This is a genomic window from Quadrisphaera sp. RL12-1S, assembly GCF_014270065.1.
GTDB lineage: Bacteria > Actinomycetota > Actinomycetes > Actinomycetales > Quadrisphaeraceae > Quadrisphaera.
The window spans coordinates 1-57,041 of record NZ_JACNME010000015.1; the positions used below are offsets into that span (position 1 = coordinate 1).

The 57,041-nt window shown below is 75.2% G+C and carries 55 protein-coding genes (1 of these 55 running past the window's edge); 14 read left to right on the top strand and 41 right to left on the bottom strand.

From position 1 onward, the window contains the following. Positions 1 to 2,612: sensor histidine kinase (locus H7K62_RS19175; RefSeq protein ID WP_186721653.1), on the bottom strand; the 2,612-nt coding region annotated here is incomplete at its 3' end. 132 nt (positions 2,613 to 2,744) lie between these two features. Between H7K62_RS19175 and H7K62_RS19180 the strand changes: the two genes are divergently transcribed. Genes H7K62_RS19180 through H7K62_RS19195 form a run of 4 tightly spaced genes read left to right on the top strand, consistent with a single transcriptional unit; the run spans position 2,745 to position 5,509 of the window. Beyond that, complete coding sequence (locus H7K62_RS19180) at positions 2,745 to 3,443, top strand: NTP transferase domain-containing protein (protein WP_186721655.1); 699 nt, start codon at positions 2,745 to 2,747, stop codon at positions 3,441 to 3,443. Positions 3,444 to 3,453: 10 nt separating this feature from the next. Further along, positions 3,454 to 4,494 carry an NAD(P)H-quinone oxidoreductase gene (locus tag H7K62_RS19185; protein WP_186721657.1) on the top strand — a complete coding sequence of 347 codons (1,041 nt, stop codon included), beginning with the start codon at positions 3,454 to 3,456 and terminating at the stop codon, positions 4,492 to 4,494. Next, on the top strand, positions 4,491 to 5,039 hold the full coding sequence (locus H7K62_RS19190) for a bacterial proteasome activator family protein (RefSeq protein WP_370591855.1): 549 nt from the start codon (positions 4,491 to 4,493) through the stop codon (positions 5,037 to 5,039). The genes H7K62_RS19185 and H7K62_RS19190 overlap by 4 nt, the downstream gene beginning before the upstream one ends. Positions 5,040 to 5,053: 14 nt before the next feature. After that, the gene (locus H7K62_RS19195) at positions 5,054 to 5,509 is read left to right on the top strand and encodes a hypothetical protein (protein ID WP_186721658.1); all 456 of its coding nucleotides are present in this window, start codon (positions 5,054 to 5,056) and stop codon (positions 5,507 to 5,509) included. On the opposite strand, the gene H7K62_RS19200 is transcribed toward H7K62_RS19195, so the two are convergent. From H7K62_RS19200 to H7K62_RS19240, 9 genes are all read right to left on the bottom strand, one after another. Then, positions 5,499 to 6,299, bottom strand: coding sequence for an HAD family hydrolase (locus H7K62_RS19200; RefSeq protein ID WP_186721660.1), 801 nt, complete (start codon positions 6,297 to 6,299; stop codon positions 5,499 to 5,501). The genes H7K62_RS19195 and H7K62_RS19200 overlap by 11 nt on opposite strands. Positions 6,300 to 6,309: 10 nt before the next feature. Then, positions 6,310 to 7,107 (bottom strand): HAD family hydrolase, encoded by a 798-nt coding sequence (locus H7K62_RS19205; protein ID WP_186721662.1) that lies wholly within the window; start codon positions 7,105 to 7,107, stop codon positions 6,310 to 6,312. A gap of 82 nt (positions 7,108 to 7,189) precedes the next feature. Continuing rightward, complete coding sequence (locus H7K62_RS19210; protein WP_186721664.1) at positions 7,190 to 8,284, bottom strand: LacI family DNA-binding transcriptional regulator; 1,095 nt, start codon at positions 8,282 to 8,284, stop codon at positions 7,190 to 7,192. A gap of 5 nt (positions 8,285 to 8,289) precedes the next feature. Next, positions 8,290 to 9,795: a mannitol dehydrogenase family protein gene (locus H7K62_RS19215; protein WP_186721666.1), complete on the bottom strand. Its 1,506-nt coding sequence runs from the start codon at positions 9,793 to 9,795 to the stop codon at positions 8,290 to 8,292. A 61-nt stretch (positions 9,796 to 9,856) separates the two neighbouring features. Further along, entirely contained in the window at positions 9,857 to 10,492 is a 636-nt protein-coding gene (locus H7K62_RS19220; RefSeq protein WP_186721668.1) for a transaldolase family protein, read from the bottom strand. Between the two features lie 31 nt (positions 10,493 to 10,523). Next, a complete protein-coding gene (locus H7K62_RS19225; RefSeq protein ID WP_186721670.1) occupies positions 10,524 to 11,342 on the bottom strand; it encodes an SDR family oxidoreductase in 819 nt (272 codons plus the stop codon). Further along, entirely contained in the window at positions 11,339 to 12,235 is an 897-nt protein-coding gene (locus H7K62_RS19230) for a carbohydrate ABC transporter permease (protein WP_186721672.1), read from the bottom strand. The genes H7K62_RS19225 and H7K62_RS19230 overlap by 4 nt, the downstream gene beginning before the upstream one ends. Next, complete coding sequence (locus tag H7K62_RS19235; RefSeq protein ID WP_186721674.1) at positions 12,232 to 13,221, bottom strand: carbohydrate ABC transporter permease; 990 nt, start codon at positions 13,219 to 13,221, stop codon at positions 12,232 to 12,234. Before H7K62_RS19235 ends, H7K62_RS19230 begins: the two co-directional genes overlap by 4 nt. Before the next feature lie 97 nt (positions 13,222 to 13,318). Next, positions 13,319 to 14,695, bottom strand: a complete 1,377-nt coding sequence (locus tag H7K62_RS19240; RefSeq protein ID WP_186721676.1) for an ABC transporter substrate-binding protein — start codon at positions 14,693 to 14,695, stop codon at positions 13,319 to 13,321. 401 nt (positions 14,696 to 15,096) lie between these two features. Between H7K62_RS19240 and H7K62_RS19245 the strand changes: the two genes are divergently transcribed. Further along, positions 15,097 to 16,164, top strand: coding sequence for a zinc-dependent alcohol dehydrogenase family protein (locus tag H7K62_RS19245; RefSeq protein ID WP_186721678.1), 1,068 nt, complete (start codon positions 15,097 to 15,099; stop codon positions 16,162 to 16,164). Positions 16,165 to 16,174: 10 nt separating this feature from the next. Here the strand turns inward: H7K62_RS19245 and H7K62_RS19250 are convergent, their stop codons facing one another. From H7K62_RS19250 to iolC, 7 genes are all read right to left on the bottom strand, one after another. After that, on the bottom strand, positions 16,175 to 17,203 hold the full coding sequence (locus H7K62_RS19250; protein ID WP_186721680.1) for a Gfo/Idh/MocA family oxidoreductase: 1,029 nt from the start codon (positions 17,201 to 17,203) through the stop codon (positions 16,175 to 16,177). Between the two features lie 90 nt (positions 17,204 to 17,293). After that, entirely contained in the window at positions 17,294 to 18,820 is a 1,527-nt protein-coding gene (locus H7K62_RS19255; protein ID WP_186721682.1) for a CoA-acylating methylmalonate-semialdehyde dehydrogenase, read from the bottom strand. A 12-nt stretch (positions 18,821 to 18,832) separates the two neighbouring features. Further along, positions 18,833 to 20,770: a 3D-(3,5/4)-trihydroxycyclohexane-1,2-dione acylhydrolase (decyclizing) gene (iolD, locus tag H7K62_RS19260; protein ID WP_370591856.1), complete on the bottom strand. Its 1,938-nt coding sequence runs from the start codon at positions 20,768 to 20,770 to the stop codon at positions 18,833 to 18,835. Next, positions 20,767 to 21,714 (bottom strand): 5-deoxy-glucuronate isomerase, encoded by a 948-nt coding sequence (iolB, locus tag H7K62_RS19265; RefSeq protein WP_186721684.1) that lies wholly within the window; start codon positions 21,712 to 21,714, stop codon positions 20,767 to 20,769. Before iolB ends, iolD begins: the two co-directional genes overlap by 4 nt. Then, a complete protein-coding gene (locus H7K62_RS19270; protein WP_186721686.1) occupies positions 21,711 to 22,847 on the bottom strand; it encodes a transaldolase family protein in 1,137 nt (378 codons plus the stop codon). Before H7K62_RS19270 ends, iolB begins: the two co-directional genes overlap by 4 nt. A gap of 36 nt (positions 22,848 to 22,883) precedes the next feature. After that, positions 22,884 to 23,804 (bottom strand): Cgl0159 family (beta/alpha)8-fold protein, encoded by a 921-nt coding sequence (locus H7K62_RS19275; RefSeq protein WP_370591857.1) that lies wholly within the window; start codon positions 23,802 to 23,804, stop codon positions 22,884 to 22,886. Next, complete coding sequence (gene iolC, locus H7K62_RS19280; protein WP_186721688.1) at positions 23,797 to 24,804, bottom strand: 5-dehydro-2-deoxygluconokinase; 1,008 nt, start codon at positions 24,802 to 24,804, stop codon at positions 23,797 to 23,799. The genes H7K62_RS19275 and iolC overlap by 8 nt, the downstream gene beginning before the upstream one ends. Positions 24,805 to 24,960: 156 nt before the next feature. Here iolC and H7K62_RS19285 point away from each other — a divergent pair, with 156 nt between their 5' ends. Further along, positions 24,961 to 25,722: a GntR family transcriptional regulator gene (locus H7K62_RS19285; RefSeq protein ID WP_186721690.1), complete on the top strand. Its 762-nt coding sequence runs from the start codon at positions 24,961 to 24,963 to the stop codon at positions 25,720 to 25,722. 44 nt (positions 25,723 to 25,766) lie between these two features. Here H7K62_RS19285 and H7K62_RS19290 read toward each other — a convergent pair whose 3' ends face one another. The 4 genes from H7K62_RS19290 to H7K62_RS19305 all read right to left on the bottom strand — a co-directional run bounded on the left by H7K62_RS19290 (position 25,767) and on the right by H7K62_RS19305 (position 29,871). After that, entirely contained in the window at positions 25,767 to 26,594 is an 828-nt protein-coding gene (locus H7K62_RS19290; protein ID WP_186721692.1) for an ATP-binding cassette domain-containing protein, read from the bottom strand. Positions 26,595 to 26,599: 5 nt separating this feature from the next. Continuing rightward, positions 26,600 to 27,667: an ABC transporter permease gene (locus tag H7K62_RS19295; protein ID WP_186721694.1), complete on the bottom strand. Its 1,068-nt coding sequence runs from the start codon at positions 27,665 to 27,667 to the stop codon at positions 26,600 to 26,602. 36 nt (positions 27,668 to 27,703) lie between these two features. Further along, positions 27,704 to 28,714, bottom strand: coding sequence for a sugar ABC transporter substrate-binding protein (locus tag H7K62_RS19300; protein ID WP_186721696.1), 1,011 nt, complete (start codon positions 28,712 to 28,714; stop codon positions 27,704 to 27,706). 110 nt (positions 28,715 to 28,824) lie between these two features. After that, positions 28,825 to 29,871: a Gfo/Idh/MocA family protein gene (locus H7K62_RS19305; protein WP_186721698.1), complete on the bottom strand. Its 1,047-nt coding sequence runs from the start codon at positions 29,869 to 29,871 to the stop codon at positions 28,825 to 28,827. Between the two features lie 172 nt (positions 29,872 to 30,043). Between H7K62_RS19305 and H7K62_RS19310 the strand changes: the two genes are divergently transcribed. Together H7K62_RS19310 and H7K62_RS19315 are read left to right on the top strand one after the other, a co-directional pair. After that, on the top strand, positions 30,044 to 31,120 hold the full coding sequence (locus H7K62_RS19310) for a LacI family DNA-binding transcriptional regulator (RefSeq protein WP_186721700.1): 1,077 nt from the start codon (positions 30,044 to 30,046) through the stop codon (positions 31,118 to 31,120). Between the two features lie 52 nt (positions 31,121 to 31,172). After that, complete coding sequence (locus H7K62_RS19315; RefSeq protein ID WP_222437890.1) at positions 31,173 to 32,372, top strand: MFS transporter; 1,200 nt, start codon at positions 31,173 to 31,175, stop codon at positions 32,370 to 32,372. Here H7K62_RS19315 and H7K62_RS19320 read toward each other — a convergent pair. After that, positions 32,353 to 33,453, bottom strand: a complete 1,101-nt coding sequence (locus H7K62_RS19320; protein WP_186721702.1) for a LacI family DNA-binding transcriptional regulator — start codon at positions 33,451 to 33,453, stop codon at positions 32,353 to 32,355. The genes H7K62_RS19315 and H7K62_RS19320 overlap by 20 nt on opposite strands. A gap of 117 nt (positions 33,454 to 33,570) precedes the next feature. On the opposite strand from H7K62_RS19320, the gene H7K62_RS19325 reads away from it, so the two are divergent. The 4 genes from H7K62_RS19325 to H7K62_RS19340 all read left to right on the top strand — a co-directional run bounded on the left by H7K62_RS19325 (position 33,571) and on the right by H7K62_RS19340 (position 37,746). Then, entirely contained in the window at positions 33,571 to 34,794 is a 1,224-nt protein-coding gene (locus H7K62_RS19325; RefSeq protein WP_186721704.1) for a phytanoyl-CoA dioxygenase family protein, read from the top strand. A 150-nt stretch (positions 34,795 to 34,944) separates the two neighbouring features. After that, positions 34,945 to 35,964 (top strand): Gfo/Idh/MocA family oxidoreductase, encoded by a 1,020-nt coding sequence (locus H7K62_RS24305; RefSeq protein ID WP_186721706.1) that lies wholly within the window; start codon positions 34,945 to 34,947, stop codon positions 35,962 to 35,964. 13 nt (positions 35,965 to 35,977) lie between these two features. After that, entirely contained in the window at positions 35,978 to 36,868 is an 891-nt protein-coding gene (locus H7K62_RS19335) for a sugar phosphate isomerase/epimerase family protein (RefSeq protein ID WP_186721708.1), read from the top strand. After that, positions 36,865 to 37,746: a sugar phosphate isomerase/epimerase family protein gene (locus tag H7K62_RS19340; RefSeq protein WP_186721710.1), complete on the top strand. Its 882-nt coding sequence runs from the start codon at positions 36,865 to 36,867 to the stop codon at positions 37,744 to 37,746. Before H7K62_RS19335 ends, H7K62_RS19340 begins: the two co-directional genes overlap by 4 nt. Positions 37,747 to 37,814: 68 nt before the next feature. Here H7K62_RS19340 and ppsA read toward each other — a convergent pair whose 3' ends face one another. From ppsA to serS, 6 genes are all read right to left on the bottom strand, one after another. Continuing rightward, on the bottom strand, positions 37,815 to 40,262 hold the full coding sequence (gene ppsA / locus H7K62_RS19345; protein WP_186721712.1) for a phosphoenolpyruvate synthase: 2,448 nt from the start codon (positions 40,260 to 40,262) through the stop codon (positions 37,815 to 37,817). Further along, complete coding sequence (locus tag H7K62_RS19350) at positions 40,259 to 41,092, bottom strand: pyruvate, water dikinase regulatory protein (RefSeq protein ID WP_186721714.1); 834 nt, start codon at positions 41,090 to 41,092, stop codon at positions 40,259 to 40,261. Before H7K62_RS19350 ends, ppsA begins: the two co-directional genes overlap by 4 nt. Positions 41,093 to 41,112: 20 nt before the next feature. Continuing rightward, on the bottom strand, positions 41,113 to 41,802 hold the full coding sequence (locus H7K62_RS19355) for a hypothetical protein (RefSeq protein ID WP_186721716.1): 690 nt from the start codon (positions 41,800 to 41,802) through the stop codon (positions 41,113 to 41,115). 138 nt (positions 41,803 to 41,940) lie between these two features. Continuing rightward, positions 41,941 to 42,450, bottom strand: coding sequence for an acyl-CoA thioesterase (locus H7K62_RS19360; protein WP_186721718.1), 510 nt, complete (start codon positions 42,448 to 42,450; stop codon positions 41,941 to 41,943). A 33-nt stretch (positions 42,451 to 42,483) separates the two neighbouring features. After that, entirely contained in the window at positions 42,484 to 43,149 is a 666-nt protein-coding gene (locus tag H7K62_RS19365; protein WP_186721720.1) for a 4a-hydroxytetrahydrobiopterin dehydratase, read from the bottom strand. 104 nt (positions 43,150 to 43,253) lie between these two features. Next, a complete protein-coding gene (gene serS / locus H7K62_RS19370; protein ID WP_186721722.1) occupies positions 43,254 to 44,513 on the bottom strand; it encodes a serine--tRNA ligase in 1,260 nt (419 codons plus the stop codon). 55 nt (positions 44,514 to 44,568) lie between these two features. Here serS and H7K62_RS19375 point away from each other — a divergent pair, with 55 nt between their 5' ends. Beyond that, on the top strand, positions 44,569 to 45,717 hold the full coding sequence (locus H7K62_RS19375; protein WP_222437891.1) for a diacylglycerol/lipid kinase family protein: 1,149 nt from the start codon (positions 44,569 to 44,571) through the stop codon (positions 45,715 to 45,717). On the opposite strand, the gene pheA is transcribed toward H7K62_RS19375, so the two are convergent. From pheA to H7K62_RS19390, 3 genes are all read right to left on the bottom strand, one after another. Then, a complete protein-coding gene (gene pheA / locus H7K62_RS19380; protein WP_186721724.1) occupies positions 45,677 to 46,639 on the bottom strand; it encodes a prephenate dehydratase in 963 nt (320 codons plus the stop codon). The two genes, H7K62_RS19375 and pheA, sit on opposite strands and share 41 nt — an antisense overlap. Positions 46,640 to 46,661: 22 nt before the next feature. Beyond that, complete coding sequence (locus H7K62_RS19385; RefSeq protein ID WP_186721726.1) at positions 46,662 to 47,087, bottom strand: ATP-binding protein; 426 nt, start codon at positions 47,085 to 47,087, stop codon at positions 46,662 to 46,664. Between the two features lie 198 nt (positions 47,088 to 47,285). Further along, positions 47,286 to 48,296: an NADPH:quinone reductase gene (locus tag H7K62_RS19390; protein WP_186721727.1), complete on the bottom strand. Its 1,011-nt coding sequence runs from the start codon at positions 48,294 to 48,296 to the stop codon at positions 47,286 to 47,288. 86 nt (positions 48,297 to 48,382) lie between these two features. Here H7K62_RS19390 and H7K62_RS19395 point away from each other — a divergent pair, with 86 nt between their 5' ends. Continuing rightward, positions 48,383 to 48,598 (top strand): hypothetical protein, encoded by a 216-nt coding sequence (locus H7K62_RS19395; RefSeq protein ID WP_186721729.1) that lies wholly within the window; start codon positions 48,383 to 48,385, stop codon positions 48,596 to 48,598. A gap of 26 nt (positions 48,599 to 48,624) precedes the next feature. Here H7K62_RS19395 and H7K62_RS19400 read toward each other — a convergent pair whose 3' ends face one another. The 10 genes from H7K62_RS19400 to H7K62_RS19445 form a co-directional block, all read right to left on the bottom strand. After that, entirely contained in the window at positions 48,625 to 49,905 is a 1,281-nt protein-coding gene (locus H7K62_RS19400) for a L,D-transpeptidase (protein ID WP_186721731.1), read from the bottom strand. 84 nt (positions 49,906 to 49,989) lie between these two features. Continuing rightward, on the bottom strand, positions 49,990 to 50,760 hold the full coding sequence (locus H7K62_RS19405) for a DUF4232 domain-containing protein (RefSeq protein ID WP_186721733.1): 771 nt from the start codon (positions 50,758 to 50,760) through the stop codon (positions 49,990 to 49,992). An 87-nt stretch (positions 50,761 to 50,847) separates the two neighbouring features. Continuing rightward, entirely contained in the window at positions 50,848 to 51,852 is a 1,005-nt protein-coding gene (locus H7K62_RS19410; protein WP_186721736.1) for a sensor histidine kinase, read from the bottom strand. Then, on the bottom strand, positions 51,836 to 52,543 hold the full coding sequence (locus H7K62_RS19415) for a response regulator transcription factor (RefSeq protein ID WP_222437892.1): 708 nt from the start codon (positions 52,541 to 52,543) through the stop codon (positions 51,836 to 51,838). The genes H7K62_RS19410 and H7K62_RS19415 overlap by 17 nt, the downstream gene beginning before the upstream one ends. 28 nt (positions 52,544 to 52,571) lie before the next feature. Then, positions 52,572 to 52,901: a rhodanese-like domain-containing protein gene (locus H7K62_RS19420; protein ID WP_186721737.1), complete on the bottom strand. Its 330-nt coding sequence runs from the start codon at positions 52,899 to 52,901 to the stop codon at positions 52,572 to 52,574. Beyond that, a complete protein-coding gene (locus tag H7K62_RS19425) occupies positions 52,898 to 54,277 on the bottom strand; it encodes a hemolysin family protein (protein ID WP_222437893.1) in 1,380 nt (459 codons plus the stop codon). Before H7K62_RS19425 ends, H7K62_RS19420 begins: the two co-directional genes overlap by 4 nt. Before the next feature lie 274 nt (positions 54,278 to 54,551). Next, a complete protein-coding gene (locus H7K62_RS19430; protein ID WP_186721739.1) occupies positions 54,552 to 54,962 on the bottom strand; it encodes a nuclear transport factor 2 family protein in 411 nt (136 codons plus the stop codon). A 166-nt stretch (positions 54,963 to 55,128) separates the two neighbouring features. Next, on the bottom strand, positions 55,129 to 56,034 hold the full coding sequence (locus H7K62_RS19435) for a DNA-formamidopyrimidine glycosylase family protein (protein WP_186721741.1): 906 nt from the start codon (positions 56,032 to 56,034) through the stop codon (positions 55,129 to 55,131). A 102-nt stretch (positions 56,035 to 56,136) separates the two neighbouring features. Continuing rightward, a complete protein-coding gene (locus H7K62_RS19440; RefSeq protein WP_186721743.1) occupies positions 56,137 to 56,970 on the bottom strand; it encodes a metal ABC transporter permease in 834 nt (277 codons plus the stop codon). Continuing rightward, on the bottom strand, positions 56,971 to 57,041 hold the 3' end of the coding sequence (locus tag H7K62_RS19445; RefSeq protein ID WP_186721745.1) for a metal ABC transporter permease. It continues 850 nt past the right edge of the window; only the last 71 of its 921 coding nucleotides appear in the window; its start codon lies beyond the right edge, outside the window; it ends in the stop codon at positions 56,971 to 56,973.

Here is a 57,041-nt window from a genome sequence, read left to right on the forward strand (position 1 = left end):
GGGAAGAGCCCGCGCCGGGGGGCGGCGCGGTCGGCGCCGCGGGCGCGCTCGGCCTCGCGGGCCGGCAGCGCGGGTGCGCCGCCGGTGCGCGTGGCGGTGGGCGCGTACGGCTCGGCGGCCTCGTCGAGGGCCGCCAGGGGCGGGGCCTGGAGGGCCGTCGGGCTCGCCTGGGTCACCGGGGGCGCGGCGGTGGGGGCGGCGGTGCCGGAAGAAGTGCCGGAAGAGGTGCCGGGGGCGGGCGCCAGCGGGGCGCGCAGCGCGCTGAGGTCCACCTGCGAGGACCCGCCGCCGGCGGGCTCGAGCTCGCCGCGGCGGGAGGTGAAGGTGCGGAAGACGGCGCTGCGACGGACCACGGCGGGGTCGGCCGGACCCGCCGGGCCTGCGGCGGGCGCAGCGGCGGCCGGGACGGCGGCCAGCACCTCGGCGCCTGCGGTCTCCCGCGCCTCGGTCGGTCCGCCCGGGGCGGGCGCCGTCGCGCCGCTCTCGGCACGCGCCCTGCGGGCCGCCTGCGCGGCCTGCGCCGCGCGCGGTGCGCGCCGCGGGAGGCCGCCCCCGGCCGTCGCCTCCGACCCCGCGGAACCCACCGGGGCCAGGGGGGCGGTGGGCCGGCGGGCCGGCACCGGGCCTGCGGCCAGGGCAGCAGCCGTCTCGGGCAGCCGCACCGCCGGCAGCGCGCCGGTGGCGGTGCCGCGGACCGGCAGCGCGGGCTGGGGCGCGCAGGCGTCGGGGTCGGCGGCCTGCACGGCACCGGCGAACACCGACGACGGCAGGGACACCGCCACCACCGTGCCGCGCGTGGCGCCCGCGTGGACCTCCACGACGGCACCGAGGCGTCGAGCGATCCGGCCCACCACGAAGTACCCCAGCTCGGAGGCGCCCACCGCGGCGCTGGCCGAGGGGTCGGCCAGGCGGGCGGCGACCTCGGCCCGCTGCGCGGACGTCATGCCGATGCCCTCGTCGGTGACGGTGAGCAGCACGCCGCCGGGTGAGGTGGAGGTGGCCACGCGCACGCGGGTGGACGGGTCGGACGAGCGGGTCGCGTTCTCGAGCAGCTCGGCGAGCAGGTGCGCGGCCGGGAGCGCCAGGTGGCCCAGCACGCCGGGGTCGGCGCCGAGGGCGAGGTCGACGCGGCGGTAGTCCTCGATCTCGCTGGACGCGGTGCGGACCACGTCGGACAGCGGCATCGGCGCTCGCAGCCGGCGGCCGCTGTCGATGCCGGCCAGCACCAGCAGCGACTCGGCGTTGCGCCGCATGCGGGTGGCGAGGTGGTCGAGGGTGAAGAGGTCCTCCAGGGTGCCGGGATCCTCCTCGGCGCGCTCGAGGGTGTCGATGAAGGACAGCTGGCGGGTGAGCAGCGCCTGGTCGCGGCGGGCGACGGTCACGAACGTGCTGGCGATGGCCGAGCGCAGCGCGGCCTGCTCCCGGGCCACCTGCACGGTGGTGGCGTTGACCTCGTTGAAGGCGGCGGCCAGGCGCCCCACCTCGTCGCGCCCCCTCACCGGGATGGGCTCGAGGTCGGCCTCCTCCACGGCGTCCTCGGAGCCGTCGCCGGAGTGGGCGGCCTCCACCAGGCGGGGCAGGCGCTCGCGCACGTCACCGGCGGCGCGGGTCAGGGCGCGCAGGGGCCCGGTGATGCTGCGCGCGATGAGCAGCGCGATGAGCAGGGGGACGACGACGGCGGCGAGCGCGCCGGCGCCCACGGCGAGAGCGGTGGTCCGCGCGGTGGTGGCCTGGGCGGCCACCGCGTCGACGCTGGCGGCTGACAGCGCCTGCGCGGACGGGGTCAGCGCGGCGATCTCGGAGTTGAGGGCCGAGCGCCACGAGTCGACCGAGGGCAGGGCGAAGCCGGCGGCGGGGTCGGCCTCGACGGCGGTGCGCAGCTGGACGAAGGCCACGCTCGGCTGCGGGATCTGCACGCCCGCGCTGCGCGCCAGGCGCACGGCCTCGCTGCGGTTGGTGGAGATCTGCGCGGTGAGGCCGAGCAGGCTGGAGCGCTCAGCGGAGTTGATCCCGCCGTTGGAGGCGAGCGCGCGGCTGCCGACGTCGCGCTCGTCGGCCAGGAGCCCCACCTGCTGCTGCACGGCCGTGGCGGCCCGCAGGGCGTCGGCGGTGGCGGGGTCGGCGTCCTCGGCGAGCGCGCCGGGCAGGTCGCTCTGCGCGCCGATGGCGGCCTCGTAGGCGGCGGACACGAGCGTCGAGCTCTGCTGGCCCTCGTCGACCAGCGCGCGGGCGTCCCGCACCTGGCCGGAGGTGGTCAGCGCCGCGGCCACGGCGCGCCCCGGCTCCTCGCCGAGGCGCTGCGTGTCCACCTGCTGCAGCTCGCGGGTCACACCGCCGAGCAGCGAGTCCGTGGCCGCGCGGGCCTGGCTCAGGTCGGTGGAGGCGCCGGTGTCCCCGCCGAGCACCCGCGTGGAGGCGGTGCGCTCGGCGTCCAGCGCGCTGACCAGCGCCGGGACGTCCCTGGCCACCTGCACGGCCTGCTGCAGCGCGGCGGCGTCGCGGGCCGCCGCGAGGCCGTTCCAGGAGAAGACGGCCGCCGCCGCCACGAGCACCAGGACCGGCAGGGCCAGCACGGCCAGGATCCGGGACCTGATGCTGAGGTTGCGGACCATGTCCACCTTCCGAGGAGCGTGTTCACCACGTGTGCGCCCGTCACCCGACCGGCGCACACCGGGCACATCCTCCCCCAGGTCTGCCTCTGCGTCGACGGCCCGGCCCCGGCCGCCCCGCGGGAGGATCGCCGGGTGCCCCCCGCTGCTGCTCCCCCCGGCGGTCCCGGCGCTGCGCAGCGCGCCGCGTCGTGGGGGGTGGTGGTCCCCGCCGGCGGACGCGGGTCCCGCCTGGGCGGGGCGGACAAGCCCGCCCTGCTCCTGGGGGGCCGCAGCCTGCTCGAGCGCCTGCTCGACGGCCTCCCCGCGGGTGTGCCGGCGGCCCTCGTGGGCCCGCGGCGGGAGCTGGCGCTGGCCGTGGACCGCCCCCTGCTGTGGTGCCGGGAGGAGCCCCCGGGCGGCGGGCCGGCCGCCGCGCTGGCGGCGGGCGCGGCGGCGCTGGCGGCGAGCGGGACGCCCGGCCCTGACGTCGTCGTCGTCCTCCCCGGCGACGCGCCGCACGCCGCGGGGGCGGTGCCGGCGCTGCTGGCCGCCCTGCGCACCTCCCCCCGGGCGCGGGCGGCGGTGGCGCTGGACGCGGGCGGGAGGCGCCAGGTGCTCGTCGCGGCCCACCGCGCCACCGCCCTGGCCGCGCGGGTGGCCGAGCTGGGCGACCGGGAGGGTCCGCGGGGGCTGGCGGGCCTGGCGGCCGCGCGGCTGCTGCCCGGCGGCGAGGAGCTCGTGGAGGTTCCCGTGCCCGAGGAGCTGCTCGCCGACGTCGACTCCCCCGGCGACCTCGAGCGCCTGGAGCAGCGGGAGCCCCTCCGCAGGGCGGACGGGCCCGAGCCTGCGTAGGGTCGATCGGGTGCGTGCCGTGGTGGTCCGATCCGCCGGAGGTCCGGAGGCGCTGGAGCTGGCCGAGGTGCCGGACCCGGAGCCCGGTCCCGGGGAGGTCCTGCTCGACGTGGTCGCCTCGGGCGTGAACCGCGCCGACCTCATGCAGCGCGAGGGGAAGTACCCACCACCCCCCGGGGCCAGCGAGGTGCTGGGCCTGGAGGTGTCGGGGAGGGTCGCCGCGCTCGGCGCCGGTGTCGAGGAGACCGCCGAGCTGCGCGTCGGAGACGCGGTCTGCGCGCTGCTGGCGGGGGGCGGGTACGCCGAGCGCGTCGTCGTCCCCGCGGGGCAGGTCATGCCGGTGCCCGCCGGTCTGGACCTCGTCGACGCCGCGGCGCTGCCCGAGGTGGCGGCCACCGTCTGGTCGACGGTGTTCATGAGCGCCGGCCTGCGCCCCGGCGAGGTGCTGCTCGTGCACGGCGGAGCCAGCGGGGTCGGGACCATGGCCGTCCAGCTGGCCCGCCAGGCCGGGGCCGTGGTGGCGGTGACCGCCGGCAGCGAGCGCAAGCTGCGCGCCTGCGCGGACCTCGGGGCCACCGTGCTGGTCGACTACTCGCGCCAGGACTTCGTCGAGGAGGTCCGCGCGGCCACCGGCGGTCGCGGCGCGGACGTGGTGCTCGACGTCGTCGGAGGCCCCTACCTGGGACGGAACCTGCAGGTGCTGGCCACCGGCGGGCGGCTCGTGCAGGTGGGGATGCAGGGCGGCCGGCGCGGCGAGGTGGACCTCGGCCTGCTGACGTCCCAGCGCCTGTCGCTGCTGGGCGCCACGCTGCGCGCGCGGCCCGTGGACGGGCCCGACGGCAAGGCGGCCATCTGCGCGAGCGTGGTGGAGCACGTGTGGCCGCTAGTGGCCGAGGGCACGGTGCGCCCGGTGGTCTCCGAGCGGGTGGCCGTCCCGGCGGGCGCCTCCCCCGAGGAGGCCGCTGCCGCGGTGCGCCGCGCGCACGCCGACCTCGAGGCGGGCGCGCACGTGGGGAAGGTCCTGCTGGTCTGGGAGAGGAGCGCGGCGTGAGCGAGCAGTCGGGTGGGCAGCCGGGTGGGCAGCGGGAGCAGCCCGACCCCGTGGTGGTGGTCTCCGGGACGGCGCTGTCCGCCGGCGGGGAGGACTCCGACGCCGCGCGCGCGGTCGGCAGCGTGGAGCAGCCGGCCAAGGTGATGCGGATCGGCAGCATGGTCCGCCAGCTGCTCGAGGAGGTCCGCGGGGCGCCCCTGGACGACGCCGGGCGGGCGCGGCTCGCTCAGGTGCACGAGCGCTCCCTCGCCGAGCTGGAGGACGGGCTGAGCCCGGAGCTCGTGGCTGAGCTGCGCCGCATCTCGCTGCCCTTCGGGGAGGGCGAGACGCCCTCGGACGCGGAGCTGCGGATCGCCCAGGCGCAGCTGGTCGGGTGGCTGGAGGGGCTCTTCCACGGCATCCAGACGGCGCTCGTGGCGCAGCAGGTGGCGGCGCGCTCCCAGCTGGAGCAGATGCGCCGCGCCCTGCCGTCCGGGCACGGTGAGCCCGGCGGGCCCGGTGGACCGGGCCAGCCGGGGCAGGGGTCCACCGGCCAGTACCTCTGACGGGCGGGCGGCCGGTGCCACCCCGGCGGCGGCTGCGCGACGTGCTCGCGCGCCGCTCCCCGGACGACCTGGAGCTCGGTGAGGGCGGCGTCTGGCGGCGCGTGCACGACAGGTTCCGCCGCGCTGTCGACAGGTACCACCAGCTGCTGGAGGGGGTGCCGGACGGACCGCTGCGCGACGCGCTGGAGCTGTGCGGCGCGCGCCTGGCGGCCTGCCTGGACGAGGTCCGCGCCGCCTGCGCCGCCGAGCAGGCGGCGCAGGCGAGCACCGGCCTGGAGGTCCCCGGCGGTGCCGCCGGGGAGCACCACGCGCGCCTGTCCCGGGCCGCCACGCTGGCGGCGCAGGCCGCGGAGGCGGTGACGATGGCCCGGGTGCGTGCCCGCACCGACCCCTCGGTGCTCGTCGACGCGTCCGGCGCCGACGCCGCCGACCGGGCCGTGGGCCAGGTCGAGGCCCTCGTCAGGGCGTGAGCTGCAGCAGGTGCTCGAGCACCTGCGCGACGCCGTCCTCCTCGCACGGCGGCGTCACCGCGCGCGCGGCGGCCAGCACGTCGGGGTGCCCGCCGCCGACGGCGTAGGAGCGTCCGGCCCAGCGCAGCATCGGCAGGTCGTTGGGCATGTCCCCGAAGGCCGCCACGTCAGCGGCGTCGACGCCCAGGCCCGCGGCCAGCTCCGCGAGCGCGCTGGCCTTGCTCACGCCCCGCGCGGAGACCTCCACCAGCCCGTCCATGCCGGAGTGCGTGGGCTCGACGAGGTGCCCCGCGACGCGCTGGACGACGTCGAGCAGCCGGTCCGACGGCGTGGACTCCTCGCGCAGCAGCAGCTTCACCACGCCGGGGTCGTCGGCGAGCAGCTCGGGCAGCTCCCCCACCACGGCGGTGCGGCGGGCGTCGAAGCGCGGCGCGTACGCCGGCTCGTGGCGGAACCCCGCGAGGGTCTCCAGCGCGGCCGAGACGCCGGGCAGCTCGCGGCGCACGGCGGGCACGGCCTCCAGCACCGCCGCCGGGGGCACCGCGTGCGAGCCGATGACCGCGCTGGTGGCCAGGTCGTAGGTGATGGCGCCGTTGGCGCAGACCACCACCACCGGCCCGAAGAGGTCGGCGAGGTCCACCACCCAGCGGGGCGGGCGGCCGGTGACGGCCACGACGTGCACCCCCGCCTCCCGGCACGCGTCGAAGGCGGCGCGGGTGCGCGCGGACACGGTGCCGTCGCTGCGGACGACCGTGCCGTCGAGGTCGGTGGCGACGAGCCGCAGGCTCACCGGGCGGTCCTCACGAGGCCGCTCGGACCAGCAGGCCCTCGAGGACGTCGGCGAGGCCGTCGTCCTGGACCGGGGCCGTGACCTCGTCGGCGGTCTCGCGGACCTCCGCCGGTCCCTGGCCCATGGCGACGCCGCGGGCGGCCCAGCGCAGCATCTCGACGTCGTTGCGGCCGTCCCCCACCGCGAGGGTCTGCGCGTGCGGCACCCCCAGGCGCACCCGGACCGGCTCCAGGGCGCTGGCCTTGGTGACGCCGAGCGGCGCGAGGTCGAGCCAGGCGGTCCAGCCGACGGCGTAGTTGACGCCGTGCAGCCCCACCCGCGCCACCAGCTCCACGAAGTCGGCCGTGGTGTGCTCGGGGCTGCGCACCACCACCCGGGTGGCGCGCTGGCCGGCCAGCTGCGCGAACTCCACGGTGCGCAGCGCCCCGTCGAGCTCCCCCTCGGGGAAGGCGCCCGCCACGAGCACGCCGCCGTCGGCGACCTCGACGGCGAAGGCGGCGTCCGGCAGCTCGCGGTGCAGCAGCACGAGCGCCTCGGCCGGGTCGAAGGTGACCACGTCCACCAGCTCGCTGCCTCCGGGCAGCGCCGGGTCGAGGCGGGCGGTCACCGCGCCGTTGCTGCAGACCGCGTATCCGGAGTCGAGGCCGAGGGCGTCGAGCACGGGCTGGGTGGAGGCCAGGGAGCGCCCGGTGGCCACCACCACGTGGTGACCGGCGGCGGCGACGGCGCGGACGGCGTCGCGCACGCGGTGGGACAGGCGGAGGTCGTGGTCGACGATCGTCCCGTCCACGTCGAGGGCCACGAGCACGCCCCCACCCTACGAGGGCGTCCCCGCCCCGAGCCGCCCCGGACCGGCGCGGCGCGCACGACCCGGGTCAGCGCGGCCCGGGTCAGCGCGGCGGGAGCTCGCCGGAGCCGCGCACGATGAGGCGCAGCGGCACCCGCTCGTGCACGGGCGGACGCCGGTCCCCGTCGATGCGCGCGAAGAGCAGCTCCGCCGCTCGGGCGCCCATCACCTCGACGTCCTGCTCGAGCACCGTGAGCGGGGGGCTGAAGGCGTCGGCACCGGCGAGGTCGTCGACGGCGGCGTAGGCGAGGTCGCGCAGCCCGAGGCGGGCCATCGCCGAGGCCAGGCCCATCGTGACGCGCGCGACGCCGGACAGCACCGCGGTGATCCCCCCACCCGGTGCGCCGGACGCCGTGTGCTCGCGCAGCACGTCGACGGCGCGCTCGGTGGTCTCGCTGGGCAGGTATCCCAGCCAGGTGGAGAGCGGCTCGAGGCCGGCCTCGCGCATGGCCGCCTCGTAGCCGCGCCGGCGCAGCTGCACGGTGGTGGCGGCCGGTCCGGAGCCCACGAAGAGGACGCGGCGGTGCCCGTGGGCCAGGAGGTGCTCGGTGAGCAGCCGGCCCGCCGCCTCGTTGTCGATGCCGACCGTGTCGGAGTGGCTGCTCGCGCTCGGGGCGTCCACCTGCACCACGGGCAGCTCGGCCGCGAGCGCGGCCAGGTAGCCCTCGGGCGCACCGGCGGTGCCGGTGGCCACCACGAGGCCCGCGACGCTGCGCGACAGCAGCGGCTCGACCGCCTCCTCCTCCGAGCGGCCGGACCCGGCGCAGGTGATGACCACGCCGTAGCCGCGCTCGTGGGCGGCCTGCTCGACCTGCGCCACGATGCGGCCGAAGAAGGGGATGGTGAAGTCCTCCAGCGCCACGCCGATGGCGGTGTCCTTGCCGCGGCGCAGGGTCCGGGCCTGCCGGTTGACGGAGTAGCCGAGCTCGCGCGCCGCCGCGCGCACGCGCTCGGCGAGCTCGTCGGTGACGCCCGCGCCGCCGTGGAGGACCCGGGAGACCGTGGACGCGCTGGTGCCCGCCGCCGCGGCCACGTCGACCAGCGTGGCCCGCCCCGCTCGCGCCGGCGCGGTCGGCGGCGCGGACGACGGCGCGGATGACGGCGCGGGGGGTGCGCTGCGGACCACCGGGTCGGCCATGGGGGTCACTGTGGCAGGAGCCGCCGGAGGGTGGCGCGGGCGCCGTCGGCGTGGAGCCCGCGCAGCGCGTCGAGGTAGGCGGAGGTGAACCGCTCGTCGTCCACGAGGTCGCCGAAGAGCTCGCGGTCGCGCACGAAGGCCAGCTCATCGCCCGCGAGCTGGCGCTGCGCGGCCTCCTGGACGCGGTCGCGGCGGCGGTCGACCACGGTGATGGGCTCGCCGTGCTCGTCGACGCCCTCGGCGTAGCGGGCCCAGCTCGCGATGACCGCGGCGGCCCGGTGCACGTCGCGCCCCGCGGCGAGGTCGGCGCGCACCACGGGCACCAGCCACTTGGGGATGCGGTCGGAGCTCTCCGCGGCCAGGCGCGCGGTGGTGTCGCGCACGTGGGGGTTGCCGAACCGCTCCTCGAGGGTGTCCTTGTACTCCTCCAGGTCCACCCCGGGCACGGGCGCGAGGGTGGGGGTGGCCTCGACGTCCATGTACGCCCGCACGAACGGCTTGAGGTCGGGGTCGGTGGCGGCCCCGTCGACGAGCTCGTGGTCGAGCAGGCGCCCGAAGTACGCCAGCGCCTGGTGGCTGGCGTTGAGCAGGCGCAGCTTCATGAGCTCGTACGGCTCGACGTCGGGCACCACCTGCACGCCGACCTCCTCCAGCGGGGGGCGGCCGGCGCCGAAGGCGTCCTCCAGGGCCCACTGGGTGAACGGCTCGCACACCACCGGCCAGGCGTCGGCGATGCCGAACTCGGCCTCGACCAGGGCGACGTCGTCGGGGGTGGTGGCGGGGGTGATCCGGTCGACCATGGAGTTCGGGAACCGGACGCGCTCGCGCACCCACTCCCCCAGGGCCTCCTCCCGCAGGGCGGCGAAGGCCGCGAACGCCGTCTGCGCCAGGTGCCCGTTGCCCTGGAGGTTGTCGCAGCTCATCACCGTGAACGGGTCCAGGCCGCGGTCACGGCGGCGCACGAGGGCCTCCACCACGAGGCCGAAGACCGTGGTGAGCTTCGCGGCGTCGGAGCCGGCGGCGGCGTCGGCGGCCACCGCGGGGGTGTCGGTGACGAACTCGCCGGTGATGTCGTCGAGGTTGTACCCGCCCTCGGTGACGGTCAGCGAGACGATCCGCGTGGTGGGGGCGGCCAGCTTCTCCACCACGGCCTCCGGGTCGTCGGGGGCGAAGAGGTACTCGACCACCGAGCCGATGACGCGGGGCTCCAGGGAGCCGTCGGGGTGCTTGAGCACCAGCGTGTAGAGGTGGTCCTGCGCGGCGAGGGCGTCGCGCATGCGGGCGTCGCCGGGGAGCACGCCCACGCCGCAGATGCCGTACTCGCGCGCCGCCTCGAAGTCCTCGGTGAGGAGCCGGTCGAGGTACACGGCCTGGTGCGCGCGGTGGAAGCCCCCCACCCCGAAGTGGACGACGCCGGCGGTCACGGCCGACCTGTCGTAGCCGGGCACCGGGACGCGCGTGCCGATCTCAGCGAGGTTCTGGGCGTTCAGCGCGGTGGCGTTCTCGGGCATCGGTGCCTCCGGGAGGTGCAGATGAGTGCAGTGGTGGTGCGGGCGGGCAGCGGGTGGTGGGTCAGCGGGCAGCCTCGAGGAAGCGCCGGTCGGCGTCCAGCGTCTGCGGGTGCGTGAAGAGCTCCTCGGCCAGGGCGGTGCCGAGGGTGGCCGCGGGCACTCCTGCCGCGGCGAGCGCCCCCACCGCCGCGAGGCTGCGCAGGCTCGCGGCGAGCACGGCGCAGCCGCTGCCGTCGAGGGCGCGGTGCATGGCGACGACGACGTCGACGGCGGCGTCCTCGTCGTCGGCGACCTTGCTCACGTAGGGGGCCACCCAGCGCGCGCCGGCGGCGCCGGCGAGCACCGCGTGGGCGACCGTGTGCGCCGCGGTGAGCAGCGTGGGCACGCCCTCGGCCGCGAGCTGCGCCGCGGCGGTGGTGCCGTCGAGCGTGGCGGGCAGCTTGACCACCACGCGCTCGCTGAGCCCCGCCAGCTGGCGGCCCCGCCCGGCCATCTCCACGGCGTCGGCGCCCCAGGTCTGCAGGAACACCGCCTGCGCGCCGTGGGCGACCGCCCAGTCGTGCACGGCGGGCACGTCGCCGCTGCCGAGGCCGGCGCGCTGCAGGATCACCGGGTTGGTGGTGATGCCGCGGAAGACGCCCGTGGCCAGCAGCGGCGCGGCTGCGGCGCGGTCGGCGGTGTCGAGGTAGAGCTCCACGGGTGCTTCACGGTCCTTGCGGTCGGGGCGGTCAGGAGAACCACATGCCGCCGTCGACGACGACGGACTGGCCGGTGATGTAGGCGGCGTCGGGTGACGCCAGGAAGGAGACCACACCGGCGACGTCGGCCGGCGTCTGGAGGCGTCCGAGGGCGATCTGGCCGGTCATGGCTGCCATCGGCGCCCCCCGCTCGGCGCCGGTGCGCTCGGACAGCGAGGCGTCGATGCCGTCCCACATGGGGGTCTGGACCACGCCCGGGCTGTAGCAGTTGGCGGTGATCTGGTGCTCGGCCAGCTCCAGGGCCACCGCCTGCGTGAGCCCGCGGACGGCGAACTTGGACGCGGAGTAGGCGCTCTGCCAGCGCCCCGCCCGGTGCGCGGCCACGGACGCGGCGCCGATGAGCCGCCCGCCCCGCCCCTGGTCGACCATGAGCCGGGCCCCGGACCGGTAGCAGTTGGCCACGCCCCGCACGTTGACCGCCAGGGTGGCGTCCCACTGCTGCGCGGTGGTCTCCAGCAGCGGCGCCGTCACCGCGATCCCGGCGTTGGCGACGACGACGTCCAGCCCCCCGAACGCCTCGGCGTGGGCCCGCACCGCCCGGTCCACCGAGTCCTCGTCGGTGACGTCCACGTGGTCGCTGCGCACCGCCGCGGCTCCCGCGCCGCCTCCGGGCGTCCCCCCGGACGTCCGGAGGCGGTCCTCGACCTCAGCGAGCGCGTCGGAGGCGCGCTCCAGGTCGAGCAGGGTCACCGCGAAGCCGTCGGCGCTCAGGCGCGCGGCGACCGCCTGCCCGACGCCGCCGGCTGCCCCGGTGACGAGCGCGGAGCGCAGCGGCCCGCGCCCGGTCACTTCACCGCGCCGAGGGACAGGCCCTGGACCAGCTTGTCCTGCGCGGCGAACCCCGCCACGAGCACCGGCAGGGAGATGACCACGGCGGCCGCGCACACCTGCGCCAGGAACAGGCCCTGGCTGGTGGCGAAGCTGGTGAGGAACACGGGGGCGGTGCCCGCGACGGTGCCGGTGAGCGTGCGGGCCAGCAGCAGCTCGTTCCAGCTGAAGATGAAGCAGATGAGCGAGGTGGCGGCGATGCCGGGCAGGGCCACGGGCGCCACCACGGACCGCAGCATGGTGACGAGCCCGGCGCCGTCCAGCTGGGCGGCCTCCATCATCTCCACCGGGACCTCGGCGAGGAAGCTGCGCATCATCCACACGGCGATCGGCAGGTTCATCGACGTGTAGAGCAGGACGAGCAGGTTGATGTTGTCCAGCAGGCCGGTGTTCTTGGCGAAGAGGAACAGCGGCAGCAGGCCCGCCACGATGGGCAGGAACTTCGTGGACAGGAAGAAGAACAGCACGTCGGTCCACTTGCTGACGGGCTTGATGGACAGGGCGTAGGCGGCGGGGACGGCCAGCACCAGCACGAGCAGGGTGGACAGGACCGACGCCGTCAGGCTGTTGATGAGCGGGGGCCAGGGCGTGGTGCCGCCGCCGGCGCCGAAGAAGGCGCGGTAGCCGTCCAGGGTGAGCGGGGCGAAGACCGACGGCGGGTTGGTGGAGGCGTCGGTCTCGGAGTGGAACGACGTCAGCAGCATGAAGAGCACAGGAGCGACGAAGAGCAGCCCCACCGCCCAGGCGGCGATCCCCCACGCGGGGTGCCCGCCCTGCTCGGGGGTGCGCCGCTTCTTGCGCGCCGGTCCCTTGAAGGAGGTCGCCGCGACGGCGCTGTTGGTGTGGGTGCTCATCGGCCGGTCTCCTCGTCGAAGAGGCTGGACACGGTGCGCAGCGCGAAGGTGGCGATGATGATCGTGCCGATCACCACGACCACGCCCTGCGCCGAGGCGAGCCCGTAGTCCTGCTGCTGGAAGAAGGTCGCGTAGACCGTGTAGGGCAGGTTGGCCGTGCCCAGGGCGCCCGCGGTCATGATGAACACGGAGTCGAAGGCCTGGACGATGTAGATGGACCCGAGCAGGCCGCCGAGCTCGAGGTAGCGGCGCAGGTGGGGGAACGTGATGTAGCGGAAGATCTGCCAGCTGCCGGCTCCGTCCATGCGGGCGGCCTCCACCACGTCACCCGGCTTGGACTGCAGGCCCGCGAGCAGGATCAGCATCATGAACGGCGTCCACTGCCAGACGAGGGACATCTCGATCGACAGCAGCGGGTGGTCGGACAGCCACACCGGCTGCGGCGGGCTGTCGGAGCCGAAGAGGGACCAGACCCACGTCAGCACGCCGTTGACGAGGCCGTAGCCGGAGTTGAGGATGCCGTGCTTCCACAGCAGGGCCGCGGCCACGGGGACCACGAGGAACGGCGCGATCATCATGGTGCGCACGGCCCCGCGGCCGAGGAACTTGCGGTCCAGCAGGAGGGCGATCGCGGTGCCGAGGACCAGGCTGACGAGGACGACGGTGGCCGTCAGCAGGATCGTGGTGATCACCGAGTTGCGGATGGTCGGGTTGGTGAAGACCTGGACGTAGTTGTCGAGGCCGGTGAACCCGATCTGGTCCGGGCGCAGTGCCCGGTAGTCCATGAACGAGATGACGATCGTGGCCAGGAACGGCAGCTGCGTGGCGGCGATCGTGAAGATCAGGGCGGGCAGCAGCGGGATCCTGCGGCGGCGCGCCTCGCGGCGGTCGCGGGCGGCCTGTCCCTGCGGTCGCTGGTAGGTGGTCCTCTGCTCCGGCGTCAGCTCCGACGCCGGCCCGGGGGCGGCTGGGGCAGCAGTGCTCATGGTGGGTCCTTCCGCCGGGCGGTGGGGGTGGGGCCCCGCCCGTCCCGGCCTGCGGGGCCGGGACGGGCGGAGGCGGTGCCGCTGGGAGGTGCGGGGGCTACTTCTTGTTGGCGTCGCCGGCGGCCTGCGCCAGCGGCTGGCCGGTGTCGAGGGCCTGCTGCACGGTCTGCTGGCCGGCGATCGCCGCGCTGACGCCCTGGCTCACCTGGGTCGCCATGCCCGCGAACTCCGGGATCGCGACGAACTGGATGCCCGGGGCCGGACGCGGCTGCACGCCCGGGTTGTTCGGGTCGGCGGCGTTGATGGCCGTCTCGGTGGCCTGGTAGAAGGCCTGCGCGGACTGCTGGTACTCCGGGATGTCGTACGTGGAGGCGCGCTTGCCGGCCGGGACGTTGGCCCACCCGACCTGCTGGCCGACGAGCTTCTCGTAGTCCTTGCCCGTGGCCCACGAGATGAACTTCCAGGCGGCGTCCTTCTTCTTAGAGGCCTCCTGGGTGGCGAACGCCCAGCTGTAGAGCCACCCCGAGGACGCCGTCTCCTTGACGGGGGCGGGCACGTAGCCGATCTTGCCCTTCACCGGGGAGCTGTCGGCCTCCAGGGAGCCGGCGGCCGAGGTCGCGTCGTACCACATGGACACGCCGCCCTGGGTCATGGCGTTGAGGCACTCGGTGAAGCCGGCGTTGGCGGCGTCGGGCTCGCCGTGCTGCTGCACGAGGTTGACGTAGAAGTTGGTGGCCTCCACGAACGGCGCGGCGCTGACCTGGGCGTTCCAGTCCTTGTCGAACCAGGTGCCGCCGTAGGTGTTCACCACCGTGGTGAGCGGGGCGAAGACCTGGCCCCAGCCGGACTGGCCGCGCAGGCAGATGCCGCGCATCTTCCCCTGGCCCTCGTCGGCCTTGGCCGCGAGGTCGGCGACCTGGTCCCAGGTGGGCTTGTCGGGCATGGTCAGGCCCTTGGCCTGGAACACGTCCTTGCGGTACATGAGGAAGGAGCTCTCGCCGTAGAACGGCTCGGCGTACTGCGAGCCGTCAGCGCCCTTGAGGCCGTCGGCGATGGGCTTGAGGACGTCGCCCTGGTCGTACCCGCTGTCCTTGCTGACGTAGTCGTCCAGGTTGGCGATCCACTTGTTCTTGGAGAAGAACGGCGTCTCGTAGTTCGAGATGGTGGCGACGTCGTACTGACCGGCCTGGCTGGAGAAGTCGGTCTGGATCTTGTCGCGGACGTCGTTCTCCGGGAGCACCGTGTAGTTCACCGTGATGCCGGTCTGCTTGGTGAAGTTGTCGGCGGTGAGCTTCTGCAGGTCCACCATCTGCGGGTTGTTGACCATGATCACGTTGATCGACTGGGCGCCGCCGCTGCTGGCGTCGCCGCCACCACCGCCGCCGCTGCCTCCGGCTCCGGCGCAGCCGGCCGTCATCACGGCCAGGCCCGCCGCAGCGGCGATGGAGGCGAGGACACGTCGTCGTGCTGCCATGGGTGGAGACCTTCTTCCTCAGGGGTGACCGGGGCGCCGGAGGCGCCGGGGGTCGGGCGGTCGGTCGGGGTGGGCGCAGCCCCAGCGGCACCGTCGGGGGTGGCGCCGGGTGCGGCCGCCCTGCGCGGCCCGCGCGTCGCCGGGTCGTGCAGGAGCCGCGTCGGTGTCTCGGGGAGGGCCCTCTCTGGTCCGCCCCCGCGACGTCGTCGTCGTGGTGCCGAGGAGTCTGCCGACTCTCTGCAAACGTTGTCAACGCGCCCTGTGTAACGAACGGGTCACGCGCTGTCGGCCTTCCGGGGGGCACGCTGGCGCGCGGCCGCGTGCGGGCACCGGGTGGACGGGGCGCGACCGGTGTGTGCTCCCATGTGCCGTCAGCGACGACCACCCCTGAGGAGCCCGACGTGCGTGCAGCGTTCCTGCCCGGAGCCAGCCGGGTCGACCTGCGACAGGTCCCCGACCCGGTCCCCGGCCACGGCCAGGTGCTGCTGGCCACGAGGGCCTCCACCATCTGCGGCTCGGACCTGAGGGCGATCTACCGCGAGCACCTCGGCGAGGGTCCGGAGGCCTACCAGGGCGTGGTCGGCGGCCACGAGCCCGCCGGCCGCGTCGTCGCCGTCGGCGAGGGGGTGGAGCGGATCTCGGTGGGTGACCGCGTGGTCGTCTACCACATCAGCGGCTGCGGGCAGTGCGACGAGTGCCGCCGCGGCTACCAGATCTCCTGCACCGGCCAGGGGCGCGCCGCGTACGGCTGGCAGCGCGACGGCGGCCACGCCGACCTGCTGCTCGCCGAGGAGCGAGACCTGCTGGTGCTGCCCGACGAGCTCACCTTCCTCGACGGCGCGGTGGTGGCGTGCGGCTTCGGCACCGCCTACGAGGCGCTGTGCCGGGTGGACGTCTCCGGGCGCGACCGGGTGCTGGTCACCGGCCTGGGCCCGGTGGGCTGCGCCCTCGGGCTGCTCGCCAAGGCGATGGGCGCCCTCCTGGTGGTGGGCACCGACCCGAGCCCGCAGCGGCGGGCCCTGGCGCTGGAGCTGGGTGCCGTGGACCACGCCGTGGGCGGTTCTGACGAGGAGCTCGACGCTCTGCTCGGGGACGGCGCCGAGGTGGCGGTGGACGCGTCCGGCAACGGCCGCGGGCAGCTGACCGCGCTGCGGCACACCCGGCGCTGGGGCCGCGCGGCGCTGGTCGGCGAGGGCGGCCACCTGTCCGTGGACGTCTCGGAGGTGCTCATCCACCGCCAGCTCACCGTGCACGGCTCGTGGGTGACCTCCACGGGGCGCATGAGCGAGCTGCTGGCCAACCTCGCCCGCTGGGGCCTGCACCCCGAGCGGCTGGTCAGCGACACCTTCACCATCACCGAGGCCGCCAGGGCCTACGAGGTGGCCGACGCCGCCACCGGCGGCAAGGTCGGCATCGTCTGGCCCGACGGGCCTGACGGGCCCGGCGAGCCCGGCGAGCCCGGCGCCTGACGCGGAGGGCTCAGGGTCGGGGTTCGAGGACCACCTCCACGCGTCGCCCGGTGCGCAGGGCCTCCACGCCGGCGGTGGTCACCGCGGTGGCCGCGTACCCGTCGTAGGAGGACGGCCCGGCAGCGGTGCCCCGCCGCGCCGCGTCGGCCCACGCCTGCACCTCGGCGTCGTAGGCGGCTTCGAACCTCTCGAGGAACCCCGCCGGCACCCGGCGCCCCCGCACGGCCGTGTCGGCGCGGGCGACGAGCGGGCCGCTCTCCGTGCCCACCAGAGCGGTCCCGCGCTCCGCCACCAGCTCGGTGCGCACCTCGTACCCGAGGCCCGTCGCGGCGCTGACCTCGACGTCGACCAGGGCCCCGCTCTGCGTCTCGAGCAGCGCGAAGACCGGGTCGGCGAGGCCCTCGGGCGCGCTCCGGCGCCGTCGGGGGGTCCTCACGGTGATGGCGGTGACCTCCTCGCCGAGGAGGAACCGCGCCCCGTCGACCTCGTGGACGAGGGAGTCGAGCACCACCGTCTCACTGGTGGAGTAGGGAGGCACCGAGGCGTTGCGGTGCGCGCAGTGCAGCAGGAGCGGGGCGCCGAGCTCGTCGGTCTCGACGAGCTGCCGCAGGGCGACGTAGCCGGCGTCGTACCGGCGCATGAAGCCCACCTGCACGAGGCGCTTCCCCGTCGTCGCGGAGACGGCGGCCTCCGCGCGCACCACCTCCAGGGCCGAGGCGACGTCGGTGGTCATCGGCTTCTCGCAGAGCACCGGCAGGCCGCGCTCGAGGCACGCCAGCAGCAGCTCGGCGTGGGTGGGGCCGGTGCTGGCGATGACGACGGCGTCGACGTCGTCGTCGTCCAGGGCGGCGAGCGCGTCGGGGGCCACCCGGACCCCCGGGTGGGCGGCCGCGACGCGCTCGGCGGTCTGCGCGGAGGCGTCGGCCACGAGCACGGGCCGCGCGCCGACCACGCGGTCGGCGAGGCGCCGCACGTGGTCGGCACCCATGGCGCCCACCCCGACCACGGCGACCCGCAGGTCAGAGGTCTGCTCGGTCATGCTCCAGCGCTCCTCGCGTCCAGCGGGCAGAGGTGCGCATGACGCCCATGATCACGGTGATCATGGGCGTCATGCGCACCGGCGGTCCGGTCAGGCGTTGGTGGGGAAGCCCAGGTCGATGCCGGCGCTGGCCTGGGTGGCCGACGGGTCGGCCCAGCGCGTGGTGACGACCTTGCCGCGGGTGAAGAAGTGCACGCCCTCCACGCCGTGGGCGTGGGTGTCACCGAACAGGGAGTTCTTCCACCCGCCGAAGGAGTAGTACGCCATCGGCACCGGCACCGGCACGTTGATGCCGATCATCCCGACGCTGACCTCGTTGGCGAAGCGGCGCGCCGCACCGCCGTCGTTGGTGAAGATCGCGACGCCGTTGCCGTAGGGGTTGGCGTTGACCAGCTCCACGGCGTCGGTGTAGCTGTCCGCGCGCAGCACCGACAGCACCGGGCCGAAGATCTCCTCGGTGTAGGCCCGCGAGGTGGTCGGCACGCGGTCCAGCAGGGTGGGGCCCAGGAAGAAGCCCTGGTTGTCCGCACCGCCGTCGGCGTCCGGGGTCACGGTGCGCCCGTCCACGACGACGTCGGCGCCGTCGGCGGCGGCCACGTCGATGTAGGAGGCCACCTTGTCGCGGTGGACCTTGGTCACCAGCGGGCCCATGTCGCAGCTGCGGCGCCCGTCACCGGTGCGGATCTTCCCGGCGCGGTCGGCGATCTTGGCGACCAGCTCATCGGCGATCCCGCCGACGGCCACCAGCGCCGAGATCGCCATGCAGCGCTCACCGGCCGAGCCGAAGCCGGCGTTGACCGCTGCGTCGGCGGCGGCGTCCAGGTCCGCGTCCGGCAGGACCACCATGTGGTTCTTCGCCCCGCCCAGGGCCTGCACGCGCTTGCCGTTCGCGGTGCCGCGCTCGTAGACGTACCTGGCGATGGGGGTGGAGCCCACGAAGGAGACCGAGGCGACGTCGGGGTGGTCCAGCAGCCCGTCGACGGCGACCTTGTCGCCCTGCAGCACGGTGAAGACGCCGTCGGGCAGGCCGGCCTCCTTCCACAGCCGCGCGATGAACAGCGCCGCCGACGGGTCCTTCTCGGACGGCTTGAGCACGACGGCGTTGCCGGCGGCGATGGCGACGGGGAAGAACCACATCGGGACCATCGCGGGGAAGTTGAACGGGGAGATCACCGCGGTCACGCCGAGGGGCTGGCGCACCGAGTGCACGTCCACAGCGGTGGAGGCGTTCTCGGTGAACATGCCCTTGACCAGGTGCGGGATGCCGCAGGCGAACTCCACGACCTCCTGGCCGCGGGCGACCTCCCCGGCGGCGTCGGACAGGACCTTGCCGTGCTCGGCGGTGATGATCGCCGCCAGCTCGGGGGCGCGGGCGTTGAGCAGCTCCCGGAAGGCGAACAGCACCTGGGTGCGCTTGGCCAGCGAGGTGTCGCGCCAGCCCGGGAAGGCGGCCTTGGCCGAGGCGACCGCCGCGTCGACGTCAGCGGGCTCAGCCAGCACCACCTGACGGGCCACCTGCCCGGTGGCGGGGTCGAAGACGTCGGCGGTGCGGGTGGAGGCGCCGGAGGTGGCGGCCCCGTCGATCCAGTGGGTCACCGTCTGGGTGGTCTCGCTCATGGCTCTCTCGCCTCAGTTCGTCTCGGAGGGCTTCAGGAAGGTGCGCTGACGGGCCTTGTGCTGGTCGTAGACCTCACGGGCCCGCTGGGTGCTCTCGAGGGTGGACACCTCGCTGACGGGGACCTCCCACCAGCTCTCGCTGGAGGGCGCGTCGACGAAGGGGTCGGTCTCGACGTGGATGACGGTGGAGGTCGGCGACGCCTTGGCGTCGAGGATGGCGGCCTCCAGCTCCTTGCGGGTGCTGGTGCGCACCACCTCGACGCCGAGGCTGGCGGCGTTGGCGGCCAGGTCGACGGGCAGGAGGTCGCCGTCGAGGCGGCCGGAGGAGGTACGGGCCCGGTACCTGGTGCCGAACCGCTGGCTGCCGAGCGACTCCGACAGCGAGCCGATGGAGGCGTACCCGTGGTTCTGCACCAGCACCACGATGATCTTCACGCCCTCCTGGACGGCGGTCACCAGCTCGGTGGCCATCATGAGGTAGGAGCCGTCGCCGACCATGACGAAGACGTCCCGGTCCTCGCCTGCGTCCCGGGCAGCCATGGCGACGCCGATGCCGCCGGCCACCTCGTAGCCCATGCAGGAGTACCCGTACTCGACGTGGTACCCCTTCGCGTCGCGGACCTGCCAGAGCTTGTGCAGGTCACCAGGCATGGAGCCGGCGGCGCACACGACCACGTCGTGCGGGTCCGACAGCTCGTTGACGGCGCCGAGCACCTGGTTCTGGTCGGGCTGGGCGTCGAGGTCGCCGGTCGAGCCCGAGGCGTCACGGGAGTACACGGAGGCGACGGTCGCGTCCCAGGCGGCCTTGAGCTCCGCCGTGCGGGCGCGGTGAGCGTCTCCGACGTCGTAGCCCTCCAGCGCCTCCGCGAGCGCCTCGAGGCCCTCGCGGGCATCGGCGACGACGGCGACGGCGGAGTGCTTCACCGCGTCGAGCGCGGCGACGTTGAGGGTGACGAAGCGGGCGTCGGGGTTGCCGAACGCCGTCCGCGACGCCGTCGTGAAGTCCTGGAAGCGGGTGCCGACGCCGATGACGACGTCGGCCTCGCGCGCCAGGGCGTTGGCGGCCGTCGTCCCGGTCGACCCGATGGCACCGACCGACTGCGGGTGGTCGAAGGACAGCGCGCCCTTGCCGGCCTGGCTCTGGCCGACGGGGATGCCCGTGGCCTCGGCGAGAGCGGCCAGGGCCGCCTGCGCACCCGAGTAGTGCACGCCTCCACCGGCGACGATGAGCGGGTTCTTCGCCGACCTGATGACCTCGACGGCCCGGGCCAGCGCGGCGCGCTCGGGCAGCGGGCGCCCGATGTGCCAGGTGCGCTCGGCGAAGAGGTCGTCGTCCCAGTCGTGGGCCTCGGCCTGCACGTCCTGCGGGAAGCAGACCGTGACGGCGCCGGTCTCGGCCGGGTCGGTGAGGACCCGCATGGCGCCGAGCAGCGCGCCGGGCAGCTGCTCGGGGCGCCAGACCCTGTCGAAGTAGCGCGAGAGCGGGCGGAAGGCGTCGTTGACGGTGACGTCGCCGGAGTCGGGACGCTCCAGCTCCTGCAGGAGCGGCCCGGCGGAGCGGGTGGCGAAGGTGTCGGCGGGCAGCAGCAGCACCGGCAGGCGGTTGATGGTGGCCAGCGCCGCACCGGTGAGCATGTTGGTGGACCCGGGGCCCACCGAGGCGGTGACGGCCCAGGTCTGCAGGCGGTCCTTGGCGCGGGCGTACGCGACGGCGGTGTGGACCATGGCCTGCTCGTTGCGGCCGAGGACGTAGGGCAGCCCGGGCTCCCGTCCGGCCTCGAGGGCCTGGAGCTCGTCCTGCAGCAGGGCCTGGCCGAGTCCGGCCACGTTGCCGTGGCCGAAGATGCCGAGCGCGCCGGCGAAGAGCTTGGTGCGCACGCCGTCGCGCTCGACGTGCTGGTTCGCGAGGAACTCCACGGTGGCCTGGGCGACCGTGAGGCGGGTGGTCACTGGGCTCCTCCGAGCGGCAGGCGGGGGTCGGTGGGCTGGTCGGCCCAGGTGGAGCGCACCCAGGCGTGGTCAGGATCGTCGACGATGCGCCAGGCGCGGTCGTCGGCGGGTCCGGCCATGGCGTTGAGGTAGTACAGGTGGTTGCCCGGCGAGGCCATGCACGGACCGTGCCAGCCGTGGGGCACCAGCACGGTGTCGCGGTCGCGGACCTCGACGAGGACGTCCACCTGGCGGTCCGCACGCTCGGACGTCGAGTAGGTCCGGTGGTAGCCGACGCCGGGCTGCCCGTCCGGGCCGGGGGCGACCTCGTAGTAGTAGACCTCCTCGAGCTCGCTCTCGTGCTCGGAGGTCTCGTCGTGCTTGTGCGGCGGGTAGCTCGACCAGTTGCCGCCGGGGGTGACCACCTCGACGGCGACGAGCTTGCTGGCCACGTCGACGTCGGCGGAGGCGAAGTTGCGCACCTCGCGGGTGCACGTGCCGGCGCCGCGCAGCTCCACGGCGACCTCGTCGACGCCGATGTGGCGGACGGGCTTGCGGACCCCCTCGGGCAGCACGCCGGTCCTGGCGCCGGGCACGCCGACGCGCGCGCCGTCGTCGTCCGGGGAGGTGGAGAGCACGGCCTTCGAGCCGGCGGGCAGGTAGAGGACGTCGGTCGGGCCCGCGAACACCGACGCGCGACCGGCGAGCTCGTAGCGGGCCGGCTCCCCCGCGTCGTCGACGACGACGGTGAGGCCGCCGCGCAGCGGGACGAGCACCACCTCGTCGTCGCCGGTGTCGAGGTGGAGCTCCTGGCCGGGGGCGAGGTCCGCCGCCCGCAGCGACGTCCACCCCCACGTCGTGATCTGGGAGGCGACCTCGGGGGTGACGCGGACGTCCCAGACGCCGTCGGCGGTGGCGCCGGCGCGCAGGTGCAGGTCGGTGGCCGTGCCGGTGCTGCTGGTCACGGGGCGGGCACCAGCACGTCGCGGACGATGGCGTCGAGCTGGGCGTCGGCCTCGAGGAACTGGCGCAGCGTGTGGCGGGTGGCGCCGTACCGCTCGAACTCCTCGACGGACATGCCGCCCTCACCCTCCAGCTCGTAGGCCTTGACGAACTCGGGGATGGTCCGCAGCGCCGCGAGGTGCTCCTCGGCCACCGGCTCGTCGATCGCGTGGGGGTTGACGGGCAGGTCGTTCTCGTTGAAGCGCGCCTGCCAGTCGAACGGCGGGGAGACGACGAGGTCGCCGCCCTGCAGCTCGCTCCACTGCATGGAGTTGCGGAAGGCCGCCGACAGGATGCGCACGCGGTAGCCGCGCTCCACGAAGAGGTGGTGCGCCTTCTTCAGCGCCGCGACGCCGGCCCACTCCAGGTGGCCCGGGTCGACCAGGACGCGGTTCTTGGCGGTCCAGCTCTTCAGCCAGTCGTCCAGGCGGCCGCCCATGATCGTGCAGACGTGGCCGAACTCGGGCATCGGGAGGCCCTCGGCCTCGCGGCGGGCCATGCCGCGCTCGATGGCCTCGGCCACGGCGACGGCCTGCGGCACGGTGAAGGAGACGGTGGCGTTGAGCGAGACGCCGCGGTAGGCCGCCTCCTCCATGGCCTCGATGCCGGTCCTCGTGGCGGGGATCTTCACGATGATGTTCTTGGCGAGCCCCGAGAACCGCTCGGCCTGGTCGGCCAGCGCCGCGGCGTCGCGGTGGAAGCGCGGGTCGGTCTGCATGGACAGGCGCCCGTTGCGGCCGCCGGAGGCCTCGAAGGCCGGCTCGAGCAGCGCTGCGGCCTCGACGGAGAGCTCCTCCACGACCATCCAGCCGAGCGCTGACTCGCCCGCGGTGGGGTTCTCCTCCGCCAGCTCGCGGATGCGCGCGGTCCAGCGGGGCTGGTCGGCCTTGATGGCGGCCAGGGCGATGACGGGGTTGCACGTGGCGCCCACGGCGCCCCAGGCGATCGAGCGGGTCAGCTCGCCGAGGGCGGCGGAGTCGTTCCACAGCGCGGTGGGGGTGGTGGCCGCGGCGACGGCGGTGGGCAGGTGCGCCTGCGACGGGTCGAGGCCGGGCAGCGGGTTCGCGCTGGTGGGCGCCGGGGCGGTGGCGGTCATGGGGAGCTCCTCCTGGAGGTCTGTGCTGCGGGGTGGTCAGCGGACGAGGGAGACGGCGGTGTCGACGGCTGCGGCGACGTCGTCGTCAGGGGGGAACAGCAGGGCGCGGCCGACGACGAGGCCGCGGACGGAGGGCAGGGCGAGCGCCCGGCGCCACGACTCGTAGGTCGCGTCGGGGGCGGTGACGGGGTCGCCGCCGAGGATCAGCGTGGGCAGGGTGGTGGCCTCCATGACGCGCTCCATGTCCTCGACCACGGGCAGCTTGAGCCACGTGCGGGCCGAGGTGGACCCGAGGCCCTGGCCGACGTGGATGGAGGCGATGACGCCCTCCGGCGTGAGGTCGTTGACGACCCTGCCGTCGGGGCGGCGGCTGCTGGTGAACGGCTCGACGAGGGCAACCCGGCCGGCGCGGTTGAGGTCGGTGACGGCGCGGGCGCAGGCCTGCAGGGTGGCGACGGTGCCGGGGTCGTCCCTGTCGATGCGCAGCAGCACCTTGCCGGCGTCGAAGCCGGCCTCGACGATGCCGGGGACGTCGTAGGCGGTCATCCGGTCGTCCATCTCGAACACCGACCCCGCGAGACCACCGCGGTTCATCGAGGCGATGACCACCTTGTCCTCCAGCGCGCCCAGGAGCAGCAGGTCCTCGGCGACGTCGGCGGTGGCCAGCAGGCCGTCCACCCCGGGGCGGGCGAGCGCGGCGCGCAGCCTGTCGAGCAGCTCGGTGCGGCTGGCCATGGCGTCGGAGCGCCCTCGGGCGGAGAGCGCGCCGCGGGCGGGGTGGTCGGCCGCCACCACCATGAGGCGGCCGTCCTCGGGGACGAACGAGGGGCGGCGCACCCTGTCGGCCAGGGCTGCGGCGACGGCCTCCGGGTGGCGGGCGCGCAGCTCGGTGACCTCGGCGTAGCTGCGGGCCCGGGGCGCCGGCACGACGGCCGGGCGGGTGCTCGCCTCAGGCACGGTCGCGCTCCCGCCCGGTGGTCATGTCGGCGTGGGCCGCCACGTGGGCGGCGATCTCCTCGGCCGTCGGCATGGCCGTGGCGCACTCGAGGCGGGAGGCGACGATGGCGCCGGCGGCGTTGCAGCGCGCCAGGAGCTCCGCCAGCGGCAGGTCCGCCAGCAGGCCGTCCACGAGGGAGCCGCCGAAGGCGTCTCCGGCGCCGAGGCCGTTGACGACCGCCACGGGGGTGGCGGGGACGACGACGCGCTCGGAGCGGGTGGCGCCCAGCACGCCGCGCGGTCCCTGCTTGACCACCGCCAGGTCCACGCCGAGCGCGAGCAGGGCGTCGGCGGCGGCGTCGGCGTCGTCCTCCCCCGTCGCCACCCAGCACTCCTCGCGGTTGCCGACGGCGACGGTGGCGTGGGCGAGCGCTCGCTGGGCCTGGGTGCGGGCGGCCTCGACGCCGCCGTCGGCGGGCCAGAAGTCGGCCCGGTGGTCCAGGTCGAGGACCGTGTGCCGGCGCGGCCCGGCCGCCGCGGCGCGGGCGGCCAGGGCGGTGTGGTGGGCGGTGCGGCTGGGCTCCTCCGACAGGCCCGTCAGCGTCACCCACAGCAGGTCGGCACCGGTGACGGCGGCCAGGTCGAGGGCGCTCGCGTCCAGCTGCAGGTCCGGCGTGGTCGGGCGGCGGTAGAACCAGATCGGGAACCGGTCCGGCGGGAAGACCTCGCAGAACGTCACGGGGGTGAGGTGGTCGGCGTCGGTGGCGACGCGGGAGTCGTCCACGCCCAGCTGGCGCAGCGAGCGCCGCACGAACCTGCCGAAGGGGTCGTCCCCGACGCCCGAGACCAGGGCGGGCCGGCGGCCCAGGCGCGCCGCGGCCACGGCCACGTTGGCGGCGCTGCCCCCGAGGAACTTGCCGAAGGTCTCCACGTCCTCCAGCCCGACGCCCGTCTGCAGCGGGTACACGTCGACGCCGCAGCGGCCCAGGACGAGGACCTCGGGCGCGGCGGGCGTGCTCACAGCGTCCTCCTCGACGTCGTGCGGGTGGTGGTGGAACCCTCGCGTCCCACCGCGACACCTGTCAAGTGTTGTCCTGACATACGGTCCTGCTGTCCTCCGGAGAGCAGCACCCGCGCGGCGGTGGTCTGCGAGAGGCCGACCTGGGAGGATCCCGTCATGGACCCCTCTGCCGCGCCCGACGTCGTGGCGCGGCTGGCGCGCGGCATCGACAGGTCGAGCCCCGTGCCGCTGTACCACCAGCTGGCCGAGCAGCTGCGCGCCGCCATCGCCGACGGCACCCTCGCCCCCGGCTCGCGCCTCGAGAACGAGGTGGCGATGGCGGAGCGGCTGGGCCTGTCCCGTCCGACCATGCGGCAGGCGCTGCAGGAGCTGGTCGACAAGGGCCTGCTGGTCCGCCGCCGCGGGGTGGGCACCCAGGTGGTGCACCCGCACGTCAACCGCTCGATGGCCCTGACGAGCCTGCACGACGACCTCGCCCGCAGCGGCAGGGCGCCGCTGACCGAGGTGCTGGGGTACGAGTCCGCCCCCGCGCCGCACGAGCTCGCCGAGGCCCTGGGCGTGGCCCCGGGGACCGAGGTGGTGACGGTCAGGCGGCTGCGCTCCGCCGACGGCGAGCCGCTGGCCATCATGACCAACCACATCCCCGCCGCGAGCGCCCCCACGCGCGAGCAGCTGGAGACCGAGGGCCTGTACGAGGTGATGCGGGCGCGCGGGGTGCAGTTCCGGGTGGCGCGCCAGACCGTGGGGGCGCGGCTGGCGACGGCGGCGGAGGCGCGCCTGCTCAACGAGCGGCCGCGGGCGGCGCTGGTGACGATGCAGCGCACCGCGTACGACGACGCCGGTCACGTCATCGAGGTGGGCGACCACGTCTACCGCGCCAGCCGGTACGCCTTCGAGACCACCCTCGTCGACCGCTGAGGGGCGGCAGGAGCACCCCGGGGCGGGGCGCTCCTGCCACCTGCTCACGACCGCTGCAGCTCGTGCTCGAGCTCTGCCAGCTCCGCGCCGCCGGCCATGAGGGCCACCAGCTCGTCGCGGCTGAGGTCGGCCTTGGCCGCGTTCGCGATGGCCCTGCCGCGCTTGAGCACCAGGAAGCGGTCGCCCACGGGGTAGGCGTGGTGCGGGTTGTGGGTGATGAAGATGACGCCCAGGCCCCGGTCGCGGGCGGCGGCGATGTAGCGCAGCACCACCCCCGACTGCTTCACCCCGAGCGCGGCCGTCGGCTCGTCGAGGATGAGGACCCGGGCGCCGAAGTGCACGGCCCGGGCGATGGCGACGCACTGCCTCTCGCCGCCGGAGAGCGTGCCGATGGGCTGGTCGACGTCGCGCAGGTCGATGCCCATCGCCGCGAGCGCGTCCTTGGTGGTGCGCCGCATGGCGGGCACGTCCATGAAGAGGCCCTTGCGGAGCTCGGAGCCGAGGAAGAAGTTGCGCCAGATCGGCATCAGCGGGACCACGGCGAGGTCCTGGTAGACGGTGGCGATGCCCTTGTCGAGCGCCTCGCGGGGGCTCTTGAGGTGGGTCGCCTCGCCGTCGACGAGGAGCTCGCCCTGGGAGTGCTGGTGGGAACCGGCGATGATCTTGATGAAGGTCGACTTGCCGGCGCCGTTGTCGCCCAGGACGCACGTGACCTCGCCGGCCCGCACGAGGGTGCTGACGCCGGACAGGGCGATGACGGGGCCGTAGTTCTTGCCGACGTCGCGCAGCTCGACGAGGGCGGTGCCGCGGGCCGCGGGCTCGCCGGGGGCCCCGGCGGCGGGAGCGGCGGCGGCCGACTCGGAGGTGGTCATGGGGGTCAGTCCCTCTCGCCCGTGGCGCGGCGGCGCACCCAGGAGTTGAGCAGCGTGGCGGCCAGGAGCATCACGCCGAGGAAGAGCTTGTACCAGTCGTTGTCCCACTGGGCGGCGGGGATGCCCTGCTTGGTCATGCCGAAGATGAGGGCCCCGAGCGCGGCGCCGATGACGGAGCCGAAGCCGCCCGTGAGCAGGCAGCCGCCGATGACGGCCGCGATGATGTACTCGAACTCCAGGCCGATGCCGAGGTTGGCCTGCACCGAGCCGGACCGCGACATGACGATCATGCCGACGAGCCAGCCGCACAGCGACACGGTCATGAAGAGCAGCACCTTGACCCGCGCCACGGGCACACCGGTCTGGCGCGCCGCGGACTGGCCCCCGCCGGAGGCGTAGATCCAGTTGCCGACCCGGGTGCGGGTGAGCAGCAGCGTGCCCAGCACCACCAGCAGCGCCCACCACAGGACGCTCGCCTTGATGCCCACCGAGCCGACCGTCACCGAGCCGGCGAAGACGGTCCGCACCGAGTCCCAGCCGTCGAGGGTGCCGATGCCGGTGGCCAGCACCGTGCCGGTGATGAGCTTGGTGACCGCAAGGTTGACGCCCTGGAGCACGAAGAAGGTGCCGAGCGTGACGATGAAGCTGGGCAGCCTGGTCTTGACCAGCACGAGCCCGTTGGCGGCGCCGACGGCCAGGCTGAACACCAGCGCCAGCCCCACGCCGACCCAGGCGTTGAGGGTGAGCTGGTAGGCCACGATCGTCGCGAAGAGCGCGCTCGAGGCCGTCTGCACGCCGGCCGACAGGTCGAACTCGCCGCCGACCATGAGCAGGGCGACGCCCACCGCCATGATCCCCAGGAGGGAGGCGGCGTCGAGGAAGTTCGCCACACCGGCGCCGGTGCGGAAGGACGGCGCGGTGTACAGGAAGAACACCAGCACCGCCGCGGCCCCGACGGCCGCCCCCAGCTCGGGGCGGCCCAGCAGGGCCCGTGCGCGGGACGTGCGGCGCAGCCGCTCGTCCGGCGGGGCGGGGGCGGCCGTGGCCGCCCCCGCTGCGCTCGTCGTCGTCATGGGGCTCCTCTCACTGCTCCGCGCTGGGCGGAGGCCTCAGCGGGTGCCGCGGGCGGCGTACTGCGCCACCGCGTCGACGTTGTCCTTGGTGACGAAGCCCGGGCCGGTGAGCACCGGCTGGCCACCGCCCACGGTGTTCGCGTTGTCCTTGTAGAGCTTGAGGAAGACGACGGGCAGGTAGCCCTGCAGGTAGGGCTGCTGGTCGACGGCGAAGAGGATCTTGCCGTCCTTGATGGCCTTGGTGACGTCGGAGTCGAGGTCGAAGGTCGCCAGCTTGGCGCTGGAGCCGGCCGCGGCGAGGGCGGCGACGGCGGAGGTGGCCACGCCGTTGTTGAGGGTCAGGACGCCGTTGATGGACGGGTCCGCCTGCAGCGCCGAGGTGATGGTGTTCTGCGCCTCGGACAGGTTGGACACGTCCACCTGCAGGTTGGTGGTGGTGCCGCCCAGCGCCTCGGCGGCGCCGGCGCAGCGGTCCTCGAGGCCCGCGTTGCCCGCCTCGTGGATGACGCAGAGGAGCTTGGTGACCCCGGCGGCCTTGAGCTGCTCACCGGCGCCCTGGCCGGCGGTCTTCTCGGTCTGGCCGACGTGGGTGATGGCGCCGAAGGCCTTGGACTCCTCCTGGCCGGAGTTGATGGTGATGACCGGGATGCCCGCGGCGACCGCGGCCTTGACGGCCGTCTCCACGCCGCCCGGGTTGGCCATCGAGACGACCAGCCCGTCCACCTTCTGCGCCACGGCGTTGTCGATGGCCTGGCTCTGCTCGTTCGGGTCGCCGGAGCCCTGGTAGGTGACGTTGACGCACTCCGCCTTGCCGGCGTCCTGCGCGCCCTTCTTGACGATGTCCCAGAAGCTGTCGCCCTGCTTGCCGTGGCTGACCACGGCGATGGTGCCGCTCGGGGAGGAGCAGCCCCCGCCGCCGCTGCCCCCCGCGGCCGCGGCGCTGGAGCTCGCGGCGGCGGCGGCGCCGCCCTGGGAGCTGCAGCTGGCGAGGGTGAGGACGGCCGCTGCTGCGGCGGCGGTGATCAGGGAGTTGCGGAACAGACGCATGGTGGCTCCTTCGCCTACGGGTGGTGCGCCGGTCGGTCTGGCGGGTGCTGGTCTGGCGGGTGCTGGTCTGGCGGGTGCTGGTCTGACGGGTGTCGGTCAGGTGGTGCTGGTCAGGCGGTGGTGAGCGGTGCCGGGCTCGGCACCGGGGTCTGCTCGACGTCGACCGGGCGGCCCTCGCGCAGCGAGGTCGCGCACGCCTCGGCCAGCTCCAGCGCGTGCAGCCCGTCGAGGGCCGGGCTGGGGTTGTCGGTGCGCCCCGCGACGACGTCCGCGAAGGTGGCCACCTCGCGGCGGTAGGCGGTCTCCCAGCGCTGCGCGAAGCCGTCCCAGGCCGGGCCGGGCAGCAGGTCCGGGTCGGCCAGGGCGGTCAGCGGGGTGCGGGGTCCCAGGCCCGAGGCGGCGCACTCCAGCTCACCGCTGAGCTCGATGCGGTTGTCGTAGCCGCTGCCGTTGCTGCGCCCGGTGGTCAGCACCCCCAGGGCGCCGGAGGCGAAGGTGAGGACCACCGCGGCGGTGTCGACGTCGCCGAGGTGCCCGATCCGCTCGTCCACCAGCACCGACCCGGTGGCGCTGACGCGCACCGCGCGCTCCCCGAGGACCCAGGGCAGCGCGTCGAGGTCGTGGACCAGCAGGTCCAGGAAGATCCCCCCGGAGCCCGCCAGGAACTCCACCGGCGGCGGCCGGTGGTCCGCGGCGACCGCCCGCAGCAGGTAGACGGTGCCGAAACGGCCCGCGGCGACGCCGTCGCGCAGGGCCCGCACCTCGGGGTCGAAGCGCCGCTGGAAGCCCACCACCAGGGGGACGCCGGCGCGGCCGGCGGCGTCGGCGAGGCGCACGACCGTGGCGCGGTCGGTGGCCAGCGGCTTCTCGCAGAGCACCGGCACGCCGGCGCCCAGGGCCGCCAGCACCGACTCCTCGTGCACGGGGGTGGGGGTGGCCACGAGCGCCCCGTCGGCCCACCCGAGCACGGCGCCCAGGTCGGAGCTGCCGGTGACCCGTGCGGGGCCGCCGGCGGTGGCGGACAGCTCGGAGGCGGCGGCGCCGGCCCGGGCGGGGTCGACGTCGTAGAGGACGACCTCCTCGACCTGCGGGCACTGCGCCGCGAAGCGGGCGTGCATGAGGCCGATCCGGCCGACGCCGAGGACGGCGAGCTTCACGGGCGCTCCTTCGGGCCGTGGGGGGACTGGTGGCGGGAGGTGCTGCGCGAACGGTCGTTGCGCGGTGCGGCGGTGCAGCGCTTGACTGGAGTAGAGCGCTCTACTCCGATGCCGAGGAGCATCGGTGCACTCGCCCCACCGTGTCAAGGCCTATGTCAGGACAGCAGGACAGATGACGACTCCGCAGGACGCCTTCACGCCCCGCGCCGCCGGGGCGCGCCGTCCCACGCTGGAGGACGTCGCCCGTCTCGCCGGTGTCTCCCGCGCGCAGGTGTCCCTGGTGGTCAGGGGGTCGGCGCGGGTCAGCGACGCCAGCCGCGAGCGCGTGCTGAGCGCCTGCCGGGAGGTGGGCTACCGGCCCAACCTGCACGCCCGCACCCTCGCCCAGACCGAGAGCGGCATCCTCGGCGTGCTGGTCTCCGACCTGCACAACCCCTTCTTCGCCGAGGTGGTCGACGGGCTGCAGGAGGGGGTCCGCCCGGCCGGGAAGCAGCTGGTGATGGCCAGCGGCGGGCGCTCGCCCGAGGTGGAGCGCGAGGCCCTGGAGATGCTCCTGTCGCTGCACCCCACCGGCGTGGTGGTGCTGGGCTCGGTGCTGGCCGACGCCGACCTGGAGGAGCTGCTCGGCCGCGGGCTCCCGGTGCCGGTGGTCTCGGTGACGCGCGTGGTCGGGTCCGCCCTGGTGGACAGCGTGAGCATCGACGAGGCGGCGGGGGCGGAGCTGGCGGTGGCGCACCTGGCGGAGCTCGGGCACCGGCGCATCACCCACCTCGACGGCGCCGGCGGTGCGGGCGCCGCCGACCGCGCGGCGGGGTACCGCGCGGCGATGCGGCGGCACGGGCTGCAGGACCGGGCCGAGGTCTGCCCGGGCGGGTTCACCGAGGCGGCGGGGGCGGCGGCGGCCGAGGAGCTGCTGCACCGCTGCGGCGAGGACCTGCCCACGGCGCTCTTCGTGGCCAACGACATCGCCGCCGTGGGCGTGCTGTCCCGGCTCGCCGAGGCCGGCGTCGAGGTGCCCGGCCGGGTCAGCGTGGTCGGCTTCGACGACAGCTGGGTGGCGGGCAGCCGCTTCACCGCCCTCACCACGGTCCGCCAGCCCAAGCTGCGGATGGGCCTGCTGGCGGTCGCCGCCGTGCTGGAGCGCGCCGCGGGCCGCCGGGAGCCGTCGCGCACGGTCGTGGAGCCCGAGCTGGTGGTGCGCTCCACCACGGCGCCACCAGCGCGGGTCGGGCGGGGCGGTCAGGGGTGACCCGCCAGGTCCTGCTGGTCCACGCGGCCGCCCGTCCCGGGGAGCGCACCCCGTGACGGAGGCGCTGGAGCGGCGCCTCCTGGTGCCGGGCAGCGCCCTGCTGTGGGGACTGCAGTTCGCCGTCCTCGTGCCCTCCCTCGCGCTGCTGCTGGTGGCCCTCTACGGGGCGACACCGGCCCAGGTCGGCTGGGTGCTCGCGGTCTACAACGGCGCCGGCTTCGTCGCGGCCCTCGTCGTCCCCGCGCTCGCCGACCGGCGCGGTGACTACCTCGCGCCGATGCTCGGCTGCGCCGTCCTCACCCTGCTGCTGGCGGCGGCGCTGTGGGCGGTGACGTCGCTGCCCCTGGCCGTGGTCGCCCTCGTGGTGCTCGGGGCCCCCGCGGGCGTGGGGGTGTCGCTCCTCTTCGCCCACCTGCGCTCGGAGGGAGCCGGCACCCCGCAGGTGACGAGGGTGCGGGCCCTGGTCTCGTTCGCGTGGGTCGCGGGGCCGCCACTGGCCGCGTTCCTCATCGCCGGTGCCGGAGAGCGCGCGGTGCTGCCGGCGCTGGCCGTGCTCGCCGTGCTCAACGGCCTGACGACCGCGGCCCTCGTGGCCCGCCGCCGGCGCCGGCTCGCCGAGGGCGTCCCGACAGCGGGCGCCCCCGACGACGCCATCGCCGTCTCCCGCGGCGGCGTGCTGGTGGTGGCCCTCGGCTTCGTGCTGCTGCAGTCCGCGAACGCCACGGTGGTCTCGGTGATGGCGCTGTTCACCACCCGCGACCTCGGGCTGGACGTGGTCTGGTCGGGCGTCGCGCTCGGGGTGGCGGCTGCCGCGGAGGTCCCGGCGCTGCTGCTGCTCGGTCGGGTGGGCCGCCGCTCCTCGGACCTGGCGCTGGTCGTGTCGGACAGCGCCGTGGGGGTCCTGTACTTCCTGCTCATGGCCGTGGTGACCGGCCCCGTGGGCCTGGTGTCGGTGCAGCTGCTCAACGCCTGGTCGTTCGCGGTCATCGCCGGCACGGGGCTCGGGCTCTTCCAGAGGGTCGTGGCCCGCCCCGGGCTCGCGTCGGGGCTCTACGCCAACACCCGACGCCTCGGCGGAGTGGTCAGCGGCCCGGTCGTCGGGCTCGGCGGGGCGACGACGTGGGGGTACGGCGCGGCGTTCCTCGTCTGCGCAGGGCTCACGGCGCTCGGTGTGCTGCTCGTGGCGCTCGCGCTGCGGACCGCCTCCCCCTCCTCCGCGGCGGGCGCGGGGGTCACCGCAGGGGGACGTTGAACCGCGTCACCACCTGGACCGGGGCCGCCCACGACCGCGGCGGGCCGGGCAGCCCCCCGCGGGACTGCAGGAGCACGCGCGCGGCGCGGCGCAGGTGCGTGCGCAGGTCGTGGTGGAGCACCGCGGAGACCCGGCCGGCGCGCAGCAGCGCCAGGTGCTCGGCGGCGAGGTCGTGGACGACGACGACGCGCGGCTCCTGCCCGTGCCGCGCGAGCGCGTCGAGCACGGCGGTGGCGCCGCCCGCACCGGCGTACATCGCGTAGACGGCCCCGACGCCTCCGCCCGCGTCGTCGTCCTCGAGGGTCTCGCGCAGGTCGTCGAGCACTGCGCGGGAGCGGGTCTCGTCGTCGCGGACTTCCAGCACGCGCCGCGGGCCGAGCACCTCGGCGAACCCGGCGGCGCGCTCGTCCTCACCCAGGTCCACCCCGCTGCTGCGGACCACGAGCACTGCCTGCCTGTGGTGATCATGCAGAAGACCCGCACTGCGCTGCTCGGGGTGCGGGTCTTCTGCATGATCACCGATGTGGTCGAGCGGGCCCAGCCACTGGTCGACGAGGTGGGCCGCGGTCCGGCCGGCACCGCGGTTGTCCAGCCCCACGTACGCCGCCCGCTCGGAGCCCGGCAGGTCGGTGACCAGGGTGACCACGGGTACCCCGGCCTCGGCCAGCCGACCGACGGCGGCCACCACGTCGGGGTGCAGCGGCGCCTTGAGGACCACGCCGTCGGAGCGGGCCGTCGCAGCCCCGCGCAGCGCCGCCACCACGGGGGCGGGGTCCGAGCCGTCGAGCAGGTGGAAGCGCGCCCTCACGACCGCGGGCCGCAGGCCGGGCAGCTCGGCCTCCAGGGCCGTGCGCACCTCCACGGAGAAGCGCAGCGGGGCCTGGACCACCACGTCGAGCACCCAGGTGCGCCCGCCGAGCTGCAGCTGGTCGGCCTGGCGCTGCAGGTCGGCGACGGCCCGCTCCACCTGCCGGGCGGTGGAGGGCCGCACGCCGGGGCGGCCGTGCAGCACCCGGTCGACGGTGGCCTCGGACAGGCCGGCCTGAGCGGCGATCTCACGCACGCGGAAGGGGTGGCGCACTGCTCCAGGATGACGCGTCCTGATGGCTTGCTGAGGGGTTCGGCGGCCGCGCCGGGGGTCGCGCGCTCGTAGCGTCGTCACCAGCCACGGACCCGCTCGACGACGAGAGGCACCCAGATGACCGCCACCCCGCTGCGCCCCACCTCCTCGACGCCACCGGCGCGCACGCGCGTCCCCACCGGCTGGTACTCCCCCGCCGACTGCTCCCTCGACGACTTCCGGTCGATCGTCGAGGGGGGCCTGGCCGAGACGTCCCTGGACGACCACCCGTACGCCGACGCGCTCGAGCAGGGCGTGCTCGTCTACGGCTCCCGGTTGCGCGAGCACACGACCACGGCCGAGGGCCGGCGCGACGTGCAGGCCGAGCTGGCGCGGGCCCTGGCGGACGGGCCCGGGATCGTGGTGTTCAAGGGCGCCTTCGACCACGACGACGTCGACCGCGCGACGGGCGTCTTCGCCGCGATGATCGAGGAGCAGAGGGCCGCGGGCACGGCCTCCGGGGACCACTTCGCCAAGCCCGGCGCCAACGACCGGGTGTGGGGCGCGCTGGACAAGCTGGCCGTGCGCGCCCCGGAGGTGTTCGCCCGCTACTACGCCAACGACGTCCTGGCCCTCGTCTCCGAGGCCTGGCTGGGCCGCGGCTACCAGGTGACCTCGCAGGTCAACGTGGTCAACCCCGGCGGCCAGGCGCAGACCGCGCACCGCGACTACCACCTGGGGTTCATGGACCAGGCGCAGGCGCTGGGCTACCCGGCCCAGGTGCACGCGCTCTCCCCGGTGCTCACGCTCCAGGGGGCGGTGGCGCACGTCGACATGCCGGTCGAGACCGGCCCGACGCTGTACCTGCCGCACTCGCAGAAGCACCCCGCCGGCTACATCGCCTTCCACCGGCGCGAGTTCACCCAGTACTTCCTCGAGCACTCCGTGCAGCTGCCGCTGGCCAAGGGCGACGCGGCCTTCTTCAACCCCGCCCTGTTCCACGGCGCCGGCACCAACCGGAGCACCGACGTGCGCCGCATGGCCAACCTCCTCCAGGTGTCGTCGGGGTTCGGCCGGGCGATGGAGGACGTCGACCGGGTGGCGGCCTCGAAGGCGCTGTTCGGCGCGCTGAGCGCCCAGAAGGCGGCGGGGGTGGACGAGCGGTCGCTGCGCAACGTCGTGGCGGCCTCGGCGGAGGGCTACGCCTTCCCGACCAACCTCGACAGGGACCAGCCGATCGACGGTCTGGCACCGCAGACCCAGGCCGAGCTGGTCTGGCAGGCGCTGTCCGAGGGGTGGGACGCCGCGCGCTTGGAGGAGGCCCTCGACGCCCAGGCCGCCCGCCGCCGCTCCGCCGTCTGACCCCCGTGATCATGGGCGGTCGGACACCTGGTGGCCGACCGCCCATGATCACGGTCGGTGGGGTCTTGACGGTATGACCTGACAACTCGCTAGCATCGCCGGCGGCGCCCCGGCGCACCTGCACCATCTCGACGACGAGGAGCCCCTCCGGTGACCAGCCCCGCCACGCCCGTGCGCATCGCCCTCGTCGGCAGCGGCCGCATCGGCCAGGTCCACGCGGCCACGGTGCACCGCTCCGAAGGCGCGGTGCTGCAGGTCGTGGCCGACCCGTTCATCGCCGGTGCGGAGTCGGTGGTGTCCCGCTTCGGCGGCAGGGCCACCACCGACGCCCTCGAGGCCATCACCGCCGACGACGTCGACGCCGTGGTGGTCGCCTCCCCCACCTCCACCCACGTGGACCTCATCGCGGCCTGCCTGGACGCCGGCAAGCCGGTGCTGTGCGAGAAGCCGATCGACCTGGACATCGCTCGCGTCGACGGGCTGCGCGCCCGCGCCGCGGCGGCGTCGGTCCCGGTGGCCCTCGGCTTCAACCGGCGCTTCGACCCGCACTTCGCCGAGCTGCACCGCCGCGTCCAGGCCGGGGAGATCGGCCCGCTGGAGCAGCTGACCATCGTCAGCCGCGACCCGGCGCCCGCCCCGGAGGACTACATCAAGGTCTCCGGCGGCATCTTCCGCGACATGACCATCCACGACTTCGACACCGCGCGCTGGTTCGTGCCCGACGTCGTGGCCGTCACCGCGGTGGGGCTGAACCAGTTCTCCGACGTCATCGCGCAGCACGACGACTACGACGGCGCCGTGGTGACCCTCGTCGGCGCGGGTGGGCAGTCGGTGACCATCACCAACTCCCGCCACTGCGCGGCCGGCTACGACCAGCGCCTGGAGGCCACCGGCCCGCTGGGCACCCTGTCCGTCGGCAACGTCACCGACACCCTGGTGCGCTCGTCCACCGGTGCCTCCGGCGACTCCGGCGCGCCCTTCCAGAACTTCTTCCTGGAGCGCTACGCCCGCGCCTACTCCGCCGAGCTGGAGTCCTTCCTCACCGCCGTCCGCGGGGGCGAGCTGACGGGCCCCGGCTTCGAGGACGGCCGCGCCGCCCTGGTGCTCGCGGACGCCGCGGGGGTCTCGGCCCGCGAGGGCCGCACCGTCCGCGTCGACCTGTCCGCCTGAGCCCCCGCGCGGCATGACCTCCCCGGCGCTGGTCGCCAGCTGCTGGACGACCGCCGGTGACGCGCTGCCGGCGGGAGACCGCGAGCGCAGCCCTCTGCCGCTGCCCGAGCGCGTCCGCGCCGTCGCCGCCACCGGCTGGGTCGGCCTGGGCCTGCTCCACGCCGACCTCGACGGCCTGTCCCCCGCCGACCTCGCCGCGCTCGGAGGGCTGGTCCGCTCCCAGGGCCTCACCCACGTGGAGGTGGAGCTGCTCGACGGCTGGTGGGACGACGACGAGGGCGCGTGGCGGCCGCGGTGGGACCTGCTGCTCGCCGCCGCCCGTGAGCTGGGAGCGGCGCTGGTCAAGGCCACGCCACCCCCGGCCGGGCACACCGGAGACCTAGTCGTCCGCCTGCGCGCCCTCGCCGAGGAGGCGGCCGCCTCCGGAACGCGCCTCGCGCTCGAGCCGGTGCCGTGGGCGGCGGTGGCGAGCATCCCCGCCGGCGCCGACCTCGTCCGCGAGGTCGGCCACCCGGCGTTCGGTCTGGTGGTCGACGCGTGGCACGTCTTCCGGGCCGGGACGTCGCTGGAGGAGCTGGCCGCGTCGCTGTCCGGCGGCGACCCCGTCGTCGTCGCGGTGGAGCTCGACGACGCCGACGCGACCGTGGTCGGCACCCTCTTCGAGGACACCCGCGACCGCCGCCGCTACTGCGGCGAGGGGGTCTTCGACCTGCCCGGTCTCGTGCGCGTGCTGCGCGGTGCCGGGTTCGAGGGGCCGTGGGGCGTGGAGGCGCTCTCCACCGAGCACCGCGCCCTCCCCCTCGACGCCGGGCTCGCCCGCGCCCGCGACGCCGCCATCGCCGTCCTGACAGCCCCTCCTCAGCCCCGCACCCCGCTCGACCCCCAGACCCGGAGGCCCTCGTGACCGACCTGAAGATCGCTGGCGCACCCATCACGTGGGGCGTGTGCGAGGTGCCCGGCTGGGGCGCGCAGCTGCCCGTGGAGCGCGTGCTGCGCGAGATGCGCCAGCTCGGGCTGACGGCCACCGAGTTCGGCCCCGAGGGGTTCCTCCCGGTCGACCCCGCCGACCGCGCCGCCGTGCTGCGCGAGAACGGCCTGGCGGCGGTCGGCGGCTTCGTGCCCGTCGTGCTGCACGACCCCCAGCGCGACCCGCTGCCCGCGCTCCAGTCCGAGCTGGAGGCGTTCGTGGCCGCCGGCGCCGGCGTCGTCGTCCTGTCGGCCGACTCGGGGCTGGCCGGCTACGACGAGCGCGTGGAGCTGGACGAGACCGGCTGGTCGACGCTGCTGGGCAACCTCGTCCGCCTGCGCGACGCCGCCGCCGAGGTGGGCGTGCTCGCGGTGCTGCACCCGCACGTCGGCACGCTGGTCGAGTCGAAGGACGACGTCGAGCGCGTCATCGCCGGCTGCGACGTCGGGCTCTGCCTGGACTCCGGCCACCTGCTCATCGGCGGGACCGACCCCGTCGCCCTGGCGCAGGCCCACCCCGAGCGGATCCGCCACGTGCACCTCAAGGACGTCGACGCCGCCACCGCGCAGCGCGTCCGCGATGGCGAGCTGACCTACTACCAGGCGGTGCAGGAGGGCCTGTACCGCCCGCTCGGCCAGGGCGACGTCGACGTGCGGTCCCTGCTCCGCTCGCTCCTGGCCGCCGGGTACGACGGCTGGTTCGTGCTCGAGCAGGACACCGTGCTGCAGCTGCTGCCCGAGGACGGCGAGGGCCCCGTGGCCGACGCCTCCGCGAGCGCCGACCACCTGCGTCAGCTGGCCGCCGAGCTGGCCTGACCGGCGGCGCCGTCGAGGTCGGGGTCGGGGCGGGGGGACCCCTCGGCTGGAGTCCCCCCGCCCCGGTCTCAGCGCGCTCCCACGGCCTCCGGCTGCTGCTCGAGGAGCAGGGGCGCGTCGTCGTCGTCCGCCACCGCGGGCGCGGCGGCGGCGCGCTCGGCCAGGCGCAGCCAGGTGGCCACCACCGTGTCGGGGTTGAGCGAGACCGACGAGATCCCCTGGTCCACCAGCCACTCGGCGAGGTCGGGGTGGTCGCTGGGGCCCTGGCCGCAGATGCCGACGTACTTGCCGCGCTCGCGCGCCGCCGTGATGGCCAGCTCGAGGAGCTTGAGGACGGCGGGGTCGCGCTCGTCGAAGCCCGCGGCCACGAGGGCGCTGTCCCTGTCGAGCCCGAGCGTCAGCTGCGTCATGTCGTTGGAGCCGATGGAGAAGCCGTCGAAGTGCTCGAGGAACTGCTCCGCCAGCAGCGCGTTGGAGGGCAGCTCGCACATCATCACCACCTCGAGCCCGTTCTCGCCGCGCACGAGGCCGTTCTGCGCGAGCAGCTCGACCACGGCCTCGCCCTCGGCGAGGGTGCGCACGAACGGCACCATCACCTTGACGTTGGTGAAGCCCATGGCGTCGCGCACGTGGAGCAGCGCCTCGCACTCCATCTGGAAGCAGGGGGCGAAGTCCGGCGAGAGGTACCGCGAGGCGCCGCGGTAGCCCAGCATCGGGTTCTCCTCGTGCGGCTCGTAGAGGTCTCCGGCCAGCAGGTTCGCGTACTCGTTGGACTTGAAGTCGCTCAGGCGCACGATGACGGGCTCGGGCCAGAACGCCGCCGCGATGGTGGAGACGCCCTCGGCCACCCGCCGCACGAAGTACTCCCGCGGGGAGGGGTGCGCGGCGGTGCGCTGCTCCACCTGCGCGGCGACGTCCTCGGGGAGGGAGCCCACCTCGAGCAGCGCGCGGGGGTGCACGCCGATCTGCCGGTTGATGATGAACTCCAGCCGGGCCAGGCCCACGCCGGCGTTCGGCAGCCGGGAGAAGGCGAACGCCTGGTCGGGGGTGCCGACGTTCATCATGACCTTGACCGGAGGCTCGGGCATCGCGTCGAGGTGGGTGACGACCTCCTCGAAGGGCAGCAGCCCCGCGTACACGAGCCCGGTGTCGCCCTCGGCACAGGAGACGGTCACCTCGGTGCCCTCGGCGAGCAGGCGGGTGGCGTCACCGGTGCCGACGACGGCGGGGATGCCGAGCTCGCGGGCGATGATCGCCGCGTGGCAGGTGCGCCCGCCCCGGTCGGTGACGATGGCGCTGGCGCGCTTCATGATCGGCTCCCAGTCGGGGTCGGTCATGTCGGCCACGAGCACGTCGCCCGCCTGGAACTCGCGCATCTGCTCGATGCTCCGCAGCACGCGCACGGCCCCGGCGCCGATGCGCTGGCCGATGGCCCGCCCGGAGACCAGCACGTCACCGCTGCCCTGCAGCTCGAAGCGGCGCAGGGCGCCGTGGTCGGCCCGCGAGACCACGGTCTCCGGTCGCGCCTGCAGCACGTAGAGCTGGCCGTCCACGCCGTCCTTGGCCCACTCCACGTCCATCGGGCGGCCGTAGTGCTCCTCGATGACGAGGGCGTGGCGGGCGAGCTGCTCCACCTCGTCGTCGGTGAGGGAGAACACCCGCCGCTGGTCCGCGGGGACGTCCTCGAAGGCGGTGCTGGCCCCGGCCACGCGGGAGTCGGTGTACCGCATCGCGACGGCCTTCTCCCCCACCGAGCGGCTCAGCACCGCGGGCCGCCCGGCGCGCAGCGCCCGCTTGGAGACGTAGAACTCGTCGGGGTTCACCGCCCCCTGCACCACGGCCTCGCCGAGCCCGTAGGAGCTGGTCACGAAGACCACCTCGTCGAAGCCCGACTCGGTGTCCACCGTGAAGAGCACCCCGGAGGCGCCCACGTCCGAGCGCACCATCCGCTGCACGCCGGCGGACAGCGCGACGTCGTGGTCGAAGCCGTGGTGGGCCCGGTAGGCGATGGCCCTGTCGTTGTAGAGGGAGGCGTAGACGCTGCGGACGGCGGCGAGCACGTTCTCCACGCCGCCCACGTTGAGGAAGGTCTCCTGCTGGCCGGCGAAGGAGGCGTCGGGCAGGTCCTCGGCGGTGGCCGAGGACCGCACCGCCCAGGTCACGGCGTCCGGGTCCGCCTCGCGCTCCAGCAGGGCCGCGTAGGCGCCGCGGACCTCCGCCTCCAGGTCGGCGGGGAACGGCTGGGCCTCCACCCAACCGCGCACCTGCGCACCGACGCGGGAGAGCTGGGTGACGTCCTCGACGTCCACCGCGCTGACCGCCTCGACGATGCGCTGGTCCAGTCCCTCGTGCGCCAGGAAGCGCCGGTAGGCGTCGGAGGTGGTGGCGAACCCCCCGGGCACCCGCACCCCGAGGGAGGCGAGGTGGCTGACCATCTCCCCCAGGGAGGCGTTCTTGCCGCCCACCCGGGGCAGGTCGGCCATGGTGATCTGCTCGAACCACAGGACGTCGGTCATGGGGACTCATCTCCGGACAGGCGCTCTCGGCGCAGCTCGAGGGACTGGAGGATCACGGCGGACATCTCCTCCACGCTCTTGGTGGAGGAGTTCACGAAGGGGATGCGGTTGCGCTGGTAGAGCTGCTCGGCGCGGCGCAGCTCGAGGGTGCACTGGGCCAGGGAGGCGTAGCGGGACGAGGGGCGGCGCTCGTGCCGGACCTGGCTCAGCCGCAGCGGCGTGGTGGTCACCCCGAAGCAGCGGCCGGCGTACGGGGCGACCAGCGGTGGCAGCCCGTCGGTGGGGAAGTCGTCGTCGGTGAGGGGGTAGTTGGCCACGAGCACCCCGTGCTGCAGCGCGAGGTACATCGTGGTGGGGGTCTTGCCGCAGCGGCTGGGAGCCACGATGATCACCTCCGCCTGGTCGAGGGCGCGCGTGCTCTGCCCGTCGTCGTGCTCGATGGCGAACTCCACGGCGCGCATCCGCGCGAAGTACGCCGTGGTGTCACCGAGGGTGTGGAACTGGCCCAGCTGCTCCGACGCCGTGGTGTCCAGCACCTGCTCCAGCTCGGTGAGGTGCCCTCCCAGCAGGTCGATCCGGTCTCCCGGGGCCGCGGCCAGGGCCGCGAGCACCGCCGGGTCCTTGACGGTGGTGAAGACCACCGGTGCCAGGCCCGCGGCCTGGGCGCGCTCGAGCGCCCTGACCACCTGCGCCGCGCCGCGACCCCCCTCGACGAAGGGCAGCGTGCGGCGCACGAACTGCACGCCGGGGAAGTTCGCGAGCAGCGCGTTGCCGAGCGTCTGAGCCGTGATCCCCGTGCTGTCCGAGACGAAGAAGGCCGCGCGCCGCACGGGTGCCGCTCCCGGCGGGGTCAAGCCCACGCGACGGGCGACCCGCAGCTCCAGACCTCGGAGCCACCGCGGAGCCGGACGCGCAGACGCCTGCCCTCGGGCCAGGCGACGTCATCGCGCAGGGGGTGGCCGTGCTCGTCGTCCAGGGGCAGGCCCACCGAGTGGACGAGCGCCGTCCACGGCTCCCCCGCCTCGATGCGCTCCAGCGCTGCCCGGCCGACGTGCGCCTCCTCGCCGAGGGACAGGACCGCCACCGGGGAGTCCGTGAAGAGCACCCCCAGCTCCGGCCCCGGTGCACCGTTCCCGTCCACGGCGAAGGGCACCAGCCACGCGGTCCGACCCCGCGAGGCGCCGCTCAGCGCGCGCAGCGCCGCGGCCTCGCGCTGCTCCTCGTCAGCGGGCTCGGGGGTGCCGGGTCCAGCGGCGACGTCGAAGTCGCGCAGGTCGCGCAGCTCCGGGACGAGCAGGTCGTCGAGGGGCAGGTCCGAGAGGTCGGCGGCAGCCGAGGAACCTGCGGGCCTGCGGAACGTGCCCCAGCGCACTCCGGTGGCGGCCAGGCGGTGGCGCTGCTCGCCAGAACCGTCGACCAGCTCCACCGCGGCCGGGCGCAGGATGCGCCGGACGCGCATCTCCCAGGTGTGCAGGTCCCGGCGGACCGCTGCCAGGTGGGGCTCGGTGCTGGAGCGGTGGCGCTGCGCGAGGACGGTCACGCGTTCTCCTCAGGTCCGATGAGCGGGAGTCCGAGGATCTGTGGAGCCGGCAGCGCTCCGCCAGGACGTTTTGGTGTGAAGTTCGGCGGTTCTTGCGGTCTGGTCAGGAACGAGGACCAGAGACCCCTCCGTCAGCCCTCACGGCGCGCTCGGTCCCCCCGCGACCCCCTCGCCCGGGGCCCCCTCGCCCGCGCGCGGGAACCCCGCCACGGGCATCCGGTGCCTGGGCACCCGGTCGCGCGCGTACGTCACCTCGGTGTACCCGTGCGGAGCCGGACGCCCGTCGTCGCCGAGGTTGACGAAGACGATCTGGTCGATGGTGACGATCTCCTCGCGCGTGACCATGTTGCGCACCTCCGCGCGCACGGTCAGGGACGTCCGACCGAAGCGGACCACCCGCAGCCCCATCTCCACGAGGTCCCCCACCTGCGCCGGGGCCGTGAAGACCGCGGACGAGATGAGCTTGGTGACCACGCGGTGGCTGCCCAGCTGGAGGATCGCGTAGATCGCGGCCTCCTCGTCCACCCACCGCACGATGCTCCCGGCCGAGGTGGTGCCGTTCGCGTTGAGGTGCTCGGGCCTCACCCAGGTGCGGGTGCGGAAGCTGATGGGTGCGACGTCGTCACCCCGGTCTGCTGAGCCGAACACCCGCCCGACGCTACCCGGGGAACCTGTGGATGATCACTGGGTGGGGTGGTCCCTGCCCTGGGGCGTGCAGACGCAGACCCGGTCTCCGCCGGGGTCCGTCAGCACGGTGAAGGCGGGGGCCGCGCCGGTGTCCACCGCGGCTCCCGCGGAGGCGGCGGCGGCGACCACGTCCCCGGCGGCCTCGGCCGCCACGCTGACGTCCAGGTGCCACCGGCTGGGCGCGGGGGTGTCCGTGCGCTGGAACCACACCGACGGGCCGCGGTCGTGAGGGTCGACGAGCGAGCCGTCGCTCCCGCGCACCACGTAGCCCAGGGCCGCCTGCCACACGCCCTGGACGCGCTCGGGGTCGGAGGTGTCCAGCGCCAGCTCGAGGGAGCGCGGCAGCGCCGGCTCGGCGACGGCGCCGAGGCCGGCCGCCAGCTGCGAGGTGCGCCGCGCCGCCGTGACGTCGAGCGCGGTCACCCGCCAGCCGGCGCTGTGCGTGGTCCAGCTGAGGAAGACCAGGTCGTAGCGCCAGTCGAGGCTGGGGTGGTGGTCGAGCTCCTCGGACAGCGCCCCCACCCCGGCCACCAGCTCCAGGGCGAGGGCCGGCGAGGGCGCCCGGAAGGCCGTGCGCAGCGCGCCGAGGCGGCCTCGCCAGTCGGGGAGGGAGTCCAGCGCGGCCTGGGCGGCCGTGGCGTCGAGGGGCGTGCGGTCCACGGCGGTGAGGCTAGCCAGGTGCGCCCACACCGGGCCTGACCTGAGCGGTGGCCCCCACCGACCGTGGTCACCGCGACGGGGGTCGGGGACCGACCCGCGCCGCGTCAGCGGACGGGCTCGAGCACCTCGAGGCCGCCCATGAAGGGGCGCAGCGCCGCGGGGACCACCACGGAGCCGTCGGGCTGCTGGTGGTTCTCGAGGATGGCCACCAGCCAGCGCGTCGTGGCGAGGGTGCCGTTGAGGGTGGCCACGGGGCGCGTGGCGCCGTCGTCGCTGCGCTCGCGCACCGACAGGCGCCGCGCCTGGAAGGTGGTGCAGTTCGACGTCGAGGTGAGCTCGCGGTAGCGGCCCTGCGACGGGACCCAGCCCTCGCAGTCGAACTTGCGGGCGGCGCTGGTGCCGAGGTCGCCGGCGGCCACGTCGATGACGCGGTAGGGCACCTCGACCGCCTGGAGCACCTCCTCCTCCCAGGCGAGGAGCCGCTCGTGCTCGGCGGCGGCGTCCTCCTGCCGGCAGAAGCTGAACATCTCCACCTTGTGGAACTGGTGCACGCGGATGATGCCGCGGGTGTCCCGCCCGTGGCTGCCGGCCTCCCGGCGGTAGCAGGCCGACCAGCCGGCGTAGCGCTTCGGCCCGGCCGCGAGGTCGAGGATCTCGTCGGCGTGGTAGCCGGCTAGGGCCACCTCCGAGGTGCCCACGAGGTACAGGTCGTCAGCGGCGAGGCGGTAGACCTCGTCGGCGTGCTCGCCGAGGAACCCGGTGCCGGCCATGACCTCGGGCTTGACCAGCGTGGGGGTGATCATGGGGCTGAAGCCGTTGGCGACGGCGCGGTCGACCGCCAGGTTGAGCAGGGCGAGCTCCAGCCGCGCTCCCACCCCGGTCAGGAAGTAGAACCGCGAGCCCGAGACCTTCGCGCCGCGCTCCACGTCGATGGCGCCCAGCAGCTCGCCCAGCTCGAGGTGGTCCTTCGGGGCCTCCAGCGAGGGCGGGGTGCCCACCTCGCGCAGCACCACGAAGTCGTCCTCGCCGCCGGGAGGGGCGCCCTGCACCACGTTCGCGAGGCTGCGGATGAGCCGGTCGTACTCGGCGCCCTGGGCCTCGGCCTCCGCGGCGGCGGTCTTCGCCTGCTCGGCGAGGTCCTTGGCGCGGGCGAGCAGCGCGGCCTTCTCGTCCCCCTTCGCCTGGGCGACCTGCTTGCCGAGCGCCTTCTGCTCCGCGCGCAGCCCCTCGGAGGTCGTCATGGCCGCTCGGCGGGCAGTGTCGGCCGCCAGCACGGCGTCGACGACGCCCTCGTCAGCTCCGCGGGCGCGCTGGCTGGCGCGCACCGACTCCGGGTCATCGCGCAGGAGGCGCACGTCGATCACCCCGGCAAGACTAGTCGCGCTGCCCCGCGCGCCTCACGCCGATAGCGTTCCGCGCGTGACGACCACCGAGCTGATCTCCCTGGTCGTCGCCGTCGTCGCGCTCGCGCTGGCGGTCATCTCGACGACGGTGGCGGTGCAGCTGCGCCGCAGCATCGCCGAGCGGATCGCCCAGCGCGCCGCGGCCCTCGAGCGCACCGCGCCGGACCGGCGGCCGCTGGCCGCCGTCGTCGTCAACCCGACCAAGGTGGGGGACGTGGGCGGGGTGCGCACGGCCCTGGACCGGGCGTGCCGGGACCTGGAGTGGCGCGAGCCGCTGTGGCTGGAGACCACCGCGGAGGACCCCGGCACCAGCCAGGCGCGGCGAGCGCTGGCCGCGGGAGCCGACGTCGTGGTGGCCTTCGGGGGTGACGGCACCGTGCGGCGGGTGGCGGCGGTGCTCGCGGGCACGGGGACCCCGCTGGGGCTGGTCCCCGCGGGCACCGGGAACCTCCTGGCGCGCAACCTCGACGTCGTCACCTCCCGCGCGGCGGAGATCGCCCCGGACGACGTCGAGGCGGCCATGCGCGTGGTGCTGTCCGGCATCGACCGGCGCATCGACGTCGGCTGGATCTCCCTGGAGCGCCCCGGCGCCGAGCAGCCCGACGCCGAGGAGTGCTTCCTCGTGATGGCCGGCATGGGGTTCGACGCGGAGATCATGGCCGGCGCGCCCGAGGCGCTCAAGGCCCGGGTGGGGCCGGCCGCGTACTTCGTGTCGGGCCTGCAGCGGTTCAACGGGGACCGCGTGCGCATGGACATCACCGTGGACGGCGTGCCGCACCGCCGCCGCGTGCGCACGGCCGTGGTCGGCAACGTGGGCCGCGTGCAGGGCGGCCTGGCGCTGATGCCGGACGCCGAGGTGGACGACGGCTACCTCGACGTGCTCGCGATCGGCCCGCGCGGGGTGGTGGGCTGGCTGGACGTGGCGGGCCGCGTCATCACGCGCCGCACCTGGGGCGACCAGCGCCTGGCCCACTGGCGCGGCCAGCGCATCGACCTGGAGGCCGAGCAGCCCCAGGAGGCGCAGATCGACGGCGACCCGATCGGGGAGGTGCTGTCCATGCGCGTCCGGGTGGACGAGGGGGCGCTGGTGGTGCGCGTGTCCAACCGCGCCCCGCGCCGACCGGTCAGCGCTCGGGCGCGGATCCGGGCGCTGCACCTGCGCTGAGCAGCGCGGCCAGCCAGTCGCGGGCGGCGGTGAAGTCGCTGTCGGCCGTGCCGGCCGGCGGCACGGGCGCGAGGCCGTCGGCGCGCGGGTAGGAGCCCAGGAACCGCACCTGCGGGCACACGCGGTGCAGGCCCATCAGCGCCTCGGACACCCGCGGGTCCGCCACGTGCCCCTCGCAGTCGATGGAGAACGTGTACCGGCCCAGCTCGGTGCCCTGCGGGCGCGACTCGATGCGGGTCAGGTTGATGCCGCGCGTGGCGAACTGCTCCAGCAGCTCCAGCAGGGCCCCGGAGCGGTCCTGCGCCAGGGACGCCGCCACGGTGGTCTTGTCGGACCCGGTGGGCGGCGGGGGTGCGGTGGCCCTGCTGACGACGACGAAGCGCGTGACGGCGCCGGCGTTGTCCGCCACGTCGCGGGCCAGGACGTCCAGGCCGGCGGCGGCGGCGGCAGGCTCGGCGCACAGGGCGGCGTCGTAGGGGGCGTCGGGAGCGGCACCGCCGAGGACCTGGGCGGCGGCGGCCGTCGACAGCGCCGGGACGGCCACGGCGAGGGGGAGGTGCTGGGACAGCCAGCCGCGGCACTGGGCGAGGGCGTGCGGGTGGCTGCCGACGCGCCGCACGCCGGTGAGGGCCGTGCCGGGGCGGGCTGCGAGCACGAACGCCACCGGGACGAGCACCTCGGCGCGGATGGACAGCGGACGTCCCGCCCCGAGGGCGTCCAGGGTGGAGGTCACGCCGCCCTCGACGGAGTTCTCGATGGGGACGACGGCGAGGTCGGCGGCTCCCTCGCGGACGGCGTTGAGGGCGGCGTCCACGCTGGCCACCGGGATCCTCTCGGCGTCGGCCGCACCCGGGGCGCGTCCGGCGGCCACCTCGGTGAACGTGCCGGGCGGGCCCAGGTAGACCAGGCGGGGAGGGGTCACCCCCGCACCGTACCGACCCTGCTCAGGCGCCCAGGCGGTGCTCGACGGACTGCGCCGCCGCCGGGGCGAAGGGGACCAGCGCCCACACCGTGCGGTGCCCCGCGGTGTCGACCGAGGTGCCCCAGCGGCGTGCGATCTCCTCGACGATGTAGAGCCCGCGGCCGCAGGTGTCGAGCGGGTCGGCGTCGTGGGCCTCCAGCTCGCGCGGAGGTCCGTCCCCCCCGCCGCCGTCGACCACCTCGACGGCCACCTCCTCCCCCGTGAGGCGCCAGCGCACGAGCAGGCCGCCGTCGAGGGGCGTGCCGTGCCGCACGGCGTTGCCGACGAGCTCGCTGGTGACCACCGCGACGTCGTCGGCGACCGGCGAGGTGCGCGGGTCGCGCAGGAGGTCGTCGTGGAGGGCGCGCCGCACGGAGGACACCTCCTGCGGCTCGTGGCGCACGCGCACGCACCGCACGGTGCTGGCGGGCACTTCGATGCTGACCGGCACGCTGATCGACCCCTCGTCTCGGCCTCGTCTCGACTCCGACCCTGGGGTGAGTACCCCCGGTCCGCCCGGTGAAACCGCCGGATCGGCCCGGTGGGGGGATCGTGACCGGACCGCGACCACCCGGTCGCGCAGGAGGAGCACGTCACGGGCCCCGGCTCAGGCGGTCGCGTCGACGAGGACCTTGCCCACGGTCCCGCCCTCCACGGCGGTGTGCGCCTGGGCGGTCTCGGCCAGCGGGAGCACGGTCAGGGGCAGACCGGCCTCCCTGCCCACCCGCACGGCGCCCGCGTCCACGGCGGCCGCGACGTCCTCGACGGCGGCCGCCTTCGCCGCCCGGGGGGCGGTGTAGACCAGCACGAAGTGCCACTGGGCGTTGAGGGTCATCTGGTCGCGCAGCGGCACGGTGAGCTGCTCGCCGGGAGTGCCCGCGTACAGGGCGACGGCTCCGTGCTGGGCGAGGACCGCGGAGTCGAGGGCCGCGTTGGCCCCGGAGACCTCCACGACGACGTCGACACCGCCGGGCACCACCTGCCGCACCCTCGCGGCGACGTCCTCGCGGCGGTAGTCGATGACGTCGTGGGCGCCGGCGGCCGCTGCCAGCTGCGCCTTCTCGGGCCCGGAGACGGTGGCGAGCACACGCGCACCGGCCCACGCGGCCAGCTGCACGGCGGCGTTGCCGACGGCTCCGGCACCGCCCTGCACCAGCACGGTGCGCCCCTCGAAGGTGCCGGGCGCCACGCGGGAGGGTGCGGACTCCCCGAGGGTGAGGCAGCGGTGGGCGGTGAGGAACGGGATGCCGAGCGCCGCCCCCAGCTCGAAGGAGGCGTGGTCGGGCAGCGGCACCACGTGGGTGGCGGGGACGAGCACCTGCTCCGCCGCGGTGCCCCACGGGCGCCCGAAGGCCGCTTCCCAGACCCAGACCCGCCGGCCCAGCAGGGCGGCGTCGACGCCCTGCCCGACGGCGTCGACCACGCCGGCGCCGTCCTGGTCCGGCACCTGCCAGCCCGCGGCGGGCGCGGTGGTGGAGCGGGACTTCCAGTCCGTGGGGTTCACCCCGGAGAACGCGACCCGCAGCCTGACCTCGCCGGGACCGGGATCGGGGACGTCCCGCTCGACCAGCTGGAGGACCTCGGGGCCACCGGCCCGCTCGTAGACGACAGCGCGCACCCCCTCATCCTCGCGGTGATCGGCTGCCGCGCACGGCGGACGCGTCGTGCGGTGGGGAGAGCGCGGGGATGGCCGATGATGGAGCGGTGAGCGGTGGCATCCACACACAGGTGCGCGTCGACGTGGTCCCGCTGACGTGCGCGCGCTGCCGGCTGCCCGTCCCGGCGGGCCAGCGCCACCTGCGGCACGTGGACACGCGCGCCACGCCCGCCGTGCGCTTCGTGGAGTGCGGTGACTGCGCGCGGCGCGCGGGCCGCGGCGACCTGCTCGACGCCCGTCCCGGCGCGCGCCAGGCCCCCTGACCGTCTCCCGACGGTGCGCGAGCGGGTCAGGTCTGGGGCGCGGTCCACTGCTCCCAGCTCAACACCCAGTCACCCAACCCGTTCGTCAGCTCCATCGCACGATCCGTCCCCGTCACCTCCACCACATCCCCCCGCCGAGACAGGTCGAAGAACCACTTCGCGTTCGCATCCGAGACGTTCAAGCACCCGTGCGAGACGTTGCGGTGCCCCTGCGCAGCCACCGACCACGGCGCCCCGTGCACGAACTCCCCCGAGTTCGCGATCCGCGTGGCCCACTTCACCTGCGTCGCGTAGTCCTGCCCCACCGTGCGCCCGTCCATCAAGAAGTCCGCGTGCTTCTCCAGCACCAGGTGCACCCCCGACCGCGTCACGAACGCCGGATCCGCATCCTCCCGACCCGCCGAGATCGGGATCACCCGCGCCACCGCCCCGTTGACCCGCACCGTCATCTGGTGGGAATCCGTATCAGCGGTCGAGACGTGCGCATCCCCCACGGTGAAGTCCGCCGCCCGGTCCGAAGACCCCCACCGACCCCCCACCCGCACCTGCGTCATCGCCGCCTTCACCGACACCACCGTCCCCGCCGGCCAGTACACCCGCGGACGCCAGTGCACCTCCGAGTCCGTCACCCACCGCCACGCACCCTCCACCGCCGACCCGTCAGGGGCCTTCGTGCTCACGGACACCGCACCGGTCACCCCCGCACGGTCAGCCACCGGCACCGGCACCGCGAAGATCAGCGCCACCGGCATCCCGACGCCCACCACCTCACCGTCCAGCGGCATCATCTTCACCCCCGCCACCTGGTCAGCCCCGGCCACCGTGAACGCGACCTGCGCCGAGGCGGCACCGGGAGCGGCAGCAGCACCGGTGGCGGACGGCGAGGCGCTCCCGGAGCCCGACGGGCTGGAGCTGGCGGCCGCGCCCGCCGGGGCAGCCGTGGCCGTGGCGGTGTAGGCGGCACCCAGCGCCAGCGGCGCCGTGGGGCTCCAGGTGCCGTCGGAGCCCAGGGATCCCTCCACCGCGGCGCCGTCTGCCCCGGTGACCACCACCGAGGCCAGCGAGCCGCCCGTGACGGACGCCCTCACCACGGGCCGCCGAGACGCCACCTGCCCAGCGGAGACGCCGTCCACCGCCACCTGGACCTGCACCGGGACGGGGGCGGGGGCGCTGGAGGAGGGCGAGCCGGCCGCCGAGGACCCCGAGGGGCCGCACCCCGCCAGCAGACCGCCGCCTCCGAGCGCACCACCGGCCAGGGCCAGCAGGAACGCCCGCCGACCCGTGCCGACCACCACCCCGTGCTCCACCGCTCCAGGGTAGGTCGCCGACCGCCTCCACCCGGGTGCTTCGCGAGCAGCGCTCGGACCCGTCCACCGTCGCCGCACGTCAGCTCACCGGCCCGCGACGACCGGGTCCGCCACGAGGAGGACGACGGACGTGGACGCGCACCCGGTGATCCCGCTGGCGGGCACGAACGCCGCGGCCGTCTGACCGGGCGGGTACACCCGCAGGCCCGTCGCGGCCTGCGGCCGGCACTGGGAGCTGTCGTAGTTCCCGGCCTCGGCCACGCTGATGTTCGCGTAGGCGGACGCGCCGGCGCCGAGCCGCACGAGCGACGGCGTGCCCTCGCGCGAGGCCGCCGCCCCCAGCTGCTGGCCCGAGCTCCCCGTCACCAGGGACACGCCGGGGTTGCCGTAGAGGGTGCAGGCGGACCCGCCCTGGTTGGTGAACTGGATCGTGTAGTGCTGGTGGCCGGCGCTCGCGCCGCCGTCCCCGGGCAGGAGCGACAGGGCCAGCTGGCCGGTGCTGCACACCGGCGTCCCACCACCGCCACCACCGGCGCCACCACCGGCGCCACCACCACCGGCAGCGGCGCTCGAGCTGCCGCCGCCCGCCGGCGTCGTGGACGGGACGGAGGCGGGGGAGGTGGTCGAGGTCTGACCGGGAGCGCTCGTCGTGTCCGAGGGCGCCGGGCTGGACGGGGCGCCGGAGGGGGTGCTGGCCGAGGCGCTGCTCAGGGGTGCGGTGGAGCTGGGGGAGGCGTCCTGGACGCTCCCGGAGAACGAGCACCCGCTGACCAGCGCCACCAGCGCGCCTGCGCCGCCCAGCACCGCCCACCGGCGTGCGGCGTCACGGGTGGGGCCTGTCGTCGTCCTGATCACAGATGAACGGTAGGTCGCCGGGGCGACCTGCGCCGGTCACCGGTGTGACGGCCCTGCCACGCTCCGGTGCGGTCCTGTGACACGGGCTCAGCCGGGACCCTGAGCGCCGTCGGCGGCCGGGAGGACCAGCCGCACGGCGGTGCCGCGCCCCACCCGGCTCTCCACGGTGGCCGACCCCCCGTGCCGCTCCGCCACGGCCCTCACCAGCGCCAGCCCGAGGCCGCTGCCGGGGACGGCGCGGGTGCGGGGGCTGCGGTAGAGCTCCTCCCAGACCTGCTCCAGCTCCTCGGCGGCGATGCCGGGTCCGGTGTCGGCCACCTCGAGCACCACGTCCCGCCCGGAGTGGCGCGCCCGGACCTCGACGGCGCCGTCGGCGGGGGTGTACTTCACGGCGTTGTCGAGCAGGTTGACCACCGCCAGCTCGAGCACGTCGTGGTCTCCGAGCACAGGGGGCAGCGGCCACGGCGCCCGGGGCAGGTCGAGGTGCACCGACGGGCCCCGCGGGGACTCGACCACGGACACGGCGTCCTGCAGGAGCGCCGAGAGGTCGACCGGGGAGCGCTCGAGGGCTCCGGAGCGCACGTCCGCGATCTTGCGCAGGTCCCCGGTGAGGCGGCTCAGCCGCACCGCCTGCTCCTCGATGCTCGCCAGCGCCGCCGCTGCACCGCGGTCGTCGTCGTCACCTCCCCGGCCGGCGGAGACCCGGGTGCTGGAGAGGTTGGCGACGGCGGCGCGCATGGCGGTCAGCGGGTTCTTCAGCTCGTGGTCGAGGCGTGAGAGCAGCAGGCGCCGCTCCTCGGCGGCGGCGGCCACCAGCTCCGCCGCCCGCCGCCGCGCCCTGGCCTCCCGGCGGGCCAGCAGCCCCAGCACCACCAGCCCCACCGCGCTCGGCACGGCGCCCGCGGCGAGGAACCAGTCGTGCGGCTGAGCGCTCAGCGCAACGCGCACGCGCTCGTCGGGCAGCTGCCCCGTCACGGCCGCCGCCGCGAGCGCGGCGCCCACCAGCAGCGGGAGGAGGACGACGACGACGGCGAGCACCCACCGCCGCCTGCTGCGGCGCCGGGCGGCCGCGCCGTCAGGCGGGCTCGACACGTCCGGCGAAGCGGTAGCCGGACCCGGGGGCGGTGACGATCATCGCGGGGTCGGAGGAGTCGTCCTCCAGGACGCGGCGCAGCTCGGCCACGCGCGTGTCCACGGAGCGGGTGCTGGTGGCGTACGACCAGCCCCACACGGCCTCGAGCAGCCGTTCGCGGGTGAGCACCTCGTCAGGGTGGGTCATGAGGTACGCCAGCAGCGTGGTGGCGCGCGGGGTGAGCACCACCTCCCTGCCGTCGCGGGTGACGCGCTGGGAGGCGCGGTCCAGCACCACGGGCCCGCTGCGCAGCCGCTGGGCGCTGGCCAGGCCGGCCTGGGCGGCGTCACCGCCGCGGCGCAGCACCGCGCGGATCCTGGCGATGAGCTCGTAGGGGTCGAACGGCTTGTTGAGGTAGTCGTCAGCGCCCTCCTCCAGCGCCATGGCGCGCTCGGAGGACTCCCCCACCTGCGTCAGCAGGATGATCGGCGTGGTGCGCCCCTCGGCGCGGGCGGTGCGCAGCACCTCCCGGCCGTCGGTGCCGGGGAGCATGACGTCGAGCACGACGAGGTCGTACGCGCCCGCCCGCAGCCTCGACAGGGCGGCGTCACCGTCGGCGGCCACGTCCACGGTGAACCCGGAGCGGCGCAGCAGCGGGGCGAGGTTGTCGGTGATGGCGGTCTCGTCGTCCACGAGCAGCAGCGCGACCACCGCGCGGACCAGCCCTCGTCAGCCGGCGTCAGATGACGCGGGGCTCGCTGCCGTCCTCGGAGACGACCGGGCGGCCGGCGTCCTGCCAGGCGCCCATGCCGCCGTCGACCACCACCGCGTCGTAGCCGTTCTCCTGCAGCCAGGTGGCGGCGCGCGCGGCGCGCCCGCCGGCGCGGCAGAGCACCTGCAGCTCCGCGTCCCCCGGGAGCTCGCCCACGCGGGAGGGCAGGTCGCCGAGCGGCACGTGGATCGCGCCGGGGGCGTGGCCGGCGTCCCACTCGTCCTGCTCGCGGACGTCCAGCAGCACGGCGCCGTCGGGCACCTGGTCGGCGGTCACCACGGGGGCGGGCTCGGTCATGCGGGGCTCCTCGTCGGCTCGGGCTGGTCGTCCTCGGCGCCGCTGGCGCGACGGGCGCCGCGCTCGGCGGCGTCGCCGTCCTCGGCGGCGTCGCCACCATCCTGCGCCAGCGGCTCCACGCGGATGCGGGAGGGTCGGCGCCCGTCCAGCTCGACCACCGTGAACCGGTGGCCGAGGTCCCGGACCTCGTCCCCCAGGCCCGGCAGCACGCCGAGGGAGGTCATGACGAACCCGGCCAGGGTCTCGTAGGGCCCCTCGGGCAGCTCCACGCCCGTGGCCTCCTCGACCTCGTCGCGGTGCAGCAGGCCGTCCAGCTCCACGGGGCCGGTCGCGGCGCCCGTCCAGCGGGGCTCACCGGCGTGCGGGTCGTACTCGTCCTCGATCTCCCCGACCAGCTCCTCCACGAGGTCCTCGAGGGTGACGATGCCGTCGGTGCCGCCGTACTCGTCCACGACCACGGCCAGGTGGCGCCCGCTGCGCCGCATCTCCGAGAGCGACGGCAGCAGCGTCTTGCTGCCCGGCAGCAGCGCCACGGGCCTCACGAGGTCGGCCACGGTGCCCCGCTGACCGCGGTGGGCGGCGGTGAGCAGGTCGCGCACGTGCACGAAGCCGAGGACGTCGTCGGAGGACTCGCCGGTGACGGGGTAGCGGGAGTGCGGCTGGTCCTCGACCACGGAGACCGCCTCCTCCAGGTCGAGGTCGGCGGGGAGGAAGTCCACCTCCGTGCGCGGCACCATCACCTCGGACAGGCGGCGGTCGGCGGCGTCGAAGACGTCCGCGACGATGCGGCGCTCGGTCTCGTCGAGCTGCTCGTGGGTGGAGACCATGTCCCGCAGCTCCTCCTCGGTGACCTCCTCGCGCGTGGCGTTGGGGTCCAGGCCGATGAGGCGTCCCACGGCGTCGGTGGAGCGGCCCAGCAGCCACACCACGGGCCGGGTGACCGTGGCGATCCGGTCGAGCACCGGGGCCACCACCAGCGACACGCCCTCGGCCCGCTGCAGCGCCAGGCGCTTGGGCACCAGCTCGCCGAGGACCAGCGACACGTAGGTGACCAGCGCGGTCACCGCGATGAGCGCCACCACGTCCGCCACGCCCTGGCCCATCCCGAGCGACACCAGCCAGGGGGCCACGACGACGGCGATCTGGCTGCCGCCGAAGGCCGAGGCCAGGAAGCCGGACAGCGTCACGCCGATCTGCACCGCGGACAGGAACCGGTTGGTGTCGCCGGTGAGGCGCTCCACCGCGGTGCCCCGGCCCCCGCGGCCCGCCATCGCCCGGACCTGGCTCTCGCGCAGCGAGACCACCGCCAGCTCCGAGCAGGAGAAGAACCCGCCGATGAGCACCAGGACGACGACGACGGTCACGTTCAGGAGCAAGCCCGGTTCCACGCCGTCCAGTCTGGGGCAGACAGGGGGTGCGGACCCGTCGGCTGTCATCCGCCCGGAGGCCCACCCCGTCCGTGGTCGACGACCGCGCCCGTGCGCGCGCGGGCGAGCTCGGCCCGGCCTCCGCCCGTCAGCGGCAGCTGTCTCACGTCGTCGATCGTCGACGAGTCCACGGTGGTCGGGAGCTGCCCGGTGGTGACCGACGACCACCCCCCGGTCGCCGCCTCGTCGTGGACCGCTGCGCGGTCACGCCGAGGCGCGCCCGTCAGCCCGGCTGGCGCCAGGAAGGACGACCCGTCTCCGCTTCGAAGGCGGGGCGGACCGACACGGTGTCGTAGACGATGTGCAGGCGGTCGATCAGACCGTCGGAGGTCAGTCGGGCCACGTCGACGACGTCGAAGGGCGCCGGGCGTCCCGAGGGCAGCCGCCAGTCGAAGTGGAAGAAGAAGCTCACCAGCCGGGCGCCGGCGACGTCCTCTCCGCTCATCGTCCCCATCAGCTGCAGGTGGGAGGCGGAGGTGTCGGAGAAGAGCACGGGGTAGAAGTCCCTGGGGTGGAGGGGGCCGTACAGGGGCGAGTGCACGACGGCGTCGTCGCTGAACAGCGACACCGCGAGGTCCGCGTCTGCCGTCCTCAGGGCGTGCAGGTAGGTCGCTACCAGGGAGTCGCCATCCATGCGGACATCGAAGCGCAGCGGGACACGGGCGTGAGCGGTAGGGGTGCAGCGCTGCTGCCGTCGAGGACCGGGGGCGGCGAGCGGAGATCGACACGAGGTCCGCTGGTCGCCGCTGCCGTTCCGAGTGCTGGCTGATGCTCCACGGAGAGACCCCGTCCCGGGGTGGTCAGCGCAGGAACTTGGAGGTGCGCCGGTCGGCGAGCGGCTTCCCTCCGGTCTGGCAGGTGGCGCAGTACTGCAGCGACCGGTCCGCGAACGACACCTCGCGCACCACGTCACCGCAGACGGGGCAGGTCTCACCCGTGCGGCCGTGCACCCGCATCCCGGCGCGCTTGGCGTCCTTGAGCTGGGACGCCGGCTTGCCGGACGCCGCGGCGACCGCCGACGCGAGCACGTCCTTGAGGGAGGCGAACAGGCGCGACACCTCGTCGTCGTCGAGCTTTCCGGAGATCGCGAACGGGGAGATCCGCGCGGCGTGGAGCACCTCGTCGGAGTAGGCGTTGCCCACCCCCGCCAGCACGGACTGCTCGCGCAGCAGGCCCTTCACCTGCTGGCGCGACCCCGCGAGCAGGGTCTGCAGCGCCGCGAGGTCGAAGGAGCCGTCCAGCGGGTCCGGCCCGAGCGAGGCGATCGCCGGCACCTGCTGCGGGTCGCGGACCACGTGGACCGCCAGCCGCTTCTGGGTCCCCTGCTCCGTGAGGTCGAAGCCGGGGCGCCCGCCGTCGGCCTCGCTGTCGATGGCGAACAGCACGCGCAGCGCCAGCGGGCTCTTGCCGGGCCGCACCGGGGTGGTCGGCAGCTGCTCGGACCAGCGCAGCCACCCCGCGCGCGACAGGTGGACCACGAGGTGCAGCCCGTCGAGGTCGACGTCCAGCCACTTGCCGTGCCGGGCCACCCCGGTCACCGGCAGCCCCGCGAGCGCGGACGGTGGCGGGTCGAACGTCTTCAGCACGTTGATCGCGCCGACGCCCACCTCGGCGACGACAGCGGCGCCGCCCTCGGCGGCGGGGCGATCCACCAAGCGCTGGCGCAGGAAGCCGGCCAGCGCCTCGACCTCGGGCAGCTCGGGCACGTCCGCCAGCGTGCCAGGGGCTGGCCACCCGGGCACCGCTGCGCGGGCGACCACGCCCCAACGGCGCAGCGCCCGCGGCAGTCCGGGGCCACCCGGCGGAGCTCAGGCGGTCGCCCGCCCTCGCCGGAGCCCGGGGAGCCCGGGGAGCCAGCGGTGCCCGGGGAGGCTGGCGGCGCGGGCGGCGGCGTACAGCAGGGCGCTGGTGGCGGTGACGAAGAAGCCAGCCGGCCAGTCGGTCCAGTACGACAGCGCGATCGCGGTCCAGACCGTCACCAGGGCCAGGGTGACCGAGACGGCGACCGTGGCGAGGGGACGAGCCGTGACGAACCGCGCCGCCGCAGGCGGACCGACGAGAAGCGCGAACATCAGCAGCGCTCCCACCACGGGCAGCGCGGTGGTGGTGGCAGCGGCGACGAGCAGGGCGAACGCCACGGTGACGGCTCCCGGCCGGACCCCGCGGGAGGGGGCGACGGCGGGGAGCACCGAGGCCAGCAGCAGCGGCCGGAAGAGGGTCGCGCAGACCGCGATGCAGAGGACGGCGATCACGGTCATCGGCAGGACCTCGGCGTCGCTGACGCCCAGCACCTGCCCGAACAGGAGCGCGAAGACCTCTGAGGAGTACTCCGTGCTGCGGCTGAGGAACAGCGCGCCGAGGGCCAGCATCGACGCCAGCACGAGAGCGGTGATGACGTCGGACCGCGCTCGCCGCCCGAGCAGGGAGATCGTCAGAGACCCGACCAGCGCGAAGGAGGCCAGGCCCAGGAGGGGGTTGATGCCCACGAGGGTCGCCCCCGCCGCGCCGGCGAAGGCGCCGTGCGGGACGGCGTGCGCGAGGAAGGACTCCCCCCTCAGCACCACGAAGCAGCCGACGACGCCGGCGGTGACCGCGACGACGGTCCCCGCGGTCCAGGCGTTGAGCATGAAGGGCTCGAACACTCAGCCCACCTCCTCGAGCGGCCCCGCGAGGACCGCTCCCCCGCTGGGCGCTCCCGAGCCCCCCAGGCCCC

Coding starts and splice junctions, on each gene's coding strand:
- H7K62_RS19210 (WP_186721664.1), bottom strand. CDS start 8,284: ATGGCCGACCCGGTGGTCCGCAGCGCACCCCCCGCGCCGTCATCCGCG.
- H7K62_RS19215 (WP_186721666.1), bottom strand. CDS start 9,795: ATGCCCGAGAACGCCACCGCGCTGAACGCCCAGAACCTCGCTGAGATC.
- H7K62_RS19230 (WP_186721672.1), bottom strand. CDS start 12,235: ATGAGCACCCACACCAACAGCGCCGTCGCGGCGACCTCCTTCAAGGGA.
- H7K62_RS19235 (WP_186721674.1), bottom strand. CDS start 13,221: ATGAGCACTGCTGCCCCAGCCGCCCCCGGGCCGGCGTCGGAGCTGACG.
- H7K62_RS19240 (WP_186721676.1), bottom strand. CDS start 14,695: ATGGCAGCACGACGACGTGTCCTCGCCTCCATCGCCGCTGCGGCGGGC.
- H7K62_RS19250 (WP_186721680.1), bottom strand. CDS start 17,203: ATGACCGAGCAGACCTCTGACCTGCGGGTCGCCGTGGTCGGGGTGGGC.
- H7K62_RS19255 (WP_186721682.1), bottom strand. CDS start 18,820: ATGAGCGAGACCACCCAGACGGTGACCCACTGGATCGACGGGGCCGCC.
- H7K62_RS19270 (WP_186721686.1), bottom strand. CDS start 22,847: ATGACCGCCACCGCCCCGGCGCCCACCAGCGCGAACCCGCTGCCCGGC.
- H7K62_RS19285 (WP_186721690.1), top strand. CDS start 24,961: ATGGACCCCTCTGCCGCGCCCGACGTCGTGGCGCGGCTGGCGCGCGGC.
- H7K62_RS19290 (WP_186721692.1), bottom strand. CDS start 26,594: ATGACCACCTCCGAGTCGGCCGCCGCCGCTCCCGCCGCCGGGGCCCCC.
- H7K62_RS19295 (WP_186721694.1), bottom strand. CDS start 27,667: ATGACGACGACGAGCGCAGCGGGGGCGGCCACGGCCGCCCCCGCCCCG.
- H7K62_RS19300 (WP_186721696.1), bottom strand. CDS start 28,714: ATGCGTCTGTTCCGCAACTCCCTGATCACCGCCGCCGCAGCAGCGGCC.
- H7K62_RS19310 (WP_186721700.1), top strand. CDS start 30,044: ATGACGACTCCGCAGGACGCCTTCACGCCCCGCGCCGCCGGGGCGCGC.
- H7K62_RS19325 (WP_186721704.1), top strand. CDS start 33,571: ATGACCGCCACCCCGCTGCGCCCCACCTCCTCGACGCCACCGGCGCGC.
- H7K62_RS19335 (WP_186721708.1), top strand. CDS start 35,978: ATGACCTCCCCGGCGCTGGTCGCCAGCTGCTGGACGACCGCCGGTGAC.
- ppsA (WP_186721712.1), bottom strand. CDS start 40,262: ATGACCGACGTCCTGTGGTTCGAGCAGATCACCATGGCCGACCTGCCC.
- H7K62_RS19420 (WP_186721737.1), bottom strand. CDS start 52,901: ATGACCGAGCCCGCCCCCGTGGTGACCGCCGACCAGGTGCCCGACGGC.
- H7K62_RS19430 (WP_186721739.1), bottom strand. CDS start 54,962: ATGGATGGCGACTCCCTGGTAGCGACCTACCTGCACGCCCTGAGGACG.